The organism is Flavobacterium sp. (genome assembly GCF_027482425.1).
Lineage (GTDB): Bacteria > Bacteroidota > Bacteroidia > Flavobacteriales > Flavobacteriaceae > Flavobacterium.
The window spans coordinates 115,343-173,013 of sequence record NZ_JAIXWA010000054.1 but is presented as its reverse complement, the minus strand read 5'-3'; the positions used below and the strand labels follow the sequence as shown (position 1 = coordinate 173,013).

The 57,671-nt window shown below is 43.1% G+C and carries 48 protein-coding genes, 1 tRNA gene and 1 riboswitch (2 of these 50 running past the window's edge); of the genes, 19 read left to right on the top strand and 30 right to left on the bottom strand.

The genetic code is table 11. From position 1 onward, the window contains the following. The 5 genes in view from Q0037_RS08085 to Q0037_RS08065 are tightly spaced (at most 33 nt apart) and all read right to left on the bottom strand, a layout consistent with a single transcriptional unit that may run on beyond the window. On the bottom strand, positions 1-314 hold the 5' portion of the coding sequence (locus Q0037_RS08085) for a cytochrome c (protein ID WP_297517124.1). 250 nt of this gene lie to the left of the window's left edge; only the first 314 of its 564 coding nucleotides appear in the window; the start codon lies at positions 312-314; the stop codon falls past the left edge of the window. Between the two features lie 4 nt (positions 315-318). Beyond that, on the bottom strand, positions 319-846 hold the full coding sequence (locus Q0037_RS08080; protein ID WP_287784551.1) for a DUF3341 domain-containing protein: 528 nt from the start codon (positions 844-846) through the stop codon (positions 319-321). A gap of 8 nt (positions 847-854) precedes the next feature. Beyond that, on the bottom strand, positions 855-2,267 hold the full coding sequence (gene nrfD, locus Q0037_RS08075; RefSeq protein WP_287784553.1) for an NrfD/PsrC family molybdoenzyme membrane anchor subunit: 1,413 nt from the start codon (positions 2,265-2,267) through the stop codon (positions 855-857). Positions 2,268-2,300: 33 nt separating this feature from the next. Then, complete coding sequence (locus Q0037_RS08070) at positions 2,301-5,354, bottom strand: TAT-variant-translocated molybdopterin oxidoreductase (protein WP_297517123.1); 3,054 nt, start codon at positions 5,352-5,354, stop codon at positions 2,301-2,303. 31 nt (positions 5,355-5,385) lie between these two features. Further along, positions 5,386-6,741, bottom strand: a complete 1,356-nt coding sequence (locus Q0037_RS08065) for a c-type cytochrome (RefSeq protein WP_297517122.1) — start codon at positions 6,739-6,741, stop codon at positions 5,386-5,388. A gap of 214 nt (positions 6,742-6,955) precedes the next feature. Between Q0037_RS08065 and Q0037_RS08060 the strand changes: the two genes are divergently transcribed. Next, positions 6,956-7,348: an SPOR domain-containing protein gene (locus Q0037_RS08060; protein WP_297517121.1), complete on the top strand. Its 393-nt coding sequence runs from the start codon at positions 6,956-6,958 to the stop codon at positions 7,346-7,348. 45 nt (positions 7,349-7,393) lie between these two features. Here Q0037_RS08060 and infB read toward each other — a convergent pair whose 3' ends face one another. From infB to rimP, 3 genes are read right to left on the bottom strand one after another with little or no spacing between them, the layout of a single operon-like run. After that, the gene (gene infB / locus Q0037_RS08055) at positions 7,394-10,117 is read right to left on the bottom strand and encodes a translation initiation factor IF-2 (RefSeq protein WP_297517120.1); all 2,724 of its coding nucleotides are present in this window, start codon (positions 10,115-10,117) and stop codon (positions 7,394-7,396) included. A gap of 45 nt (positions 10,118-10,162) precedes the next feature. After that, positions 10,163-11,404, bottom strand: a complete 1,242-nt coding sequence (gene nusA / locus Q0037_RS08050; protein ID WP_297517119.1) for a transcription termination factor NusA — start codon at positions 11,402-11,404, stop codon at positions 10,163-10,165. A gap of 14 nt (positions 11,405-11,418) precedes the next feature. Continuing rightward, entirely contained in the window at positions 11,419-11,886 is a 468-nt protein-coding gene (rimP, locus tag Q0037_RS08045; RefSeq protein ID WP_297517118.1) for a ribosome assembly cofactor RimP, read from the bottom strand. Between the two features lie 168 nt (positions 11,887-12,054). Here rimP and Q0037_RS08040 point away from each other — a divergent pair, with 168 nt between their 5' ends. After that, positions 12,055-12,879 carry a universal stress protein gene (locus Q0037_RS08040; protein WP_297517117.1) on the top strand — a complete coding sequence of 275 codons (825 nt, stop codon included), beginning with the start codon at positions 12,055-12,057 and terminating at the stop codon, positions 12,877-12,879. Positions 12,880-12,949: 70 nt separating this feature from the next. Here Q0037_RS08040 and Q0037_RS08035 read toward each other — a convergent pair. After that, positions 12,950-13,020, bottom strand: a tRNA-Gln gene (locus tag Q0037_RS08035). Positions 13,021-13,224: 204 nt separating this feature from the next. On the opposite strand from Q0037_RS08035, the gene Q0037_RS08030 reads away from it, so the two are divergent. Next, positions 13,225-16,425: a DUF2723 domain-containing protein gene (locus tag Q0037_RS08030; protein ID WP_297517116.1), complete on the top strand. Its 3,201-nt coding sequence runs from the start codon at positions 13,225-13,227 to the stop codon at positions 16,423-16,425. A 6-nt stretch (positions 16,426-16,431) separates the two neighbouring features. Next, positions 16,432-17,121 (top strand): polysaccharide deacetylase family protein, encoded by a 690-nt coding sequence (locus tag Q0037_RS08025; RefSeq protein WP_297517115.1) that lies wholly within the window; start codon positions 16,432-16,434, stop codon positions 17,119-17,121. On the opposite strand, the gene Q0037_RS08020 is transcribed toward Q0037_RS08025, so the two are convergent. Beyond that, the gene (locus Q0037_RS08020) at positions 17,105-17,401 is read right to left on the bottom strand and encodes a co-chaperone YbbN (protein WP_073363488.1); all 297 of its coding nucleotides are present in this window, start codon (positions 17,399-17,401) and stop codon (positions 17,105-17,107) included. The two genes, Q0037_RS08025 and Q0037_RS08020, sit on opposite strands and share 17 nt — an antisense overlap. Positions 17,402-17,476: 75 nt before the next feature. Next, a complete protein-coding gene (locus Q0037_RS08015) occupies positions 17,477-18,712 on the bottom strand; it encodes a metallophosphoesterase (protein ID WP_297517114.1) in 1,236 nt (411 codons plus the stop codon). A 208-nt stretch (positions 18,713-18,920) separates the two neighbouring features. Here Q0037_RS08015 and polA point away from each other — a divergent pair, with 208 nt between their 5' ends. Beyond that, positions 18,921-21,773: a DNA polymerase I gene (gene polA, locus Q0037_RS08010; protein WP_297517141.1), complete on the top strand. Its 2,853-nt coding sequence runs from the start codon at positions 18,921-18,923 to the stop codon at positions 21,771-21,773. Between the two features lie 76 nt (positions 21,774-21,849). Here the strand turns inward: polA and Q0037_RS08005 are convergent, their stop codons facing one another. Beyond that, complete coding sequence (locus Q0037_RS08005) at positions 21,850-22,368, bottom strand: ankyrin repeat domain-containing protein (protein ID WP_297517113.1); 519 nt, start codon at positions 22,366-22,368, stop codon at positions 21,850-21,852. After that, the gene (locus Q0037_RS08000) at positions 22,368-23,393 is read right to left on the bottom strand and encodes a LacI family DNA-binding transcriptional regulator (RefSeq protein WP_297517112.1); all 1,026 of its coding nucleotides are present in this window, start codon (positions 23,391-23,393) and stop codon (positions 22,368-22,370) included. The genes Q0037_RS08005 and Q0037_RS08000 overlap by 1 nt, the downstream gene beginning before the upstream one ends. Before the next feature lie 260 nt (positions 23,394-23,653). On the opposite strand from Q0037_RS08000, the gene rplM reads away from it, so the two are divergent. The 4 genes from rplM to tsf all read left to right on the top strand — a co-directional run bounded on the left by rplM (position 23,654) and on the right by tsf (position 26,383). Continuing rightward, positions 23,654-24,109 carry a 50S ribosomal protein L13 gene (gene rplM / locus Q0037_RS07995; RefSeq protein WP_073363497.1) on the top strand — a complete coding sequence of 152 codons (456 nt, stop codon included), beginning with the start codon at positions 23,654-23,656 and terminating at the stop codon, positions 24,107-24,109. Beyond that, entirely contained in the window at positions 24,109-24,495 is a 387-nt protein-coding gene (gene rpsI / locus Q0037_RS07990) for a 30S ribosomal protein S9 (protein WP_073363499.1), read from the top strand. The genes rplM and rpsI overlap by 1 nt, the downstream gene beginning before the upstream one ends. 146 nt (positions 24,496-24,641) lie before the next feature. Further along, on the top strand, positions 24,642-25,433 hold the full coding sequence (gene rpsB / locus Q0037_RS07985; RefSeq protein ID WP_297517111.1) for a 30S ribosomal protein S2: 792 nt from the start codon (positions 24,642-24,644) through the stop codon (positions 25,431-25,433). A gap of 125 nt (positions 25,434-25,558) precedes the next feature. Beyond that, entirely contained in the window at positions 25,559-26,383 is an 825-nt protein-coding gene (gene tsf / locus Q0037_RS07980; protein WP_297517110.1) for a translation elongation factor Ts, read from the top strand. A gap of 196 nt (positions 26,384-26,579) precedes the next feature. On the opposite strand, the gene Q0037_RS07975 is transcribed toward tsf, so the two are convergent. Then, a complete protein-coding gene (locus Q0037_RS07975) occupies positions 26,580-28,691 on the bottom strand; it encodes a M3 family metallopeptidase (RefSeq protein WP_297517109.1) in 2,112 nt (703 codons plus the stop codon). Positions 28,692-28,823: 132 nt separating this feature from the next. On the opposite strand from Q0037_RS07975, the gene Q0037_RS07970 reads away from it, so the two are divergent. The 3 genes from Q0037_RS07970 to Q0037_RS07960 are packed head-to-tail and all read left to right on the top strand — an operon-like array spanning position 28,824 to position 30,343. Continuing rightward, positions 28,824-29,078, top strand: a complete 255-nt coding sequence (locus tag Q0037_RS07970; protein ID WP_297517108.1) for a hypothetical protein — start codon at positions 28,824-28,826, stop codon at positions 29,076-29,078. Between the two features lie 43 nt (positions 29,079-29,121). Then, a complete protein-coding gene (locus Q0037_RS07965) occupies positions 29,122-29,775 on the top strand; it encodes a queuosine precursor transporter (RefSeq protein ID WP_297517107.1) in 654 nt (217 codons plus the stop codon). Next, complete coding sequence (locus tag Q0037_RS07960) at positions 29,765-30,343, top strand: DNA-3-methyladenine glycosylase I (protein WP_297517106.1); 579 nt, start codon at positions 29,765-29,767, stop codon at positions 30,341-30,343. The genes Q0037_RS07965 and Q0037_RS07960 overlap by 11 nt, the downstream gene beginning before the upstream one ends. A 201-nt stretch (positions 30,344-30,544) precedes the next feature. On the opposite strand, the gene aat is transcribed toward Q0037_RS07960, so the two are convergent. From aat to Q0037_RS07945, 3 genes are all read right to left on the bottom strand, one after another. Then, positions 30,545-31,207, bottom strand: a complete 663-nt coding sequence (aat, locus tag Q0037_RS07955) for a leucyl/phenylalanyl-tRNA--protein transferase (RefSeq protein ID WP_297517105.1) — start codon at positions 31,205-31,207, stop codon at positions 30,545-30,547. Positions 31,208-31,491: 284 nt separating this feature from the next. Next, positions 31,492-31,887 (bottom strand): DUF3127 domain-containing protein, encoded by a 396-nt coding sequence (locus Q0037_RS07950; protein ID WP_297517104.1) that lies wholly within the window; start codon positions 31,885-31,887, stop codon positions 31,492-31,494. 29 nt (positions 31,888-31,916) lie between these two features. Continuing rightward, on the bottom strand, positions 31,917-32,798 hold the full coding sequence (locus Q0037_RS07945; RefSeq protein WP_297517103.1) for a flavin reductase family protein: 882 nt from the start codon (positions 32,796-32,798) through the stop codon (positions 31,917-31,919). 199 nt (positions 32,799-32,997) lie between these two features. Here Q0037_RS07945 and Q0037_RS07940 point away from each other — a divergent pair, with 199 nt between their 5' ends. Together Q0037_RS07940 and Q0037_RS07935 are read left to right on the top strand one after the other, a co-directional pair. Beyond that, the gene (locus tag Q0037_RS07940; protein ID WP_297517102.1) at positions 32,998-34,146 is read left to right on the top strand and encodes a PAS domain-containing sensor histidine kinase; all 1,149 of its coding nucleotides are present in this window, start codon (positions 32,998-33,000) and stop codon (positions 34,144-34,146) included. Positions 34,147-34,757: 611 nt separating this feature from the next. Further along, positions 34,758-35,441, top strand: coding sequence for an Abi family protein (locus tag Q0037_RS07935; RefSeq protein WP_297517101.1), 684 nt, complete (start codon positions 34,758-34,760; stop codon positions 35,439-35,441). 606 nt (positions 35,442-36,047) lie between these two features. Here Q0037_RS07935 and Q0037_RS07930 read toward each other — a convergent pair. Both Q0037_RS07930 and greA read right to left on the bottom strand, forming a co-directional pair. Continuing rightward, on the bottom strand, positions 36,048-36,437 hold the full coding sequence (locus Q0037_RS07930; RefSeq protein WP_297517100.1) for an HIT family protein: 390 nt from the start codon (positions 36,435-36,437) through the stop codon (positions 36,048-36,050). Between the two features lie 4 nt (positions 36,438-36,441). After that, entirely contained in the window at positions 36,442-36,918 is a 477-nt protein-coding gene (greA, locus tag Q0037_RS07925) for a transcription elongation factor GreA (RefSeq protein ID WP_297517099.1), read from the bottom strand. 195 nt (positions 36,919-37,113) lie between these two features. Here greA and Q0037_RS07920 point away from each other — a divergent pair, with 195 nt between their 5' ends. Next, on the top strand, positions 37,114-37,536 hold the full coding sequence (locus Q0037_RS07920; protein ID WP_297517098.1) for a hypothetical protein: 423 nt from the start codon (positions 37,114-37,116) through the stop codon (positions 37,534-37,536). Between the two features lie 35 nt (positions 37,537-37,571). Here Q0037_RS07920 and Q0037_RS07915 read toward each other — a convergent pair whose 3' ends face one another. From Q0037_RS07915 to Q0037_RS07890, 6 genes are all read right to left on the bottom strand, one after another. Then, positions 37,572-39,692 (bottom strand): TonB-dependent receptor, encoded by a 2,121-nt coding sequence (locus tag Q0037_RS07915; RefSeq protein WP_297517097.1) that lies wholly within the window; start codon positions 39,690-39,692, stop codon positions 37,572-37,574. A gap of 90 nt (positions 39,693-39,782) precedes the next feature. Then, a riboswitch (TPP riboswitch) is annotated at positions 39,783-39,877 on the bottom strand. Between the two features lie 42 nt (positions 39,878-39,919). Next, positions 39,920-40,321 carry an alternative ribosome rescue aminoacyl-tRNA hydrolase ArfB gene (arfB, locus tag Q0037_RS07910; RefSeq protein WP_297517096.1) on the bottom strand — a complete coding sequence of 134 codons (402 nt, stop codon included), beginning with the start codon at positions 40,319-40,321 and terminating at the stop codon, positions 39,920-39,922. Further along, entirely contained in the window at positions 40,318-42,441 is a 2,124-nt protein-coding gene (locus Q0037_RS07905) for a DUF4301 family protein (RefSeq protein WP_297517095.1), read from the bottom strand. Before Q0037_RS07905 ends, arfB begins: the two co-directional genes overlap by 4 nt. Further along, on the bottom strand, positions 42,402-43,022 hold the full coding sequence (gene pnuC, locus Q0037_RS07900) for a nicotinamide riboside transporter PnuC (RefSeq protein WP_297517094.1): 621 nt from the start codon (positions 43,020-43,022) through the stop codon (positions 42,402-42,404). The genes Q0037_RS07905 and pnuC overlap by 40 nt, the downstream gene beginning before the upstream one ends. 77 nt (positions 43,023-43,099) lie before the next feature. Next, on the bottom strand, positions 43,100-43,816 hold the full coding sequence (locus tag Q0037_RS07895) for a geranylgeranylglyceryl/heptaprenylglyceryl phosphate synthase (RefSeq protein ID WP_297517093.1): 717 nt from the start codon (positions 43,814-43,816) through the stop codon (positions 43,100-43,102). Next, positions 43,816-44,445: a 4'-phosphopantetheinyl transferase superfamily protein gene (locus Q0037_RS07890; protein WP_297517092.1), complete on the bottom strand. Its 630-nt coding sequence runs from the start codon at positions 44,443-44,445 to the stop codon at positions 43,816-43,818. The genes Q0037_RS07895 and Q0037_RS07890 overlap by 1 nt, the downstream gene beginning before the upstream one ends. A 266-nt stretch (positions 44,446-44,711) precedes the next feature. Between Q0037_RS07890 and ahcY the strand changes: the two genes are divergently transcribed. Further along, entirely contained in the window at positions 44,712-46,028 is a 1,317-nt protein-coding gene (gene ahcY, locus Q0037_RS07885; protein WP_297517091.1) for an adenosylhomocysteinase, read from the top strand. Between the two features lie 303 nt (positions 46,029-46,331). Here ahcY and Q0037_RS07880 read toward each other — a convergent pair whose 3' ends face one another. Next, complete coding sequence (locus Q0037_RS07880) at positions 46,332-48,236, bottom strand: S9 family peptidase (RefSeq protein WP_297517090.1); 1,905 nt, start codon at positions 48,234-48,236, stop codon at positions 46,332-46,334. A 101-nt stretch (positions 48,237-48,337) separates the two neighbouring features. Further along, positions 48,338-51,508 carry a reprolysin-like metallopeptidase gene (locus Q0037_RS07875; protein ID WP_297517089.1) on the bottom strand — a complete coding sequence of 1,057 codons (3,171 nt, stop codon included), beginning with the start codon at positions 51,506-51,508 and terminating at the stop codon, positions 48,338-48,340. Between the two features lie 202 nt (positions 51,509-51,710). On the opposite strand from Q0037_RS07875, the gene Q0037_RS07870 reads away from it, so the two are divergent. Beyond that, the gene (locus Q0037_RS07870; protein WP_297517088.1) at positions 51,711-52,823 is read left to right on the top strand and encodes an FAD-binding oxidoreductase; all 1,113 of its coding nucleotides are present in this window, start codon (positions 51,711-51,713) and stop codon (positions 52,821-52,823) included. A gap of 7 nt (positions 52,824-52,830) precedes the next feature. Then, positions 52,831-53,517: a monofunctional biosynthetic peptidoglycan transglycosylase gene (mtgA, locus tag Q0037_RS07865; protein WP_297517087.1), complete on the top strand. Its 687-nt coding sequence runs from the start codon at positions 52,831-52,833 to the stop codon at positions 53,515-53,517. A gap of 37 nt (positions 53,518-53,554) precedes the next feature. Here mtgA and Q0037_RS07860 read toward each other — a convergent pair whose 3' ends face one another. Beyond that, positions 53,555-53,935 (bottom strand): DoxX protein, encoded by a 381-nt coding sequence (locus Q0037_RS07860; RefSeq protein ID WP_297517086.1) that lies wholly within the window; start codon positions 53,933-53,935, stop codon positions 53,555-53,557. A gap of 158 nt (positions 53,936-54,093) precedes the next feature. Between Q0037_RS07860 and Q0037_RS07855 the strand changes: the two genes are divergently transcribed. Next, positions 54,094-54,897 carry a TIGR00266 family protein gene (locus tag Q0037_RS07855; protein ID WP_297517085.1) on the top strand — a complete coding sequence of 268 codons (804 nt, stop codon included), beginning with the start codon at positions 54,094-54,096 and terminating at the stop codon, positions 54,895-54,897. A 48-nt stretch (positions 54,898-54,945) separates the two neighbouring features. Here the strand turns inward: Q0037_RS07855 and Q0037_RS07850 are convergent, their stop codons facing one another. Together Q0037_RS07850 and Q0037_RS07845 are read right to left on the bottom strand one after the other, a co-directional pair. Then, entirely contained in the window at positions 54,946-55,518 is a 573-nt protein-coding gene (locus Q0037_RS07850) for a type 1 periplasmic binding fold superfamily protein (RefSeq protein WP_297517084.1), read from the bottom strand. A 26-nt stretch (positions 55,519-55,544) separates the two neighbouring features. Continuing rightward, positions 55,545-57,671, bottom strand: the 3' portion of a protein-coding gene (locus Q0037_RS07845; protein WP_297517083.1) for a TonB-dependent receptor. 252 nt of this gene lie beyond the right edge of the window; 2,127 of the gene's 2,379 nt are visible here — the last part of the coding sequence; the start codon falls outside the window, past its right edge; the stop codon is at positions 55,545-55,547.

Sequence of the window (57,671 nt, the reverse complement as noted above, 5' to 3'; positions counted from 1 at the left end):
TTTTTCATGTCAATTTTATCGGCTGGAAAGGGATTTACAACGGCTTTGGAAGCTTCGTATCCTTCAGTAGAATTGGGTAATTCATACGGAACATGACCTCTTTTGATGGTTCCAACCGGCGGAATCTGTCCTTCTTTTCCGTTTTCACTTTTCGCATTGACTGAATTGAAAGCATTCGACTCAGCATAGGTTTCATAAGCCACCGATTCATACATGTTGGGCATGTATTGGTAATTCGGTGATTTATCGTCTTTACAAGCTGTGAATAAAGCTACAGCTCCAAACATCATGGCTATTTTTAAACTATTCTTCATGGTCTTAATGCTTTTCAATAACTTTAACTTCTACAGCACCTGTATTTTTGAAGAAAGCTACCATTGCTTCCTCATCGCCAGAAACCGACACTTCCATTAAAAAGTGATCGTCTGTAGTGCGTACATCTGGATTTTCAGCTTTTTTGAAAGGCCATAAACGACTTCTCATATAAAAAGTAATTACCATCAAGTGAGCGGCAAAAAATACCGTCATTTCAAACATTACTGGAACAAAAGCCGGCATGTTTTGAAGGTAACTGAAACTTGGTTTTCCACCGATATCTTGGGGCCAATCATTAATCATGATATTCCACATCATCCAAGTGGCTACTGAAATACCAATACATCCATAAATGAAAGCGCAAATCGCTAAACGTGTGGGCGCTAATCCCATCGCTTTATCCAGACCGTGCACCGGAAATGGAGTAAATACTTCTTCAATATGATGATGTGCTTTACGGGTTTGCTTTACAGCATCCATCAATACATCGTCATCGTTATATAGTGCGTGAATAACTTTTGTACTGCTCATGACGTTTATTAATGATTATCTGAATGATGATTATGTCCTTCTTTTTCACGGGCTCTTTTGTAGTTATCTCCAGAGGATTTCAAGATTGTTTTCACCTCCGCTTGAGCAATCACTGGGAATGAACGAGCATACAATAAAAACAATACAAAGAAGAATCCGATAGTTCCGATATAGATACCGATATCAACAAAAGTCGGTGAAAATTTCGTCCATGAAGAAGGTAGGTAGTCGCGGTGTAATGAAGTTACAATAATTACGAAACGCTCAAACCACATCCCAATATTTACGACAATCGAAATGATGAAGGAGAACATGATACTTGTACGTAATTTTTTAAACCACATAAACTGAGGTGAAAATACGTTACACGTCATCATTAACCAATACGACCAAGCATAAGGTCCAGTAGCACGGTTCAAGAAAGCATATTGCTCATACTCTACACCCGAATACCAAGCCACAAACAACTCTGTAATATAGGCCACCCCTACAATTGAACCTGTGATCATGATAATAATGTTCATCAATTCAATGTGTTGTAATGTAATATAAGCCTCCAAATTAGATACCTTACGCATTACAATCAACAGCGTGTTTACCATCGCAAATCCAGAGAATACTGCACCTGCAACGAAGTAAGGTGGGAAAATCGTAGTATGCCATCCTGGAACTACAGAAGTAGCAAAGTCAAAGGATACGATGGTGTGTACAGAAAGTACCAAAGGAGTTGCTAAACCGGCTAATACTAAAGAAACTTCTTCAAAACGTTGCCAATCTTTGGCGCGACCGCTCCAACCGAAACTTAATATAGAATATACACGTTTTGAAAAAGGCGTTACGGCACGGTCACGAAGCATCGCAAAGTCGGGCAATAACCCTGTCCACCAAAATACCAAAGAAACGGAAAGATAGGTTGAAATAGCAAATACGTCCCATAAAAGTGGTGAGTTAAAATTCACCCACAAAGAACCAAATTGGTTAGGAATAGGCAATACCCAATAAGCGAGCCAAGGTCTACCCATGTGAATAATCGGGAACAAACCTGCTTGTACTACCGAGAAAATGGTCATGGCTTCTGCTGAACGGTTAATCGCCATTCTCCATCGTTGACGGAAAAGTAAAAGTACAGCGGAAATTAAGGTTCCAGCGTGACCAATACCTACCCACCAAACGAAGTTGGTAATATCCCAAGCCCAACCCACTGTTTTGTTGAGACCCCAGGTTCCGATACCGGTTGAAATGGTATAGATGATACAGCCTATTCCCCAAAGGAAGGCGGCCAAAGCGATTGAAAAAACGGTCCACCATTGTTTGTTGGCTCTTCCTTCTACAGGAGCAGCAACATCAACAGTTACATCGTGATAAGTTTTATCACCTATAACTAATGGCTTTCTAATGGGTGCTTCGTAATGAGACGACATAATCCTATATAGTGTTTCTTATTAATTTATTGATTAGGTATTTCTAACTTTTACGTGGTAGAATACATTAGGTTTCGTACCCACATGCTCCAATAAATGGTACATACGGTTGCTTTCAGCCAATTGAGCCACTTCACTTTCCTTATTGTTTACATCGCCAAACACCATAGCACCCGTGCTACAGGCCGCCGAACAAGCAGTTTCAAATTCGTTAGCTTCAACAGGTCTTCCTTCACGTTTTGCCGTTAAAATAGTCAACTGTGTTTTCTGAATACACATTGAACATTTTTCCATAACCCCACGCGAACGAACGTTCACATCCGGATTCACTACCATACGACCTAAATCATCATTCATGTGGAAATTAAATTCATCGTTGTGGTTGTATAAGAACCAGTTGAAACGACGCACTTTATACGGACAGTTGTTGGCACAATAACGTGTTCCTACACAACGGTTGTATGCCATTTGGTTTTGACCTTGACGACCGTGTGAAGTAGCCGCTACTGGACAAACCGTTTCGCAAGGCGCATGGTTGCAGTGCTGACACATGATGGGTTGGAAAACTACTTGAGGATTCTCAGCTGGGTTTTCCATTTGACCGAATCCACCTAACGAACCTTTGTCTCCGAATAATCCATCAAAATCTTTTTTCTTCGCCACATCATCAGCAAAAGTTTCTTCTGATGAATAGTAACGGTCAATACGCAACCAATGCATGTCACGGCTTCTTCTGACCTCAGATTTACCCACTACAGGTACGTTATTTTCAGCATGACATGCAATCACACAGGCTCCACAACCTGTACAACTGTTTAAGTCAATCGATAAATTGAAGTGGTGACCTATAGAGCGGTCGAAAGATTCCCATAAGTCTACTTTCGTAGCTTCGATTTCTTTATGATCCAAAGAAACCACTGGAACAGGATTCCAAATCTCTGCATCCTTCGTATTGAAGATCTCTAAGGTTGTTTCTTTAACGATGTCGCCGCGACCCATTAAAGTTTTGTGCGATTGAACACAAGCAAACTCGTGGTCTCTAGATTCAGCAGTAATCTCTACCGACTGAACATCATTAAAGTTTTTGTATAAGGTGTATGCACTAACCCCTACTTGCATTTCTTCTTTTAAAGCAGCTTTACGTCCGTAACCAAATGCTAAACCAAAAGTACCTTTAGCTTGGCCAGGTTGAACAATAACTGGAACATTTTTAAGTGTAGTTCCATTAACGGTTAACGTAACGTAACTTCCATTTAAACCACCGTTGGCAACAATAGTATTACCTACTTTCAATGCATCAGCATCAGCTTGTGAAAGGGTTAAATAGTTGTCCCAAGAAACACGTGTAATTGGATCGGGGAATTCTTGCAACCATGGGTTATTGGCTTGTTGACCGTCACCCATACCTGTTTTTGAATACAACACCAACTCAAATCCGGCTCCTTTTGAAGCGGCTAAAGCTGAGGCCGCAGCAGCATAATCAGCTGTTCCACCTGCCAAATTACCACCCCCATAAACCGTAAAACCATCATGTAGGGCTTGATTCCAAGTTGAACTTCCTAAAAATCCAGTTGCACCTGCTTTGATATAATCGTAATAGGTGCCAGCTACACCATTCCAAGTCATTAAAGCTTCTTGGAATTGTTTGGTATTGAATAAGGGACGAATCGTAGGCTGGGTTAAAGAATAAGAACCTTTAGTCAACACGTGATCATTCCATGATTCTAAATAATGAGGTGCTGCAGCCGCAATGGTTGTTTTTAAAGCCGTTTCATCCTCACGTTGTGTGAAACTTACAGAAAGCTTTACTTTACCTAAAGCATTGGCAAAAGCTTCTCCGTCAGCAAGGGTATAGACAGGATTCACACCGCTCATAATTAATGAGTGTACAGCACCAGCAGCCATATCTTTTAGCAATTGAGCCACTTGAACATTATTCCCTTTGCGAACGTAACGAACACCTGCCTGTACTAACGCTTCACTTTGTAATACTTGGTTAATGGCAAATACTAAAAGTTGCGCATTTTTATCTTGAATTCCAGAAACTAAAAGTCCTTTAGAACCCGCTTGTTTTAACTGTTCAGCGGCTTTAGCAATAACAGCATCATGCGCTGTTTTTGCAGTTCCAATGGAAGAACCTGTAAGTGCATTATATATTTTTACTAAAGCTTGTTTTTGATCAGCGACAGTCATCGGAACACGTTTGTCAGCAGCAGCTCCAGACAAAGTCATGTTGGCTTCAAATTGGAAATGTTTTGACATTTTACCGTTCTGAGGCACACGCCCTTGAGCGTAGCTACTTTCATATCCACCTCCTTGCCAATCGCCAAGGAAGTCAGCCCCAATAGAGACAATCATTGCCGCTTTTGAAAAATCATAATCCGCAAGTGCACGTTCGCCGTATACGGTTTCGAATGCATCCAAAGCCGAAGACTCAGAAATAGCATCATATACTACGTGCTTAGCCGTTGGATTTTTTGCAATAAAATCGGCAATCAATCGTTCTGTAGATGGGCTCGCTAGAGTAGATGTCAACAATACAACTTGTTTCCCAGAGGCTTTTGCTTCAGCCAAAGAGGCTTTTATGCGCGCATTCACATCCGACCAAGAAGCATTCTTTCCTTCAATTTTCGGATTTTGTAAACGCAAACTGTCGTACAAGGACAATACAGAGGCGTGCGCACGAGCGTTAGCCGCAAATTTTGCTCCTGTCAAACGGTTGTTTTCAACTTTAATGGGTCGACCCTCACGTGTTTTGATCAATAAGTTAGCAAAATCAAAACCATCAAACATCGTAGTAGCATAATAATCAGCGACACCAGGAATGATCGTTTCTGGCTGCACTACATAAGGAATTGATTTATGCACAGGTCCTTCACAAGCCGCTAAAGTTGCAGCAGCAGTGGAAAAACCAACATATTTTAAGAAATCACGACGGGAAGTTGATGAAGAAGATAAAGATTCGTCGGATAAAAACGCATCGGTTGGAATTTCTTCCACGAATTCATTATTTCTAAGCGTCTCAACAATAGAACTATTTTCGTTTAGTTCTTCAACACTTTTCCAGTATTTTTTGTTAGATGACATCGTATATAAATATTAGCTTCTTAATAATTGATTAATAGTGACACTTACCACATTCCAAACCACCCATGTCGGCGATGGTTAGCTTTTCTTTGCCATATTTTTTGGAAAGTTCAGCATGGATTTTTTCATAGTAAGCGTTGCCTTCCATTTTCACCTCAGTCTCGCGGTGACAGTTAATACACCAACCCATGGTTAAAGGGGCAAATTGCTTTTGAATCTCGTAAGTTTCTACAGGGCCATGACATTTTTGACACTCTATACCCGCTACGGTTACGTGCTGAGAGTGGTTGAAGTAAGCAAAGTCAGGTAAATTGTGGATACGCACCCATTTTACAGGTTTTGTTTTTCCCGTGTACGATTGCGTAGATTTATCCCAACCTACTGCATCATACAATTTTTGAATTTGGGCATCGTAGAATGCTTTCGAGTATTCTGCAGTAGCAGTGGTATCTGAAACTTCAGAAATATTTTTGTGGCAATTCATACAGATATTTAAAGAAGGAATACCTCCATTTTTACTAACACGCGCTGCCGAGTGACAATATTTACAATCAATTCCATTGCTTCCAGCATGAATACGATGCGAATAATGAATCGGCTGAATTGGCGCATAATCTTGATCTACCCCGATTTGCATCAAATACCCATAGGCAAAATATCCACTTGCTAAAAGTAAAAATATAGAAGTAACTAACACTAAGAACTGGTTTTGAGCAAAAGATTTCCAAACAGAAACAGTATTACGCTTTGTAGTCGGAATTTCAACACCATTGGACTTCGCAATCTTGGTTAGAACATTGTTGACCAACAACAACATTACCACCAACATGAGCATTACCATGGCCAAAGCACCTAAAATGATTTCATTTGAAATGCCTCCTTCAGCACTAGCCCCTTGTCCTGCAGGACCTACAGCACCCGCGGCAGGAGCAGGAGCTTCTGGCTTCGGCTCAGAAGTGTAAGCTATGATGTTATCAATATCAGCATCTGTTAACTGCGGGAAAGCCGTCATTACTTTCTTCCCATTTTCCTCAAAAACTTTCACTGCTTGAGCATCGCCTGAAGCAATCAAGGCCGAACTGTTTTTAACCCACTTATACAACCATGCCTTATCGTACTTATTGGCTACCCCACGAAGTGCAGGGCCTGTCATTGGCTTATCTAAATTGTGACAAGCCGCACAGTTGGTGTTGAACAATTCCTTCCCTTTAGCCGCATCACCGCCTGCTGGAGCTGCTGGTGCTGCTGCTGCCGCATCTGCGGGGGCTGCTGCCGGAGCTGCTGGAGCTGGATCTTGAGCAAAAGTAGAGAGTGAAAACGTTAGCATTAATGCTAACCCGAAGGAATACATTTTTGAAATCGAATTATGGTTACCCACTTTTTTCATATTATTAATGATTATCGACGTTTTGGCATAGTTTTTTGAAGGTATTTCAAGAGGAAACTATACACTTTTTTAAAAACTTGAGCAAAAATACGATTTATGGACTATTATCAAAACCTAAAAAGAATGTAAAATAACAATTTATAACAATTCTAAATAGTAAAATTTTAGCATAAATAAAAGGATACTCTTACATTTGCATCTAAATCAAAAGATTATGAAAATAAGGCTTTCAAAACCTTTGAAAAAGTGGCTTTTTTTGGGATTGTTTTTTTTAAATTTTAACACCCTTTTTAGCCAACAAGTTACCGTTGAACAAGACCCTAAATTTGAACAGTTATTAGCTGAAAAAAGAAAAATTAATGCAGCGATTACCGTTAACAATCGCTATAAAATTCAACTATTTAGTGGGGCCAGTGAAGATGCTAAAAAAATGTTGGCTCTGTTTCGCAAAGACAACAAACAATACGATGCTACAATAGTTTTTAGCACTCCAATGTATAAGGTTTGGGTCGGTAATTTCAAAAGTAGAATTGAAGCCGAAAGAAACCTTATCCTGCTCAAAAAAAAATATCCCAACGCTTTGGTTGTTAAACCCAATAGAGCATAAAAAAAGCGGTTCACTTGAACCGCTTTTTTTATATCAAATTGCTAATTATTTCAATTTTTTACGGACCTCAACTTCGTGGTAAGCTTCGATGATATCGTTGATTTGAATATCGTTGTAATTTTTGATTTGAATACCACAATCGTACCCTTTGGAAACTTCTTTTACGTCATCTTTAAAACGTTTTAATGCGGTAAGTTCGCCTGTAAATATTACCACCCCCTCGCGAATCAAACGAATGCGTGAGTTACGGAATATTTTACCATCGGTGACCATACATCCTGCAATGGTTCCCACTTTGGATATTTTAAAGGTTTCGCGAATCTCTGCATTCCCGGTGATTTCTTCCTTCATCTCCGGTGATAACATCCCTTCCATAGCGTCTTTCAAATCATCGATAGCATCGTAAATAATCGAATAATTACGAATATCAATCTCTTCTTTTTCTGCCAATTGTTTGGCAGCCCCTGCCGGACGAACGTTAAATCCGATGATGATCGCGTCAGAAGCTGAAGCTAACATAACATCAGACTCCGTAATCGCACCTACACCTTTGTGAATGATATTGATTTGAATTTCCTCGGTAGATAATTTAGAGAACGAATCGGATAGTGCTTCTACTGAACCATCCACGTCTCCTTTCAAAATCACGTTTAATTCTTTAAACTGACCTAATGCAATACGTCGTCCGATTTCGGCTAACGTTATATGTTTTTGCGTACGAACCGATTGTTCTCGTAAAAGTTGGGTTCGCTTGGCTGCAATTTGTTTCGCTTCGCGTTCGTCTTCAAATACATTGAATTTATCTCCCGCGGTAGGAGCACCATCCAAGCCTAAAATAGAAACGGGTGTTGAAGGACCTGCCACTTTAATACTGTGACCGCGTTCATCATACATCGCTTTTACTTTTCCATGATTTTTACCGGCCAATACATAATCGCCTACCTGCAAAGTACCCGCTTGCACCAATATTGTGGTTACGTATCCTCGGCCTTTATCCAATTGTGCTTCCACAACGGTACCAATGGCTGGTTTATTAGGATTGGCTTTCAAGTCTAAAATTTCAGCTTCCAATAACACTTTTTCCAACAATTCATTGACCCCTTGACCAAACTTTGCTGAAATTTCATGGGATTGGTATTTTCCACCCCAATCTTCAACCAATAAGTTCATTTGAGCCAATTGCTCTTTAATACGTTCGGGATTGGCCGCTGGCTTGTCCACTTTATTAATGGCAAAAATCATCGGAACACCAGCCGCTTGCGCGTGACTGATGGCTTCTTTGGTTTGCGGCATGATATCGTCATCGGCAGCACATACAATTATGGCGACGTCAGTAACTTGAGCTCCACGTGCACGCATCGCCGTAAAGGCCTCGTGACCAGGCGTATCTAGAAATGTGATTCGCTTCCCGTTTTCTAAAGTTACCGCATAAGCCCCGATATGCTGTGTAATTCCACCAGATTCTCCAGCAATTACATTTGTTTTACGAATGTTATCCAACAACGAAGTCTTTCCGTGGTCAACGTGACCCATCACCGTAACAATAGGGGCACGGGATTTCAAATCTTCTTCGCGGTCTTCAACCACTTTGATCGTTTCTTCAATTTCGGTGGAGATAAATTCCACTTCAAATCCGAATTCATCGGCCACAATAGTCAAGGTTTCTGCATCAAGACGTTGGTTCATGGTCACCATAATTCCCAAAGACATACAGGTTCCAATCACTTTTGTAATTGGCACATCCATCATACTGGCAATCTCCCCTACCGTTACAAACTCGGTTACTTTAAGGATTTTACTTCCTTCTTCCAAAGCTTGTAATTCGTCTTCATTTCGTTGACGGTGGGTATCCCGTTTTTCACGACGGTATTTCGCCGCTTTCGATTTATTTCCTTTTCCTTGAAGACGCTCCAAGGTTTCTTTAATTTGATTTTTAACTTCTTCCTCCGTAGGTTCTACTTTTTGAACAATAGCCGGACGATTGCCTCCTTTTTGGAAACCAGGTTTATTCCCAAACTTAGAATTACCCCCTTTATTAGCGTTACCTCCCGCATTGGGATTTCCTCCACCAGGACGGGCATCGGGTTTGGCTTGAATGCGTTTACGTTTATTTTTACCTTCCCCTTCTTTGGCACCCTCTTCTTTCTTCTTTTTGGGCTTTTCAAACTTGGTCAAGTCTATTTTTTCACCAGCTACAACAGGCCCTGTCAACTTCGTATAAATCGTTCTGTACGTATCGTCTTGACCTTCAACGGGTGTTGGCACTGGCGCTGCTTCTTTTGGTTTACCCGACTTAGGTTGTTCCTTTACTTCGAGGGTAACTTCATTCGTATTTTCAAGCTCTTTAGAAACTGATACGGGCGCCGGTGGTGGAGTTGGTGCGGGTTCAGAATCTGGAGCCGTTTTTTGATCTAAATCAATTTTTCCTACAGGTTTTGGTACTGTGACTACAGCTTTAGCCTTAATTACTTCTTGACGTTGACGTTCTTCTTCTTGGCGTTTTTTTTCTTCCAGTTCGCGCTCACGTTCTAAACGCAACGCTTCTTTTTCTTTGCGAATTTCTTCGCTTACGCCTTTGGAAGCTTCTTTATTTCCACGATCCCCTGCAAATTGATTTTGAAGAATATCAAATTCAACCGCAGAAATTTTGGCATTCGGATTCGAATCAATGGAGATTCCTTTTTCTTTTAGGAAGTCCACGGCTCGGTCCAGAGAAATATTTAATTCCCGTAAAACTTTGTTAATTCGTATATTTCTTTCGTCAGACATATAGTGTAATTAAGTTCTGTATTCTTTTGTAAATGTAGGTATTATTTAGTCTTCAAACTCTTCTTTCAGAATACGCATCACTTCAAGAATGGTTTCTTCTTCTAAATCGGTTCTTCGGGCTAAATCGGCTACATCTTGTTTGAGGATACTTTTGGCTGTATCCAATCCGATTTTGGCAAATTCATCGATAATCCATCCATCGATTTCATCTGAGAACTCAGTTAATTCAACATCATCATCTTCTGTAGCGCTTCCTTCGCGAATGACATCCAATTCATAGCCGGTTAACAAACTAGCCAATTTGATATTCTGTCCGCCACGACCAATCGCTTTGGAAACTTCCTCTAATTTTAAGAAAACTTCTGCCGATTTACGTGCTTCATCTAACTTGATGGAAGATACTTTTGCTGGACTCAACGCTCTTGAAATCAACAAAGAAGGATTGGATGTAAAGTTAATTACGTCAATGTTTTCGTTGCCTAACTCACGAACAATGCCGTGGATACGAGAACCTTTCATTCCAACACAAGCTCCCACGGGGTCAATACGATCATCGTAGGAATCAACCGCTACTTTAGCTTTCTCTCCAGGGATACGTACCACTTTTTTAATCATAATCAAACCGTCAAATACTTCTGGGATTTCTTGTTCAAACAATTTCTCCAAGAACTTTTCTGAAGTACGCGACATTACAATTTGTGGCTTGTTGCCTTTCAGCTCCACACTTTCGATAATTCCTTTTACATTATCACCTTTACGGAAAAAGTCGGAAGGAATTTGTTTTTCTTTTGGTAATACAATTTCATTCCCATCATCATCCACCAAAATCACCACTTTAGGACGCACATGGTGCACCTCAGCCGTGTAAATTTCACCTATAATATCTTTAAATTGCTTGTACAAGTTGGTGTTGTCGTGTTCGTGAATTTTTGAAATCAAGTTTTGACGTAACGCCAAAATAGCACGACGGCCCAAGTCAATCAACTTCACTTCTTCCGAAACGTCTTCACCCACCTCAAAATCGGGCTCAATCTTACGGGCTTCCGAAAGGGAAATTTGAGAATTTGAATCTTCAACTTCACCATCGGCAACGACTACACGATTTCTCCAGATTTCCATATCTCCTTTGTCAGGGTTGATAATGATGTCAAAATTGTCATCAGAACCATATTTCTTCTTCAAGGCGTTACGAAAAACATCCTCAAGGATAGCCATTAGCGTAACACGATCGATTAATTTGTCATCTTTAAACTCAGAAAATGATTCTATTAATGCAAGATTTTCCATTATATAATGATTTATTAGAATTTTATTGTAACCACTGCTTCTTTGATTTGGGCATAGGGAATTTCCATCACTTTTTGAACGGTTTCCTTACCCTTTCCTATTTTTTTCGGTTCACGTGCTTCCCAAATGAGCGTAATTTTCTGTTCATCCGCCGCCTCTAAAACCGCTTCAATCAGAGTGCCCTCAGTTGTCTTTACAATCAACCAACGTCCTACGTTGTTTTGGTATTGACGCACTAATTTTAAGGGCGATCCAACACCTGCCGACGCTACATCCAATGAAAAATCAATTTCTTCTCGATCCAAATGATGTTCAATGGCGCGACTGATATCCATACAGTCCTGTAAAGTTACTCCATTATCCCCGTCCAAAGTTACACTAATTTTGTAACTATCTGAAATCGAAACATCTATTAAAAACAAGTGTGGCTTCTCAACCAAACCTTGTTCCAACAACTGCGCTACTTTTTCTTTGAAGGTCATCTTTTGTTATAAAAAGAGGGAAGCCCTGCTTCCCTCATTATGCATCATTCGTTAAACAACGGTGCAAATATAGGTTTTTTTTATTTTAGAAAAACAGCAAGGGTTGATATTTTTTTTGTACTTTTATACAACCTAATAAATAAACAAAAACCATAATATTTCGTTACAATGAAAAAAATTCTTATCCCAACGGATTTTTCTGAACACGCCGAATACGCCTTAAAAGTTGCTGCTCAAATCGCACGCAAAAACAACGGCGAGATCATTTTATTACACATGTTGGAATTACCACACGAAGGAAGCGATGCTATCAGTACAGGTCACGATATTCCCGAATTAATGTTTTTCAAAAACGCGGCCATTAACAAGCTTGAAGAAATCATGGATTCACCCTATTTGGATGGAATCAATGTTTCTGAAGTAATCCAATTTGAAATGGCTTTCGAAGGCATTTTAAATATTAGCCGTTTAAACAATGTAGACTTGATTATCATGGGGTCTCACGGCGCAAGCGGCTACAAAGAAATGTTCATCGGTTCAAATGCCGAGAAAGTTGTGCGTAATGCCGAAGTTCCTGTGTTAATTATTAAAAAAGATATGGGAGAATTCAATGTAGACAAATTTGTTTTCGCTTCTGATTTCTCAGACGAAACCCGTCAACCCTTTACCAAAGCAGTAGAATTTGCCAACAAATTTGGAGCGACCCTTCACTTAGTGATGATCAATACGCCCAACAACTTTAAATCAACTTCGACAGCGCAAGGCATCATTGATGGATTCGTCCGTAATTTCCAAATCAACAATTACGTCACACACATCTACAACGAAACCAATGTAGAAAAAGGAATTTTGAACTTTGCCAACAGTATTGATGCCGATCTCATCGGAATGAGCACACACGGCCGTAAAGGATTGGCACACTTCTTTAATGGAAGTATCAGTGAGGATTTAGTAAACCACGCGCAACGCCCTGTAGTAACCTTTAAAATCTAAGTACACAAAGCCTGGTTCTCCTTGGCTTTTTGGTATAAAAAAAAACCGACAGTACGTCGGGTTTTTTTTGTTGGTCTACAAGGATTCGAACCTTGAATGACTGAACCAAAATCAGTAGTGTTACCGTTACACCATAGACCAATATTGCGGGTGCAAATTTATGGCTTTTTTTTATTTAAGCAAACGTTTTGCATTTTTTTAAGTTCTTTTTTTTGGCATCATACGAAAACCCATCCCTTTGCGTTTGGGGAATGCATGTAAATCAGTTTTTTAGAATTTTTTGTTAACCCATGGAGCAATACACAAAAAAATAGTTTCTTTGCACCATAATACATAAACCATACTATGACGCCTTTTGACTTTAAAAAGTGGAACAACATTCTGGGTTGGACAGCTTTTGCTATCGCTTTACTTTGCTACAGCCTTACCGTAGAACCAACCATGAGTTTTTGGGATTGCGGGGAATACATTGCTACTGCTGCCAACTTAGAAGTCGGTCACCCTCCGGGAGCACCGCTTTTTCAAATGTTGGGCGCCTTTTTTGCCCTTTTTGCAGTGAATCCCGACAAAGTAGCGCTCATGGTTAATATGCTCTCGGTATTTTCGAGTGCCTTTACCATTTTATTTCTTTTCTGGTCTTCCACCTTGCTCTTGCAAAAAATTGTAAGCCGTTATACAACACTTCACGAAACCAACCTTAAAGTAATTTTAGGAGCCTCACTCGTGGGAGCCCTAACCTTCACCTTTTCCGATAGTTTTTGGTTTAATGCTGTGGAAGCCGAGGTATATGCAATGGCGATGTTTATGATTGCCTTGTTGTTGTGGTTGGGATTACGTTGGGAAGCCGACATGGACAAACCCCATGGAAATCGTTGGTTACTATTAATTAGTTTGATGATTGGACTTTCCTTTGGCGTACACTTCATGGCTTTGTTGACTTTACCTTCCATCGGGTTTTTGTATTTCTTTAAAAAATACCCTAAGGTGACGCTCAAGAGTTTTATCCTAGCCAACGTCATTATTATTGCAATCCTCTTATTCATTTTCAAACTACTCTTACCCTACACCTTAGCTTTTTTTGCTAAAACGGAAATTTTTATGGTGAACTCTTTCGGATTGCCATTTAACTCCGGGACACTTATCGCCTTTTTAGCCATCGTTGGGTTCTTTTATTTCGCATTACAATACACTCAAAAAAAAGAATTACCTGCCGTCAATACGGCTCTGTTGTGCATCCTGTTTGTTTTAGTAGGTTTTTCGACTTGGTTAATGCTTCCTTTGCGCGCCAATGCCAATACACCCATCAACGAGAACAAACCCTCCGATGCTGCCGAAGTACTCGCCTATTACAACCGTGAACAGTACGGATACAACCCCTTGTTTTACGGGCCTCAATACACCGATATGTTTGCTGGAGCCGACGAAGAGGAACCTTATTTGGATAAAAAACCAAACTATGAGCGCGACGAAAAAACAGGCAAGTATGTCATCGTCAACAATTACGAAAAAGCAGAGCAAAACTCCAATAGCAAGCACCGCGCTATCCTCCCGCGTTTGTGGAGCAACGACAATGTAAAAGGGTACATGAACTTTGTAGGGGTGCCGAAGTTTACGATCAAACCTGAGTTTGCCGACAATCAAGAATTAGTAGAAGAAGTAGCTGCTTTTCGTCAAGCATTCAATCAAAAACGATTGGACAACGAAGACTACATCAGCTTCTTAAAATACTACAGCGAATATATTGAAGTAGAAAAACCAACGTTTTGGCAAAACATCAGCTTTATGGTTGAATACCAATTTGGCTATATGTATGGCCGCTATTTGCTGTGGAACTTTGTAGGACGTCAAAACGACAATCAAGGCCGCTATGACAACCTCGATGGCAACTGGATGTCGGGCATTAAGGCGATTGATGAAATGCATTTGGGTTCGCAAGACAATTTACCCGACGATGTTAAAAATAACAAAGGGCGTAATTTCTATTATTTCTTGCCTTTCTTTTTGGGCTTACTTGGACTGATGTACCATGCACAACGGGATCTAAAATCGTTCTATGTTTTACTTACTTTGTTTTTATTTACGGGATTAGCCTTAAAAATCTATTTGAACGAGCGTCCCTTCGAACCCCGTGAGCGCGATTACGCTTTGGTAGGCTCTTTCTTTGTGTTTGCGATTTGGGTTGGATTTGGCGTTTTTGCCCTCTACGAAATGATCGCAGAGAAAATCAATGCCAAAACGGCGGGTTGGTCGGCCATTGCCGTATCCTTGTTGGTGTCTCCCATTTTGATGGCCAAAGAAAACTGGGATGATCATGACCGTTCCAACCGGTATACGGCTATTGCGATGGCGAAAAACTACTTGGACTCGTGCGACAAAAACGCCATCTTGTTTACTATTGGTGACAACGATACTTTCCCGCTTTGGTATGCGCAAGAAATTGAAGGATACCGCACCGATGTTCGCATTGTGAATACGAGTTTGTTGATGACCGATTGGTACATTGATCAAATGAAGCAAAAAACCAATCTTTCGGAAGGGCTACCCATATCCTTCTCGCACAGTCAAATTGTAGCCGATAACCGCGATGTGATTTTATTCCATAAACAAACCGAAAACCGTTGGAACTTAAAAGACTTTATCGAGTTTGCGAAAAGTGAAGACACCCTGACCACCATCGAAATGCAAAGTGGACACCGTCTCCATTTCTTCCCTACTAATAAAGTGCGCATCCCTGTGGACAAAACTTCAATATTAAAACATAATATCGTCAACGTCAAACAAGCCGATTCCATTGTTCCCTACATCGATTTGGACATCAAAGGAGGTGCGTTATACAAAAACCGTTTGATTATGTTGGACATCCTCAACAATAACAATTGGAAACGTCCGATTTATTTCAGCCCCGGAAGTTTTGGGGATGACGATTATTTGTGGATGAAAGATTTCTTGCAATTAGACGGTATGGTGTACAAGTTAGTGCCAATCAAAACACCTGTGATTGAAGAAAATTATCCCGACATGGGGCAATTGGACACTGATAAGATGTACAAATTAATTATGAATTGGAAATGGGGCAATGGCGAAAGGACCAACATTTACCACGATCCCGAAACCCGACGCAACTGCATTTCCTACCGTGGTAACATGGCGCGAACGATGGATGCACTTATCGCCGAAGGTCGTATTCCCGAAGCGAAAAAAATTATCGAACTCGCCCTTGATAAAATGCCTTTGGACTATTACGGCTACTATTTAACGCTAGAACCTTTTGCCAATGGCTATTATAAAGTGGGTGAAAAAGAAAAAGCCCGCGCGTTGATGGCTCAACTTTTTGCAAAATACCAACAAGAATTGTTGTACTACACGACGTTCTCCCCCGCTGACAAATCGTTTATGGGTACCGACATCGTTTCGGCTATTGAACGATACCGCAGCTTGCTTCGCGTTAGTAAGAAAAATGGCGACATTGACTTCTATCAAAAAAATCGCCAAGCCTTTAATCAATATACCGCGCGATTCCCGCAATTTGGGCGCGATAAAGAATAACTGGAAATGCTCCGTAATTGGAGCATTTTTTTTTACGATATTGCAGCCATGATGCGATGGATAAAAACACCGTTTTGGGTAAAAAAATGCACCCCAAATTTGGTTTGGGACATTCCGCAAACCGAACGGGTGGTGTACCTTACGTTTGATGACGGACCAACGCCTGAAATCACGCCATGGGTACTGGAAACGTTGGCTCAATACGATTTTAAAGCCACTTTTTTTCTCATTGGAAATAATGTAGATCAGTATCCCGACATCGCGCAATCCCTTACAAAAAAAGGCCATGGCATCGGAAACCATACCTACCATCATCGCAACAGTTGGAAAACATCACGAGCAGCCTATCTCGAGGACATTAAGGCCTGTACAACGAGTATGGAGACTCATTTGGGACGCACTCCTTTGCTGTTTCGTCCGCCGTACGGCAAATTAAAATTGGGCCAACCGCAACAGTTGCGCTCCCACAATCTAATTCCTGTAATGTGGGATATTCTTACGTATGATTGGGATGTAAATACAACCCCTGAAGATTGCCTAAAAAGTATTACCAAAAATGTACAACCGGGTAGCATTATCGTTTTTCATGATAGCAAAAAAGCCTTTGGCAACCTGAAAACAGTATTACCAAAGGCTCTAGCCTATCTTACAGCGCAAGGATATCGCGGTGAAATCCTTCCTAAATCTGATCTTTAACCAATGCAATCAAGGAGTTGGCATCCAATTCTCCAGACTGCCGCCATACCATTTGACCGTTTTTGTAAATCATTAACGTGGGAACCCCTTTAATACGTAGGGCTTCTGCCAGCTCTTGATTTTTATCCACATCAATTTTAATCACTTTTGCCTTATCGCCTAAGGCCGCAGCAACATCGCGAATCACCGGATGCATTGAAACTGAAGATTCGTTCCATTCGGTGTAAAAGTCGATTAAAACAGGGACTTGTGCGTTGATAAGTTCTCCAAATTTCGACATACAATCAATCGGTATTTAGCATTCTTCACCCAAAGTAAAGAAAAATTAGGATACAAAGGTACTATTTTTAACAAATTATGCGACAGGACGACCTTTTTTTAGTGTAAGCACTGTGATTTCAGGCATAATTCCTACGCGCCCAGGGTACGCATGAAACCCGAAACCGCGATTTACATACAAATAGCGCCCCGTATGTTCATACAATCCCGCCCATTGTTTATATACATACTGTACGGGAGACCATTTGATAAAGCCCGGAATTTCAATACCAAATTGCAAGCCGTGTGTATGCCCCGACAAGGTTAAATGGTATAACTCGGGATGCGATTTAACTTCCACTTCCCAATGACTTGGATCGTGACTCATTAAAATTTTAAACGCATTGGGGTCCAATCCCGCTGCAGCCTTGGCTAAATCCCCTGCTTTTTTGAACTTCACCCCCCAATTTTCAACCCCAACCAAAGCGAGTGCCGAAGCGCCTTTTTGAATTTTTACATGCTCATTGCGGAGGAGTTTAAAATCAATTTGACGGTGCAAATCAATGATATCATTAAAATTTTGCTCCTTTTCAGCTGCGGTATTCCACTCGATATATTCACCATAGTCATGATTCCCCAATACCGAATATTTCCCGTAGGAGTGGGATTTAATCTTCGAAAACAAATCGATCCAAGGGTGCATCTCAGTGGCATGCGTATTTACAATATCACCCGTAAACAAAAGCATATCCGACTCTTGCGCATTAATCATCTCGATAGCATGGGCAATTTTCTCAGGATCGTCAAAACTTCCGCTATGGATGTCAGAAATTTGCGTAAAGGTAAATCCGTCGAAATCGTCGGGCAAATCGTCAAAATACAAGGTTTCTTTGCGCACTTTAAAATTGTATTTGCCTTTGGTCATGCCATACATCAAGGATAAAAAAGGGACCGCTGCCAACCCGATAGCCAATTGACTTACAAACTTGCGGCGGGCAGGAATATACGATTTTTCGGCATCGTATTGCACAAAGAAATTTTTAGCCCCCAATACAAGGCGAAACATATCTTCGGCTAAAAGCACCAAAACCATGATCAATTTGGGAACCAATACCAACAACAATAGCCCAATGGTCAACATGGTCATGGGCGTTTGTCCCACTTTTCGATCAAATTTGGTGAATTGATAAAACACAAAAAACAAGGTCCCCAACGACACCGCCAGGTAAGTCCATTGCACCCATTTGGTTTTGGTTACCGTTCGAACCGCTTGAAAGGCATACACTTCAACAAGCGTTAGCAGTACCAAAAGAATAAACAATCGAAATGTCATATACGATTTTAAAGCGCAAAGGTATTGTAGGTCAGTACAAGTCCGCGTTAAATTTAAGGAAATTTTAACCCCTGTTGCCTCCACTTTGTTGAACATTTGTATCAACAATAAGTAAATGGGAAATTTCAACCTTCCGCCTTAGATTTCAACTTGAATCCTTACATTTGGAGACCCGCTCTAATCCAACAAGAATGGGTCTAAATGTGTTATTATGGAACAAAAACGTTTATTCCTCCTCGATGCCTACGCCCTTATTTTTCGGGGCTATTATGCCTTTATTAAAAATCCACGCATCAACTCCAAAGGTATGGATACCTCAGCCATTATGGGTTTTATGAACTCCTTAATGGATGTGATCAAACGGGAAAAACCCGATCATTTGGCAGTGGCTTTCGACAAAGGGGGCAGTGATTACCGTTTGGAAATGTTTACCGAATACAAGGCCAACCGCGATGAAACGCCTGAAGCTATTAAAATTGCAGTGCCCTTCATTCAGGCTTTACTCGAGGCCATGCACATTCCGATCATCGAAAAAGCAGGTTTTGAAGCCGACGACTTAATCGGTACGTTAGCAAAAAAAGCCGAGAAGAAAGGCTACAAAGTATATATGGTAACTCCCGATAAAGACTTTGGGCAATTGGTTTCGGAAAATATATTTATGTACCGACCTGCCCGAATGGGGAACGATATTGAAATCTGGGGGGTGGAAGAAGTCAAACAAAAATTTGAAATCAACGACCCGCTGCAAGTGATTGACTTCCTCGGTATGATGGGCGATGCAGTCGACAACATTCCCGGACTTCCCGGAGTGGGTGAAAAAACAGCGAAAAAACTATTGGCTGAATTTGGTTCTATGGAAAATCTGTTGGCCAATACCGATCAATTAAAAGGCGCTTTAAAAGACAAAATCGAAGCCCACAAAGAACAAGGGCTGCTCTCCAAAAAATTGGCGACCATCTTATTGGATTGTCCTGTCGAATTTGACGAAAAAGCCTTTGAATTGAGTCGCCCCGATGTTGAAAAAACCGATGCCTTGTTTCAGGAATTGGAGTTTCGCCAAATGAAAGCGCAGTTTGATAAGCTTTTTGGACAAGGAAATGAATACGACGCTATTGACACAAGCAATGCTGCTCCGGAAACGGTTGCTGCCAAAAAACCGACGCCAAAGAGAACCCCCGAAAATCAAATGGACTTGTTTGGGTTTGCAGATAATGATGAAGAAACATCCCAAACATCCACAACGTATGCCACCTTGCAAACGACACCGCATCTGTATCAAATCGTGCAAGGCGACTTCCCAATGCAATTGTTGTTGCAGAATTTATTGAAACAAACCGCAGTCTGTTTTGATACCGAGACTACCGGAATTGATGCAAAGAATGCCGAATTGGTTGGAATTTCATTTTCCTGGGAAAAAGGAAAAGCCTACTACGTTCCCGTTCCCGAAAACCCTGAGGAAGCCCAAAAAATCGCTACCCAACTCCGTCCCTTTTTTGAAAATGAAGCCATTGAAAAAATTGGTCAAAACCTAAAATACGATTTAAAAGTATTGGCCAATTATGGAATTGCTGTACGTGGACCGCTTTTTGACACGATGATTGCGCATTACCTCATCAATCCCGACATGCGCCACAATATGGATATTTTGAGCGAAACGTATTTACAGTATGCCCCGCAGTCTATTGAAACCTTGATTGGGAAAAAAGGCAAAAACCAACAGTCCATGCGCGACGTTCCGCTTGAGGCCATCAAAGAATACGCCGGCGAGGATGCCGATGTGACTTGGCAACTCAAAACGCATTTTCAACCCATACTCGAACGTGTGGGAACCAAAAAACTCTTTGACGAAATTGAAATTCCCTTAGTGCACGTTTTAGCCGATATGGAACGGGAAGGCATTCGCTTGGATGTCCCCTACCTGCAATCGATGTCGGCCGATATGGCACTTGAAATTCAAGCCTTGGAACAAAAAATATATGCCTCCGCAGGCACTAAATTCAATTTGGCATCCCCAAAACAATTGGGCGATATTTTGTTTGATAAAATGAAAATTGGCGGACAAAAACAAAAGAAAACCAAAACCGGACAATACGCTACTGGAGAAGAAGTCTTGAGTTATCTAGCCAACGAACACCAAATTGTTCGCGATATTTTAGAATGGCGCCAATTGGTCAAATTGCAAAGTACGTATGTCGAAGCTTTGCCGCTACAAGTCGATGCCAAAACCCAACGTGTGCATACCGATTATATGCAAACGGTAGCCAGTACCGGACGATTGAGTTCAAACAATCCCAACCTGCAAAACATTCCGATACGTACCGAACGGGGCCGTCAAATTCGCAAAGCCTTTGTGGCAAAAAACGACGATTATGTTTTGCTTTCTGCCGACTATTCCCAAATCGAATTACGGATTATAGCTGCATTGAGTGGCGAAGAAAACATGATTAAAGCCTTTCAAAACAAAGAGGACATTCACCGCAGTACCGCCGCCAAAGTATTTCAAATCGCCCTTGAGGAGGTTACCAAAGAACAACGCAGCAATGCCAAAACTGTCAATTTCGGCATTATCTATGGCGTGTCTGCCTTCGGACTATCCAATCAAACGAGTCTCTCGCGGAGCGAAAGTGCTGCCTTGATTGAGGCCTATTACCAAACCTACCCAAAGTTGAAATCGTATATGCAAAACCAAGTCGATTTTGCACGGGAAAACGGCTATGTAGAGACAATTTCGGGTCGTCGACGCTATCTAAAGGACATCAATTCGGCCAATGCCGTAGTACGAGGTGCTGCTGAACGCAATGCCGTAAACGCCCCCATTCAAGGGTCGGCGGCCGATATCATTAAAATTGCGATGATCAATATTCACCGAAAACTAACCACCGAAAATTGGCAGTCCAAAATGTTGTTGCAAGTGCATGACGAATTGGTGTTTGATGTACATCGCACTGAACTAGAAGCCATTCAAAAAATGATCAAACACGAAATGGAACATGCCTTCCCTATGGCCGTTCCGCTTGATGTTGAAATGGGCTTTGGCGCAAATTGGCTGGAAGCGCATTAGTAGGGGGCATTGAACAGTATGTAGTATGCAGTGAACCGTATCAAAAAAAATGGTCATAAAATGGCTTCCAACCCCCTTACCCCTTCAACAAAGCAATAATCGCTTCATCGCCCGATTGCACGGCATATTCAAAAGGGGTCATGCCCTTGCCATCTTTGGCCTCGCGGTGCGCTCCATACGTCAAAAGTTGTTGGATAATCGCGATGTTTTTGAACTGAACGGCAAAATGTAAGGCCGTATTGCCTTGCACATCGGTCAAATTGGGATCGGCTTTATAGTCCAAAAGCCAACCGACAACCGTGGCATTACCCCGCACCACCGCCGCCATTAATGCCGTTCCCTGATCGGATGTATAATTAACAGCTACTCCCGCTTCCAACAGCACCTTTACTATAGGAGTATTGCCTTTGTAACAAGCAAGGATTAAAGGCGTGAATCCCGCGGGACTAACGCAATCAAAGGCACGCGGTTGGGTTGCTAATACAGCGCGCACTTCCGCCTCCGAACCCTTGCGGGCCAAGTCAAACACATCGGGAGTGGGTTGCGCCAACCCCAAAAGCGGTATCCACAAACCCAAAAAAAACCACCGCCACATTAGGCCAATCGTTTAACGGATTCGCGTTGCCGCAATTCGGTAGCAATAACCGTGGTTCGGGGATTGTAGGGTTCCCCTTTATGTTCTAAGCGCTCAATCAACAGGCGCGTTGCCACTTCCCCAATCTCGGGTCCGTGCTGACTCACTGTAGATAAGCTCGGCGTTAATCGACGGGACCATACGCCATCGGCAAAACCAATAACCGCCAATTCTTCGGGAATGCGGAGTCCTTTTTTTACGGCCATTTTCATGGCTGTTACCGAAGCATGTTCATCGACCGCAAAAACAGCATCTACTTGATGTTTATCAAAAAAACCTGCGGCCTTTTGATCAAAACCTTCTTCCGAATTGGATAAAATGACATACTGGGGATCGATCGTAAGCCCCGCATCCGCCATCGCTTTTCGAAACCCTTCCGCCCGCAACTTAGCTACACTCAAATTATCAATAGCCGAAAACAAAGCAATCGATTTATTCCCCGTTTTTATCAAATGATTGGTCGCATGAACCGCCGAATCAAAATCATCGACAATCACTTTATCACAATGCACTTCATCCGCAATACGATCAAACATTACGATAGGTGTCCCCTCATTGAGGATTTGCTTAAAATGATCAAACTGCTGCAATTTCTGCGCTTCTTCACAAATCGATAAAATAAATCCGTCAATGGCGCCATTACTGAGCATTTCCACCGCAGCTACCTCTTTTTCGAGCGACTCGTTCGAGATATAGGTCATCACCTTGTACCCCTTTTCATCGGCTACTTTCTCGATGCCCGTAAACACTTTGGCGAAAAAAGAATTCAAAATATTCGGAATAATCACCCCAATGGTTTTGGTCGAACGGTTTTTCAAATTCAACCCAATCGCATTCGGCTTGTAGTTTTTCAACTTGGCATATTCCTGCACCCGTTGTTTGGTGGGTTCGCTGATTTCGGGACTGTCATTCAAGGCTTTGGACACGGTAGATACCGATACGCCCAGTTCTTTGGCAATTTGTTTTAACGTAGCTTTTGATTTCATAGCAATGGACTTTGACGAGCGTAAATTTAACAAATTTAAAAAGACGAAAAATGAAATGCTGCTTTTCCCGACAAATAAATTGCCTCCCGTTTCTCGTAAACGCACATCCCACCAAGATAGCCCGCTCATCCCCAAAATTTTAGGAATCAATAAAATAAATAAAAAGGAGGTTTGGATATAAAAGAATAAATTGTACTTTTGCACTCCCTTATCCCGAAGCCTCGGGGAGGGAAAGGAATGTTTAATTTAAAATAAGTACTGTGAACACATTAAGCTACAAGACAGTTTCAGCCAACAAGGCTACTGCAGACAAGCAGTGGATTGTTGTGGACGCTGAAGGTCATAACTTAGGTCGTTTAGCTTCAAAAGTAGCGATGCTTTTGAGAGGTAAATACAAACCAAGTTATACCCCGCACGTTGATTGTGGTGATAACGTTATTGTTATCAACGCTGAAAAAATCAACCTGACTGGTAACAAGATGGAGGATAAAACCTATATCCGCCATACCGGTTATCCAGGTGGTCAAAGAAGCTTATCTGCCAAAGAAATGTATCGTAAGAATCCTGCGATCATGGTAGAGAAAGCTATCAAAGGAATGTTGCCTAAAAACAAATTAGGGGCGCAATTATTCCGCAATTTGAATGTATACGTTGGCGCTGAGCACAAACATGCGGCTCAAACACCAAAAACCGTTAACTTAAACGATTTGAAGTAATGGGAACAATTCACAAAATTGGTCGTAGAAAGACCGCTGTGGCACGTGTTTACGTTTCAGAAGGAACAGGTAAAATCACAGTAAACAAAAGAGAGTTCGAAAACTACTTCCCCACAGCTACGTTGCAATACAAAGTATTACAACCTTTAGCCATGACAGACAACGCTTCCAACTTCGACGTTAAAATTAACGTATACGGTGGCGGTTCAACGGGTCAAGCTGAAGCCGTTCGTATGGCAATTGCCCGTGCAATGTGCGAAGTGGAAGCTGAGAACAGAGCGATCCTAAAACCAGAAGGATTACTTACCCGTGATCCACGTATGGTAGAACGTAAGAAATTCGGTCAGAAAAAAGCACGTAAGAGATTCCAATTCTCGAAACGTTAATCCGTTTTTCCTACCCTTAAGTTTGAAATTAATCTGTTGCCGTTATTCCTTTTCGTCAAAGGAAGTTAGTTTAGCATCTAAATTATCCCAAAAAGCCCTCAAAAGCCCGATAATTGCTAATCAACGGAACGTAAACTAGTAAAAAGATGGCAAATAAAATAGACGTTAAAGAATTATTAGAGGCCGGTGTTCACTTCGGACACATGACCCGCAAGTGGGACCCCAACATGGCGCCATACATCTACATGGAGCGCAATGGGATCCACATTATTAACTTGTACAAAACCGCAGCCAAAATTGAAGAAGCCAACGAAGCTTTGAAAAAAATCGCTGCCTCTGGTAGAAAAATCTTATTCGTAGCTACCAAAAAACAAGCCAAAGACATCGTAGCTGAAAAAGCAGCCGCAGTCAACATGCCCTACATCACCGAAAGATGGCCTGGAGGTATGTTAACCAACTTCGTAACGATTCGTAAAGCCGTGAAAAAAATGGCCACTATCGATCGTATGAAGAAAGACGGCACCTTCAACACCTTGTCGAAAAAAGAAAAATTACAAATCGATCGTCTTCGTGCTAAATTGGAGAAGAACTTAGGTTCTATCGCCGATATGTCAAGACTGCCTGCAGCCTTGTTCGTAGTAGATATCAAAGCCGAGCACATCGCGGTGAAAGAAGCACACAAATTAAACATTCCAGTATTTGCAATGGTGGATACCAACTCTGACCCTCGTCAGGCAGATTACGTAATCCCCGCCAATGATGATGCTTCTAAATCCATCGAAAAAATTCTTTCACTCGTTACGGCTGCCGTTCAAGACGGATTGTCCAACCGTACCAACGAAAAAGAAGCCGATGATGCTCCTGAAGTAGAAGAAACAGTTGAAGCAGTAGCCGCTCCTGAGGTTGCTGACACTACTGAAGCTGCTGCTGAAGAATAAATAAAACACTAAATTCCAATGGAAGGATGCCAAATTCCTACGGTTTTTAGTAACCCGGAGTTTGGAATCCCGAAATTGGAATTTGATTTTTAACCGAATTTTTTAATCAAAAAATAAAAAAAGAAATGTCAACTATTACTGCGTCTGACGTAAACAAACTAAGAACCATGACCGGTGCCGGTATGATGGACTGTAAAAAAGCCTTGGTAGAAGCCGAAGGTGATTTTGACAAAGCAATTGAAATCCTACGTAAAAAAGGGCAAAAAGTAGCCGCTAACCGTTCGGACCGTGAATCTACCGAAGGAGCTGTTATCGCTGCCGTAAATGCAGACAGTACTTCAGGAGCAATCATCTCCTTGAACTGTGAAACCGACTTCGTAGGGAAAAATGAAGGATTTGTGAAATTGGCTCAAGAATTGGCAGCCTTAGCGTTGAACTTCGAAACGAAAGAAGACTTGCTAGCAGCCGATTTCCACGGCATCACCGTAGCCGAAAAATTAATCGAACAAACCGGAGTTATCGGCGAGAAAATCGAAATCGGTTCTTTCGAGCGTTTACACGGAGCCTTCGTAAATTCATACATCCACGCTGGAAACAAAATCGCTACCCTTGTAGCCTTGTCTGCTAACGTAGCGGGTGCTGATGAAGCCGCGCGTAACGTAGCCATGCAAGCCGCAGCAATGAATCCTATCGCGTTGAATGAAGACGGCGTTGATGCCGATACCATTGCCAAAGAAATCGAAATCGCAAAAGACCAATTGCGTGCAGAAGGAAAACCCGAAGCGATGCTTGATAACATTGCCAAAGGGAAATTAAACCGTTTCTTCAAAGACAATACCTTGGTCAACCAAGATTATATCAAAGACAGCTCCATGAGTGTCAGCGCTTACGTAAAATCAGTTGACGCTGGTCTTACCGTAACCGGATTCAAAAGAGCCGCTTTAGGTTAATTACTAATTCACCCAAAATACAAAACCCGATGCTTACCGTATCGGGTTTTTTTATTTGAGGAGCATCGCGCCCCTGCCTGGTACCACACCCCTCCCGTTTTCGCCTTTATCCCCGAAGGGTCGGGGGATACCGGGGCTACCGGGGCTAAAAAGAAACCCCGCCGTACTGCATAACTAGCCAACGGGGCACAACACCTTACTTCACCGGAAAATTCCGCGCCCGCATCAAGGCCGCTGTACTCGCTTTTTTTCCTCTAAATTTCGGATAGGCTTCCTCGGGGTCCAACGTGTTCCCCACTTTAAAGACATAGTCCAACAAACGCTGCGCCACCTCCCGATCATACAAGCCTTTGCCATCCACCGTAAACGCCTCCGTAGCATCGGCACTGATCACATCGGCCCACAAATACCCATAATACCCCGCCGCATAATCATCACCCGAGAAAATATGACCAAACTGCGGAATACGATGGCGCATCACAATCTCCTGCGGCATCCGTAACGCTTTCAACGCCTCCGCCTCAAAGGTCTTCGGATCAATCTCCGGATTCTCCAACAAATGCAACTGCATGTCCACCAACGCACTCGACAAGGTCTCTACCGTCGAAAAACCTTCGTTAAACGTCGCCGCCGCCGCCAAACGCGCTACCAACGCCATCGGCATCGGCGCCCCCGTTTGGTAATGCAACGCAAAACGATTTAACACCTCAGGCGTCGATAACCAACGCTCCAAGATCTGGGACGGGAACTCGACATAATCCCGCGGCGTATTCGTTCCCGACAACAACGGATAATTCACCTCCGAACACAACCCGTGCAACGCATGCCCAAACTCGTGAAACAAGGTATTGGCATCATCCCACGAAATCAACACAGGCTCTCCAGGCTTGCCTTTGATAAAATTACAGTTATTAGACACCAACGTCAACACCTCACCGTCAAAACGACTCTGATCGCGATAGGCCGTCATCCAAGCCCCCGAACGCTTCCCTTTGCGTGCATACGGGTCAAAATACCACAAGCCCACAACCTTACCGGTTGATTTTTTGCGCACCTCCCACACCCGCACATCGGGATGAAACACCGATACATCGGTTACCGGCGTAAACGTCAAATCAAAAATCGTTTCTGCCACCCAAAACATGCCCTCCCGCAACGGTTCCAACTGCATATAGGGTTTGATTTCATTGGCGTCAACCGCATATTTTTCCTTGCGCACTTTCTCGGCATAATAGCGGTAATCCCAGGGTTCCAACGCAAAGGTGCCGCCTTCCGCCGCAATCAACTGCTGCATCGCCTTGACATCTTCTTGCACTTTCAACAAAGCAGGCTCCCATACCGAAAGCATCAAATCCAAGGTCCGCTGGGGCTGCTTCGCCATCGTATTCGACAAACTCCAATGCGCAAACGTAGGAAACCCCAACAACTTCGCCTTCTCGGCCCGCAACTTCAAAATTTGAACTACCGTAGCATTATTATTATGAGCATTGGCATTATCGCCGCGGTTCACAAACAAATGAAAAGCTTTTTCCCGCAACGCCCGCTGCGACGAAAAGGTAAGAAACGGCTCAATCGACGACCGCGTGTTGGCAATACACCCCAACGCCTTCAACTGCCGCTCTTTGGCCTCCTGACGCGCCGCATCGGCCAATTCTTGGGGCAACCCCGCAAAGTCAGCTTCGGTTTCCAACAGCAAGTACTGGTTGTTCTCATCGGCCAACTGGTTTTGACTGAATTGCGTAAAGTATCCGGCCAAGGCTTTGTTGATTTCCGCAATACGCTGCTTACTTTGCGCATTGGCCAACGCACCTTCTTTTACAAATTGGGCATAATAGGTTTGCACCAATCGCTTTTGTTCAGCCGTTAATTTTTCCATTTCCTTCCCATTGTGAACGGCAGCAATTCGGGTAAATAACGCCGCATTTTGATAAATGGCACTGCTCATCTCCGAGAACTTAGGCGCCATTTCCAATTCGATAGCCTCAAATTCAGGCGTGTTCAAATTGGCACTGTACAATTCAAACACAGCACGCACCCGCTGATAGGTTTTCCCCGTGCGCTCCAAAGCGGCAATCGTATTGGCAAACGTCGCGGGCGCTTTTTGTTGCGCTATCGCATCGACCTCACGCAACCGTTCGGCTATCGCAGCGGTTACCGCCGGTTTAAAATCGGTCAAGGCATAGGTGCCAAACGCGGGAACCCCACCGTAGTTCCCCTTCCAAGGATGCAAAAGCATATTGGTGGTTGATTGTGCTTCACTCGTAAACATGGGCAAGGTGATCAAAAGTAATCCTACTATTTTTTTCATGAATCTCATTTTAGCCAAATATAAAAAAACCGATGCGATTCCTTTAAAGAAGCGGCACTAATTTATCAGGCAAAGCTCCCTATTGTGGCTCCGATTTTTACCTATATTTGTTCAGAACCAAAAAAATACCTCGTGAAATTACTTATTCGCCTTTTGTGGGTAATCGGCGCCATTGCTTTCGCCCAAACCCCTGAAGATAAATCACATTTATGGGGAATTTCAAGCGCCAAAAACGCTGATAGAACAATTCCCCGCGACGCTTTCTGTGGCAATAAAGATGTTTCAACCCAACTCAGCCTTTCTTTTAGTAGGTTTTGGGAAAAACCAACACAAAATTCATTCGCAAGGGCTACTCCAGCGCCAGTACGACTATACCAAATTCCGTAAAAACAAACTCTTACTCCCTGAACTTCTTAACACCATAGAATAAATGTTTCAATCCCGTAAAGACTTCGTATATATCGTCCTCGCCGGTATTTTTATCACCAATGCTTTGGTGGCCGAACTCATTGGAGGCAAACTCATTGAGGTTGGACAAGCCGTGATGAGTTTGGGCATTCTCCCGTGGCCCATTGTATTTGTGACCACCGACCTCATCAATGAGTATTTTGGGGAAAAAGGCGTACGTAAACTCTCCTTGCTCACCGCTTCCTTAATCGGGTATACGTTTGTGTTGTTGTATATCGGACTCCAGATTCCGGCCGTAAAAGGCGAAGGCCTCATCACCGACGCTCAATTTACCGCGGTCTTTGGACAAAGCATGCTGATTATTGTGGGCAGTATCACCGCCTTTTTGGTCTCACAGCTGATCGACGTAACGATTTTTCATTTTGTCAAAAACCGAACCGGCAACCGTATGATTTGGTTGCGCAGCACAGGATCAACGGTCATTTCGCAGTTGTTTGACAGCTTTATCGTATTGGGCATTGCGTTTTGGCTCCCCGGCAAAATGGACACCGACACCTTTGTGCTCTCGGCTTTGACGGGTTATTCGGTCAAATTGGGGATTGCCATTTTGCTGACACCGCTGATTTATGTAGGCCATTCGCTTATCAACGCCTATTTGAAAAAAGATGGACAGTAAACTCCGATGCGGTTGGTGCGAGAAAGACGACTTGTACCGCGCCTATCACGATAATGAATGGGGGCGCCCGGTGCGGGATGACCGAACCATGTTTGAATTCCTCCTTTTGGAAACCTTTCAATCGGGCTTGAGTTGGTACACGGTGTTGGCCAAGCGCGAGCACTTTCAGGTCGCCTTTGACCACTTTGACTATGAAAAAATTAGCCAGTACGACGAGGCCAAAATCCAAGAATTGATGCAAAATGCGGGTCTAATTCGCAACCAATTAAAAATACGCGCCGCAGTCACTAACGCCCAGGCCTACCAAAGGGTACAGAACGAATTTGGCACTTTCTGCAACTACCTTTGGGGCTTCACCAACCACCAACCCATCGATAACGCCCCTGCCACGCTACGCGACATTCCCGCCGCCACGCCCCTCGCCGACACGATCAGCAAGGACCTCAAAAAACGCGGCTTCACCTTTGTGGGCCCCACTGTAGTCTACGCCCACCTCCAAGCTACCGGCATCGTCAACGACCACCTACAGGACTGCTGGACGCGGAAGGAAGGGGGAGGAAAGCTTTGATTGGAAAATGGGAGGAAAGAAGAAAGAAGCAAGAAAAAAGACCCTCTTTGGAGTTATTTTAAATGTTGCATTATAAATTATAAATGGGGGTTTTAACTAACGACTTTCAATGTGCCAATGAGTCAATTTGATGATTTGAAAATTTGAAGATTGTTGTTCAAACACAACCCAGACTAATGTCCAACGACTAATCACTAGTCACTAGTCACTTTCCAGTTCTGACAAATCAACCTTATGTAAAATCTGCATAAACGCGTCCCGGGAGATTTCAAACGCGCCTAGTTTTTCCAAATGGTCGTTGTGCACTTGGCAATCGAGCAGCACATAGTTTTGCGCTTTCAGGTCCTCGATGAGTTGCAAAAACGCCATTTTACTCGCATTGGGTACGAGTGAAAACATACTTTCGCCACAAAATACATGGCCGAGGTCGACGCCATACAACCCGCCTACCAAACGGTCGCCTTGCCACACTTCATACGATACAACTTCCCCAAGTTCGTGCCATTGCGTATACGCACGAATAATGTCGCGGGAAATCCAGGTGCCCGTTTGTCCCCGCCGTGGCGTACGCTGACAATGGGTAATCACGGCTTTGAAGTTGGTATTACGCGTTACGGTAAACACCCCGCGGTTGCGTAAATTGCGCAAACTTTTCGACGGCTTATACGTGGCTGGATGCACGACCATCCGCTGGGGCGGCGCCCACCACAATAGGGGTTCGTCGGCATCATACCAAGGAAAAATCCCCGAACGGTACGCCAATTGCAATCGCGGCAGCGACAAATCCCCTCCCACCGCCAACAACCCCTCAACCGAAGCTTCGGTTACCGGCGGGAAATAAAGGGTTTTGGTGAGGAAATGCACGATGGATTATTTTAAATGTTGAATTAATTGTCGGAACTAATCACCCAGAAGTTTCAGGACCAATCACTATTCCCCCTTTGGGGGCTAGGGGGCTAATCACCCCCGAAGTTTCGGGGCTAGTCACTAATGACTAACGACTAATGTCTAATGTCTAACGACTAATATAACAAATTCCAAACCCTAGCGCCTACACAATAGAATTTGGAATTGGATTGATTTTAAGCCTGATAGTTACCGGTTCCAACTTTAAACCTACCTACGGCAGGCAGGCCTGAAACAACAAATTAGAACGGCAAATCGTCGTGTTCTTCTTCGTTGAAACTCGTCGCGGGTTCAAAAGCGGGTGCGGCGGGCATCGCAGGAGCGGCTTGCGCCATGGGTTGACCGCCTTGTGCAGGCGCTTCTGCGGCAACACGTTCGATACGCCATCCTTGAATCGAATTAAAATATTTGGTTTCGCCTTGGGGACTCACCCACTCGCGACCGCGTAAGTTGATGGAAACCTTGACGGGTTCTCCTACTTGATAACTGTCTAATAAATCACACTTGTCTTGCGTAAACTCCACCATAATGTGTTGAGGATACTGCTCTTCGGTCGTGACGACCAATTCTCTTTTTCGGAAAGTGGGGCTCACCTGCTGAACGGCATTAATCACTTTTACTCTTCCTGAAACTTCCATAATCGTTGTTGAATTAATAATACATAAATTTAGTGTACTCGTGGCGCCAAGAGGGTTTTCCATGCGGCGTCAACCGCTCCGGCATCGAGAAAAGCTTTGGCTTTGAGGTGCACTTGCTCCTCATCGGCGGAGCTTAATGCGGCTTTTACCGGCAAATTCTCTTTCACAAATATAGCAATTTCCGCTTCGGTAGGCAAGGCTTCGACATTTCCTAATTTGCCCAAATCATTCCCATCAAAGACGGCGCTTTCACGCACAAAGGAAGGAATGGCATCGACCCCTATCCCCAGCGTCGCCAAGGGTTTTTCAACTTCAAACAAGCCTGCATTGGCCCGCGAATACCAATTGCCTCCCAAGCGAGCCACCAAGTCAATCTTTTCGGGATCGATGGTGCCTTTGGCATCCAAGACCGCTTCGTTGATATGAATTTTGACGACTTCGCAAATGATTAAATTCCCCGCACCGCCTTCGGTACCTAGGGCAATAATTTCATTGACTTTACATTCCAATTGCACCGGACTCTCCTGCACGCGATAGGGTTTGACCACCTGCGAGGGCACAGCGGTAAAGCCGGCTTTCACAAACTCGTTGACGCCGTCGGGGTATTCGGTACTCGAAAGCGACATTTGTTGCACCATAGCGTAATTGACCACATTGATCACCACTTCGCGGGTGTCTTGGCAGTTGATCAAGGTGTGTTTAATGGTGTTATCGCGAACGCGTCGGGCGGGAGAAAATACCAGTATGGGGGGATTGGCACTGAACAAATTAAAAAAGCTAAAGGGCGACAAATTGGGATTCCCTTGGGCATCGACGGTACTGGCAAAGGCGATGGGTCGGGGACCGATAGCCCCTTGCAAATAGCCTTGAATTTGTACCGGAGTAAGCGTTTTTGGGTCTAAAGTAAGCATGGGTAAACGTTTGAAGCAAAGATAACCAAATTTCGCACACGGTGCTGAGAAGCAGGGGCCGCGCGAGGGATCGAAACAAGGTACCGCGTACCGTGAAGCGCCCGACCCCGACCGTGCGGTTTCTGGCGTTGGGCAAGGAATTGCATTCGGGGACGCGCCACAATGAAAAAAATAGTTATTTTTAGAAAAAAATCCTTGCATGCAGTTTTCTGATCGTCGCGCGGTGACCCGATGGATAATTATTGCCACGTCGTTTGTGATTGTGTCCCTGATTTTGTGGAATACCTATGCCTTTTTTCAGATATTTAAGGAGGAGGAACGGGTGAAGATGCAGCAGTGGGCGCTGGCGCAAAAAACGTTGGCCAATGCCGATATTGATGCTGATATCACGTTGCCGTTTGAAATCATTCAGAACGCGCACATCCCCATCATCGTCACGCAAGAGGGGAAAATTGTGAACCACATCAACATTGACCCGGCGCTAGAAAAGAACCCACTGCAAATGCAGGCGATGTTGGAAAATTTGAAGTCGCAAAACGACCCTATCAAAATGGAATACGTTCCAGGGAAGTTTCAGTACCTCTATTACGGCGACTCGGATTTGCTGAACAAGTTGAAATACTATCCGGCGGCTTTGTTATTGATTATTTTCTTGTTTGCCGCGGTGGTGTACAACTTTTACCGCAGTACCAAGATGGCTACGCAAAACAAATTGTGGGCGGGGATGGCGAAGGAGACGGCGCATCAAATTGGCACGCCCTTGTCGTCGTTGATTGGTTGGCTCGAGTACTTGAAAGCGGAGGGCACGGTGACCGAATCGACGCTTATGGAAATTGAAAAGGACATTGTGCGATTGCAAGTGATTACGGATCGGTTTTCGAAAGTGGGATCAGAACCGGTACTGGAAACCTTGGACTTGGTGGCGGAAACTCGTGCGTCGTTTGATTATTTACAAGCGCGATTTTCGAATCAAGTTCAATTCACTTTTACCGCTCCCGAGGGGCCGCTATGGGTTGCTATTAATCCCGCGCTCCACAGTTGGACCATCGAGAACCTCATGAAAAATGCGATCGACGCGATGCGGGGCAGAGGCACTTTGGAGGTGGCCATTGAAAACGACGGTACGCACTACAAAATCAACGTTACCGATAACGGCAAAGGGATTCCGAAAAATCAGTTTCGCAAGGTTTTTGAACCCGGCTTTACCACCAAAAAACGGGGCTGGGGCTTGGGACTTTCATTGACCAAACGCATCGTGGAAGATTACCACAAAGGAAAAATTCGGGTGCTACATTCCGAAATCGGCAAAGGCACGACAATGCAGGTGGTGTATGGGGTGGCCCCCTAACCCCCAAAGGGGGAATGGTTGGTAGATGTTGGACGTTAGACTTTAGAGTGATTAATGATTAGTGATTAGTGGTCGTTAGACGTTGGTCCTCGAACTTGGGAGGGATTTATTTATTGGAATTTCAGTGTAAACGTGGAAAGGGTTTAAAAGTGTATTGTGAGCCGTTTATGAATGAAGCATTACTTTTCTCTTGCTTCTCTATTCTAATTTTTACCGCAAAGTCACAAAGTAGTCGCAAAGTTCGCAACGATTTAAGTAGGTAAAGACGCGGCCCTTGGCCGACTTAATTTTTCTTAATCATTATCGGCTATGTGTATAACCTTAATTTCTTAATGTTTAAAAATTTTGGAGCACAAAGGCACAAAGTTGCACAAAAGTGTTTAGTGGAAAAGTGGAATGGGTTTAAAAGTGTATTGTGAGCCGTTTATGAATCACGTTCTTCTTTTTTCTTTGCCACAAAGGCACTAAGCCGCGAAGGGTTAGCCCATGAAAAACAAAAACCCCGATGGATGCAGAGCAGCGCCAAACGGGGAATAACAATTCAAAGATAATTTATATATTTGAAAATCAATAGCTATACGCCATAATTTAACATTACAAGCCGAATTACAATGCATTATGATCAATTTGAAACTTTAATATCTGCGCCTCGTTTAGCCCGTTATTGGCAATCATGCAAGGCTTCAACATCCCAAACGCAACAACTTTATAAGGCAAATATTCGATTATCCCAATCTTTTTTGGGGGTGCTTAGTATTTTTGAAGTGGTACTAAGATATAAAATTGACCAATGTTATAAAATCACTTTTTTTGATCAAAATGGAGCCGACGAATGGTTAGTTAACGCCATTCATAACGGTGGTTTCTTGACTCAAAAAGGATGTGAAAAGTCATTGGTAAAAATTCAAGCAGCCTATAACAAGTTGGGCAAGCAATATACTCATGACAAGTTAGTAGCTGAATTAAGCTTTGGTGTCTGGGTATTTCTTTTTGCAGGCAAGCAATACCAAGCAGGTGGTAATATCTTATTGAGCATTTTTCCTAAGCGTCCCCATAAATTAAATCAAAAGGTGATTTATCAAAAATTAAATCAAATTAATTCGTTGCGAAACCGAGTCGCACATCATGAACCCATTTGTTTTGGTCCAACTACTACGATTAGTGCAAATTATGCCCGCCTCCATTTTCAGCATATTGTTGATTTATTAACTTGGATGGATGTGGATGCTAATACTTTATTTGAAGACATTTTTTTGTGTACGAATGAAATGGATGCTCTAGAAAGATTTGAATAGATATAACAAGAATTTTTTTATAGTGTACTTTACCCCGAGGTCGTAGATATAGTTTTCAGTCGCATTGGGAAGGGGTGACTGGTAAGTAGACGTTAGAATTTAGTCGTTAGACGTTGGCTCTCGAACTTCGGGAGGGATTTATTTATTGGAATTTCAGTGTAAAAGTGGAAAGGGTTTAATAGTGTAGCAGTAATTACGTTTGAAAGATCATTTTTAAATTTTCAAATTACCTCATTTTCAAATAGAAGTTTAAAAGTGTAGTACGTACCTTTTATAAATGAAGCATTTCTTTTCTCTTGCTTCTCTCTTCTAATTTTTACCGCAAAGTCACAAAGTAGTCGTAAAGTTCGCAACGATTTAAGTAGGCAAAGACGCGGCCCTTGGCCGACTTAATACCCTTAATTTTATGCGGTTTGGTAAGTGTTCTTTATTTCTTAATGTTTAAAAATTTTGGAGCACAAGGTTTCACAAAGTTAGTTTAGTGTAAAAGTGGAAAGGTTTAAGAGTGCAGCATTGACTTCGATTGAACGGACATTTTCAAATCTTCAAATTGACACATTGTCTTATTGTCTCATTAAAAAAACCACCGTTTCCGATGGTTTTCCTTTATACTTTTTCTGCGATATTTTGTGCCAATGCCGAAAATTCTTCGGAGGTGAGACTCGTTTTGCGTTGAAAGCGCATATCGTCCATGTCTTGCAGCGGTATGAGATGCACGTGCACGTGGGGAACTTCGAGTCCAACCACCGCCACACCGATGCGTTTGCATTCCACGGTTTGTTCCAAGGCTTTGGCTACCTTACGGGAAAACTGCATGAGTCCGAGGTAGTGTTCTTCTTCCATATCAAACAGCTTGTTGATTTCCTGTTTGGGGATACACAAGGTATGTCCTTTGGCATTGGGATTGACATCCAAAAACGCCAAGTAGCGGTCGTCTTCGGCTACTTTATAGCAGGGAATTTCGCCATTTACAATTTTGGTGAAGATACTACTCATATAGTTAGTCGCGCGAGATTTCTAAGATTTCAAACTTCAAGGTACCGTTAGGAACAGTGATTTCCGCTACCTCGCCTACTGATTTTCCAAGTAATCCTTTCCCAATCGGAGAAGTTACTGAAATCTTACCCGTTTTTAAGTCGGCTTCACTTTCGGCCACCAAGGTGTATTTCATCTCCATGCCGTTGGCTTGATTTTTTATTTTTACCTTCGAAAGCACCAATACTTTGGACACGTCCAATTGTGATTCATCGATCAAACGGGCGTTGGCATACAATTCCTCCATTTTGGCAATACGCATTTCCAATAACCCTTGGGCTTCTTTCGCCGCATCGTATTCGGCATTCTCCGATAAGTCGCCTTTATCGCGGGCTTCGGCAATGGCTTGTGAAGCTTTCGGGCGCTCTACGGATTTCAAATATTCCAATTCGTCTTTTAATTTCTTTAATCCTTCTGCGGTGTAATACGATACATTACTCATAATCAATTTTTTTACTTTAGTATATCAAAAGCCGTTGTTTCAACGTTTCATAAAATAGAAAAAATCCCATCGCGACGGGATTTCTTCCTCCAAAGATATATTTTTTTGATGAATTAATTCCTATTTTTGTTGTGTTGTAGAACGCAAATATACGCAAATTGTAGGCGTAAAATCAAGTTAAAACGAATATTTACCATGAAAAAAGGGATGTACTTACTGTGTTTACTGGGGTTACTTACCGGTTGCTCTCGAGAGCAATTCAACAATGAAAATCCGTTTTTACCCAACTATGCGTTTTCCATGAGTTTGGACACCAATTTGGCTAATTACAATCCTTTGCTTTTTGCCGGAAATAGCATTCGTGTGTTTCCCGTCAACGGGCCAGCCAATGGGGTGATTGTTTTTTACACCGGTGGGCAATACAATGCGTTTGATGGCTCTTGTCCCAACCAAAACATCTCCAGCTGTTCCCGTCTAACGTTATCGGGTTCCAATGCACAATGCGAATGCGAAGGGGAGAATTACAATCTTTTCACAGGACAAGCACCCAACAAACCTTACAGCTTAAAACTGTATCAGGTGCAAGTCGCCGGAAATATCATCACTGTTTTCAATTAATAAAAAAAGCCGGCTTTCACCGGCTTTTTGCTTATTTAAAACTGCATCGTGAGTCCTACCAAGAAATTGCGTCCCGCCTGCGGATAATAATACGGAAACACATCCCACATATATCCGTTGGAGACATAGGTTTTGTCCAAAATATTATTGACCAATCCGTTGACCGTTATCGTTCGGAAAACCGATTTGGGATTCCATGAATACGAGACATTAAAATCGTTGACAAAATAATCGGGCAAACGCGCTTCAGGACGCTCCAAGTTGTTCATGAACTGCTCCCCCACAAACTTACTCAACCAGGTAAGATGTAAATTCTTCACCGGTTCAAACAGCAATAAGTTTCCTGCTATAAGATTGGGGGAATAAGCGATGGCCGTGTTTCCTATTGCTACACCATTATTCGTTAAATCAATATTTTGGTTTTGACTTATCGTAAAATTGGGTTTCCAAATCCACTGCTTCGATAAAGCAATAGTGGCATCGACCTCCAAGCCCAAACGGTAACTGCGCTCGCTATTGGAACGCACCGGACTCCCCACATCGTCAAGAGCTCCTGTTAAAATCAACTGGTCGCGGTAGAGCATATAATACACGTTGGCATTGAATTGCACTTTGGACGCTTCGTAGCGCCACCCCAATTCAAAATCGTTGAGTTTTTCGGGACGTACATTACCTTCCTCATAGTCGGTGCGATTGGGTTCGCGGTTGGCTCTTGCATACGAGAAATAAAGAATATTTTTGGTGTTCACCGCATAATTCACCCCTACTTTGGGATTAAAAAAGTTGAAGGTATCATCGACCAAGGTCGGTTGTACCCCATTGGCTTTGTAATTTACGCGACGGTATTGCACATCCCCGTAAACACTCCATTGGGAGGTTACATCATAAGTCGCTTTGGCAAATACATTGCCATCGGTTTTGATGCCGTAGTCGTTGTAGTACTCATCGCCCAACTCCGACGTTGAGGCAAAGCGCGCCCAAATCACCCGCCCGAAATGCAAACCCTCGTATTTATTCCATCCCCCGCCAAGAATCAAGTCAAACTTCTCTTTTTTGTAATTGGCTGAAAAGGTTGTTCCATAAAAATCGTTGTCTAACCATTTTTGACGGATAAGGTCTGTGCTTGTTTGTCCCGCCACCGGTGCGAGTCCGTACTCGGCAAAATCGGCATCTTCTTTGTAATTTTCAAAATACCCTTTTCCTTTGGTGTAATGCAAGGCAACGTTGGTACTCCAGCGGTCATTCCAGCGCTCACTCCAATGCAATTGCGCATGATCTTGTTGGTAATTATCGGTTTCATTATCGTAAAAACGGGTATTTCCAAATTCGTCAGTAAAAATTCCGGCCGAGTTAAACGTACGGTCTATCGCCATGGTAGGACCATCGATCCCGTTCCAAGACTGATAGGTACGTTCGCGTCCACCAAATACCAATCCTTTAATTAAGGTGGTTTTGCCGACATAGGTTCCTTGCAAGAAATACGACTTCAGGTCGGCACTCGCGCGGTCCACATAGCCGTCGGAGGCAATTTGCGAAAGCCGTCCTGCAATTTCAAAACGGTCATTCATCAATCCGGTGCTAAATTTTACCGTGTGCTTGCGGGCATTAAAACTTCCAAACGAGTTAGCAATTTCTCCCGTGCCTTTTTTGGAATACGAATCAGTAAGCAAGTTCAAACTCGCTCCGAAGGCCCCTGCACCGTTGGTTGAGGTCCCCACTCCGCGTTGTAATTGCATACTTTGAACGGACGAGGCAAAATCGGGCATGTTTACCCAGAAGGTACCGTGACTTTCCGAGTCATTGTAGGGAATCCCGTTGATGGTTACATTGACACGGGTGGCATCGGTCCCCCGAACGCGAATGCCCGTGTACCCAAAACCGTTTCCTGCGTCGGAGGTGGTTACTACCGAAGGCATATAATTCATCAAAATAGGAATGTCCTGTCCCAAGTTGCGACTGGCAATGTCTTTTTGGGTAAGGTTACTGAAGGTGACCGGTGTTTTTTTGTTTACACGTACGGCCTTGACCAACACTTCATCCAGTTGATTCACTTGGGTAGAGTCGTTGGACTTTTGCTGGGCACTAAGCCACAGCGGACCGAGAAGTAGCGTCAAGAAGACTGCTGCTTTCAAGGATTTAACATAGGAATTTTCCATTCGTAAAAAAAGGTTTACGAATAACTGGGGTACATTATTCTTTGGTTAAAAAATGATTGTACTGGCCCGACATCGACGAAGGCGCGCTTCTTCTACCGCTGTCTTTTTTTCCTTGGCAGCATTACCTGCCCAGGTTCAATGGGTATGATCTCAGCTCGTTATTTTGAGCACCCCGATGAGACGGCACAAAGGTAAATTAATTTCTCGGGGAATTGCAAACCCTTCTTTTAAAAATTCGGCTTACGACGATTTTGTTTGATTTCGGATTTGGATTTCTTGGCCGCTAGGCGTTCCATTTTGACACTAAATGGAATGTTTGTTGCCTTTCGGGGCTTGGGTACTTCAAGGGCTTGGGCCACCAAACGAAGGAGTTTTTTCTCGGCATTGGTGCGGTTTTTCAACTGACTTCGGTCGGCTTCAGAGCTAATTTGTAGCACCCCTTCGTTGGAGATACGGGCAGCTAGTTTTTCCATTATCTGAATTTTCTCCTGTGCCCCCACAGCTTGGGAAGCCTGAACATCCCAGGTCAACACCGCTTTGGAGGCCACTTTGTTTACGTTTTGACCACCAGCACCGCTGCTGCGTACGGCTTTAAATTGAAGTTCTGCGAGAAGTATTTCTGAATTCATGAACGGGGTTGGTGGGCCGGTTTCAATAAATCATTGACCGTTTTTACGGGATTAAACGTTTCCAAGGGGACTTCCACAAAAAGGGTAATCCATTTAGCCATAGCGCCATTCCACAATCCTGGCAATTCAAAAGCTTTCAGCGAACGACCGTCTTTGTTTTTTTCGACGATAAATCCGGTATGCGGATCCACAAATCGGGTTAGGTCAAAATTGCGCCCTTGAAAATCGCGAATGCCACACACCAAATCCACGGGGTTGAAATGGGTGGCTTGCTCCATAATGAAGCGCTGGTTTTTTTCAATTTGTGACGACTCAATAATTTGCAAAAACACACGGCCTTTCTGATCGCGCACCCAGAATGGACCTCCCCCAGGTTCGCCTTCATTTTTGACCATCCCGCACACCCGAATGGGGCGGTTAAGGGCTTCCATCAAATAGTCAATCTTGCTTTCGCGGGTATATTTTGGGAAGTCTTCGGTTATTTCCATCAACAGTTTCTGACTCACAAACTGGGCGATTTCGTGGAGCATTTCGAGGGTAACCTGGTCTTGATGTAAGTATTTTAAATAGCGGAAAACGGTTTCTTGCACTTGCAATAAAACACCCCCAAGGGCTTTCTTGTACAAAGCGATTTGGGCGGTGTAATTGTGCGATACGTTGTCAATATTTTTGACAAAAACAATATCGGCGTTCAAGCAATTCATGTTTTGAATTAGTGCGCCGTGCCCGCCAGGACGAAATACGATGGCATCATGCTTATCGCGAAAAGGCTTACCATCAGGGGTGAGTGCAATAACGTCGGTTGCTTTGTTTTGATAGGAGTAGTTCACTTGAATAGATACCCCATACATCGCTTCAATTTTCGGCTTAACCGTTTCTACAATAGATTCAAATTGCGACTGGTACTCCTCCGACACGGTAAAATGCACTTTTGATTTTCCATCGGCATGGGCATAGAGTACGCACTCCAACAAATGTTCCTCAATGGGCGTTATACTGACTGAGCCCTGTTGATGAAAAGGCAAGACCCCTTTGGGTTTATTGGCAAAATCAAATTGCGATGCCGTCATTAAGGTTTTTATAAAATAATAATGCCGCTCATCGGTAGGTAGCGTATCATAATTCGGATACAAAGAACGGGTAGTATCGGTGACCTCCTTGAAAAAAGGGAATTTTTCAAGCGCGATTAAAAACAGGGCTAAGTCTTTATTTTTCGCGTGGTTGATGTAGGAGTTAATGGTATCCTTCCCGGGTTTGAAATCGTGCAAAAACTCGTTTAAAAATTTAAACATGCGACTCGCTGCGCCCGAAGCAGGAACGAATTTTTTAAGGCAAAAGGTTTCCTTTTTTTGTTCAAAATAAGTGGCGTAATTACGTGCTTCCTCTTCTGTCAAGGGTTGAATGCCATCATCGATCGTGGCAGCGCGTTCCAATTGAATCTTGGGCAAGCCATTTTTGAGGATGGAAAATTGGTAGCGCAATACCTCCCAATCCATTTTTCGGGTATGCATTTGCAAAAAGTCATGCGACGTAAAGCCCCATTGCAAGGCTTTTTCCAAATCGATAATCAATTGTTTGACTTGAGCCACTCGTGTTTCTAGAGCACCACTTAACTTGACATAAGGTTTTTGGTAGCGAATAAGTTGCGCTTCAAAAAACTGCAATGTTTCGGCACGATTATGGGGGCGATCGCGAAGGTCATCGGGTTCCCAAGGAACATCGATATCGGTGAGGAAAATAAGGTCGTATTTGTGCTTTTTAGCCGCCTTCTCCAATATAGGATCCACGGCGCCATAATACAATTCTCCAAACGCTTTGGTGACCAATACGGTGGTATCACAAAACAAAAAGCGACGGGCTTCTTGAAGTTTTTGGTTCTCCAACTGGATTTGTCCTATGGCAATGGGCAATAAATCATCAGGTTGACATAGTTCCCCTTTTCCATCCCATTTTTCTTGCAGGTAATCCCGCGCAAACTCAGGCGCCCAAACCGTATCAAAATCGGCGGCCAACTGCTGCGCAAGGGTTGTTTTTCCCGTTGATTCGGGACCGTAAAAGGCAATCCGTAAAACCGATTTTCCTAGGTTGAGGATGGGGTATTGTTTAAGATTTTCTTCCATTCGATGTAGGCTAAAACGGCCAAAACCGTGAATAGTAAATATTGTAGGGAGAGCATCCCAAGTCCGCGGTAGGCAAAAAGCGGAACAACGATGCAATCGCCGATAATCCAAAGGGTCCAGTTTTCAATCTTTTTCAACGCCATATACCACATGGCGGTAAAAAACAACCCTGAAGTAAAAATATCAATATAATTGGGAATTTCAAGGGAATAGTCAAAAAATTGGTAGACGCCATAGGTAACCAAAAGTGTGAAAACAAACAATCCGATACCGATGATTTTCTCGTTGAAGTTGGTGCGTGAAATGGGGAGCGAACCCGTTGCTGCCCCTTTGGACCAGCGGTACCAACCGTAAACACTCATGAGCGAATAATACACATTAATCGTCATGTCGCCAAAATACTGTGCTTGGTACAACAAATACACGGTAATGACGGTAGAAATGAGTCCGGTAGGATACACCCAAATGTTTTCCTTCTTGGCGAAATACACGCTTAAAATCCCCGTGACAAAAGCCAAAAACTCCAAAGTAATTTGGAGTGTCGAAGCGTTTTCATAGGATTTAAAAAAGAAGTCTAACATGGCATAGGGTTGCCCCGCAAAGGTATTGATTCTCGCTCATTTTCGAGAGGAAGATTTTGTAAAATGAAGGTCGGGATTTATGCCCCTAAAAAGAAATCGGGATTTTCCTCAAAAGCAGTTCCAATCACAACCATCGTGGCCCCTGCTTGATGGGCGGCTTGAATTTGAGCGAAGCTACGAATACCGCCACCCACAATCAATGGAATCGCTAACGATTGAGCTACCGTGGCAATCATTTCGAGGGGTACCGCATGTTGCGCCCCACTCCCCGCTTCGAGATAAATCAGTTTTTTACCCAACAATTGTCCTGCGAGTGCCGTCATTGCTACGTGTTGGGGATTATTACGCGCCAAAGGCTGTGTGCCACTCACACGTTGTACCGCAGTTTCCGTTCCGCTTTCAATGAGCAGATACCCTGTGGGAAGAATTTCTAAATCCGAATGTTGCAGCAGTGGCGCGGCCTTTACTTGATGTTCTATTAAGAATTCGGGATTGCGGCCTGAGAGTAAGGACAAGAACAAAATGCCGTCGGCGGCTTCGGTGATTTGGGCATAATCGCCGGGAAATAAAAGCACGGGCACGTTTGATGCTCGTTTCAACTCTTGCACCAAGGCTTCCAAATGCGGTCCTTCAAAGGTACTGCCTCCCACGAGTAGATGGGTGACCGGAGTCCCTTGGAGTCGTTGGCACAAATTGGCCACTTGCTCCGGTTGGGTTTTCTCGGGATCAATGAGTACCGCCAACAAGGGTTGTTGGTTTTGGTAGGCCGTAAATATGGAATCGTATACCTTCATTAGGTTTCAAAAGCGCATACAAAGATATAGTCTTCGCGCTGAATAAAATGTACCGGAAATAATTCCGTTTGGTGCTTAAAGTCCAAACGCGCCACCGTAGTCCCCTCGGCAGGTGCAAAGGGTTGTTCACTGATATGATTGGGGTAACTAATGCCTTTTTCATTTTTAATTTTGAACACCGCTTCTTTGATACTCCAAATGATGGTGGCTTTTTGGAGTTGTTCGGCGAGCGATAAACCCATTAAATGCGTATCTACATCCATAAATCGGGGGGCTATTTTGAGCACTTTAGGCCGCATGGCTTCAACGTCAAGACCGAGGTTTTCGTCACTGATGGCGACTGCCGCAAAGCCATAGGAATGGGAAATCGAAACGTGATGGCCATCAGACAAATGGGGTTTCCCACTGGTGTCGTAGGTGAGATCGGTATCGGCATATCCGAGATGCTGCAGCAAATGGCGTACGGCGAGAAACCCTTTTTGGTGGACTTCCGATTTGAGCTTGTGCAAGCGAATGAGGGAATAATCCTGTAAGGGAACTCCGGCAATCAAATGGTCTAAAGGCTCCTCAATTTTCCAGAGGTGCAATTGAGTTTGTGGACGGATGTGTATGGTTTCGTAAAATGGCATTTGTGCAATATATACTAGCCCCGATATCCCCGAAGTCTCGGGAGAAATCCTTTTTGGGGTGGTGGTAATGACGTGAATTTGATACGCTTGACAGCATCACCCCAAAAAGATTGCAACGGATAGCGGGAAATAGCTTCTTATTATTTTTCTGATTCTTAGCGGATTAAATCGGATTAACGATTCATAAAATTACATTAAAGTTTTTTATTTAGAAACTTAGTTTGTAATTTCGCACCCTCAAATATAAACACAAATATACACAATACATGAGTACGAAAACTGTGCCTTACGTGGCGTACAAAGTTAAAGACATTTCCCTTGCAGCCTGGGGACGTAAAGAAATTGAATTGGCAGAAGCTGAAATGCCAGGATTGATGGCATTGCGTGAAGAATATGGCGCTTCGCAACCGTTGAAAGGGGCGCGCATCGCGGGATGTTTGCACATGACCATTCAAACGGCGGTTTTGATTGAAACCTTAAAAGCGTTAGGAGCAGAAGTGACTTGGTCGTCTTGTAACATTTTCTCGACACAAGATCACGCAGCTTCAGCTATTGCTGCTGCGGGCATCCCCGTATATGCTTGGAAAGGGATGAACGAAGAAGAATTCGACTGGTGTATTGAACAAACCTTATTCTTTGGTGAAGATCGTCAACCGTTAAACATGATTTTGGATGATGGTGGAGATTTAACCAATATGGTATTTGACCGTTACCCCGAATTGATTGGTGGTATCAAAGGATTGTCGGAAGAGACAACAACAGGTGTTCACCGTTTGTATGAGCGTATGAAAAATGGTACCTTACACATGCCCGCGATCAACGTAAACGACTCGGTTACAAAATCGAAATTTGACAACAAATACGGTTGTAAAGAATCGGCTGTAGATGCGGTTCGTCGTGCAACTGACGTGATGTTGGCCGGGAAACGCGTCGTAGTTTGTGGCTACGGTGACGTAGGAAAAGGTACAGCAGCTTCGTTCCGTGGAGCTGGTTCTATCGTTACGGTAACTGAAATCGACCCTATTTGTGCATTACAAGCAGCCATGGACGGATTTGAAGTGAAAAAATTAGATACGGTTATCGCTACCGCTGATATCGTAATCACGACTACAGGAAACAAAGACATCGTAATAGGTCGTCACTTCGAGAACATGAAAGACAAAACGATCGTTTGTAATATCGGTCACTTTGATAACGAAATCGACATGGCGTGGTTGAATGCAAACCACGGCGAAACCAAAATCGAAATCAAGCCTCAAGTGGATAAATACAACGTAAACGGTAACGATATCATTATCTTGGCCGAAGGTCGTTTAGTGAACTTAGGTTGTGCTACCGGTCACCCCAGTTTTGTAATGAGTAACTCGTTTACCAACCAAACGTTGGCACAAATCGAATTGTGGAACAACAGTGCCAACTACAAAAATGAAGTGTACATGTTGCCGAAACATTTGGATGAAAAAGTAGCGGCCTTACACTTAGCGAAATTAGGTGTTGAATTGGAAACCTTAAACCACGAACAAGCCGAATACATTGGTGTTCAAGTGGAAGGACCTTACAAGCCAGAATATTATAGATACTAGTGGTTAGACTTAGACGTTAGACATTTGACATTAGTCTTTAGTCTCTAGCATTTAAAATTTAGAATATAAAATTCAAAATAATCAAAAGTCGTTTCTTCATGGAGGCGACTTTTTTTATGGCGTTCCCCCGATGAAAAAATAAGCGGTACAATGGAACAAAGTGCCATCGGGGTCAGGCTTTTCGCTGTATCTCCCGAAGGGTCGGGAGGATGCCGCTTCAATCCTTAACGCGAGGGGAGCAAAGAAGAAAGAGAAAAGAAAAAAGAGAAAAGAAAAAGCCAGTGCAAAACACTGGCTTTTCCACTATAAGGTTTCTTTCAACCATTTGTAAAATTCACGTTGCCAAACTATCGCATTTTGGGGTTTCAACACCCAGTGGTTTTCATCTGGGAAATACAAGAAGCGACTCTTGATTCCTTTCAACTGAGCCGCTTGGAAGGCTTCTTGTCCTTGTCCAATGGGCACACGGTAGTCTTTTCCGCCTTGAATAATTAAAATTGGCGTATTCCAATCGTTCACAAAGTTAATCGGGTTAAACTGACTGTAGGTTTTTTGCGCCACAGCATTGTCTTTCTCCCAATAGGGTCCGCCATGATCCCAATTATTGAAAAACACTTCTTCGGTGGTGCCGTACATACTTTCTAAGTTAAACACCCCACAATGGGAAATAAATGTTTTGAAACGGTTGTTGTGGATACCGGCCAAATAAAATACTGAATACCCGCCATAACTTGCGCCTACCGCACCCAAACGGGTTTTGTCGACATAGGCTTCTTTCGAAACATCATCAATCGCGGACAAATAATCTTGCATAACTTGACCGCCCCAATCTTTAGAGATTTGTTCGTTCCATGCCACACCATGGCCGTGCATTCCACGACGGTTGGGTGCCACAACAATATAGCCTTGTGAAGCCATTAAGGAGAAATTCCATCGGAACGAATAGGACTGCGTCAACGGCGACTGGGGTCCGCCCTGGCAATACAATAAGGTGGGGTATTTCTTTGTCGCATCAAAGTTGGGAGGCAAAATCACCCACACCAACATTTTCTTGTTATCGGTAGTTGTTACATAACGGCGCTCGTATTTGGGCAAATTCAAACTTGCATACGCCGCATCATTCACATGCGTAATTTGATTCCACGCTTTTGATTTTAAATCATAGCTATATACCTCAGCGGCATGGTTCATATCGGTGCGGGTTACAATTACTTTGCTCCCTGAAAATCCAACGATATCAGCCACATCAAAATCCCCATTCGTGACTTGTTTAACGGTTATGGCTATTTTGGTCAACCCAGGATTATTGACTTCGAACAATTGTTTTGTCCCGTCAGTTGCGGCTACAAAATAAATCTTTTTACCATCGGGCGCCCATAGGAAACTATCGACACTTCCATCCCAAGCAGCGGTTAGATTTACTTTCACTTGGTCATTGAGTCGAATGATGATGTCATTTTTGTCGGCTTCATACCCATCGCGTTGCATTTGCAAATACGCCAAAACCCCTTGTGCTGAAAAGGCGGGATTGGTATCATAGCCTAAGTTGCCTTCGGTTAAATTGCGTGTCGATTTGGTTTCGATGTTGTATTCATACAAATCGGTGTTGGTCGAAATGGCATAAGCGGTTCCCGCTTTCTTTTTACACACATAAATGATGGTATTGTTGGGCGACCAAATATAGTCTTCTTCCCCACCGTGCGGCTTTTGTGGAGCATCAAAAGGTTCGCCCGCCATGATGTCAAACGGTGTGGCTTTGGGGTCGTTGGCATCGGCAAAATACACGTGGTTGTGAGTGCCGTCGTTCCACGTATCCCAGTGGCGGTAATCGAGTCCGTTGTACACTTGCGCCAAAGACTTCTCCAATTCGGGATAAAAATCTTTCCCCAGAACTTTTTCGACTTTAGTTTCTTTTGTTGACAGAACATACTTCCCGTTGGGAGATAGATTACGATTGGCCACAAGGGATTCAGCATTTTGAACCTCCGTAGCGGCTCCCCCCGAAACGGGAACCGTATAATACTTGGACGATGACTTATTCTCGTCCACCGAGGGTGTAGATACTTTATACACGATGGACTGACCATCTTTGGAAATTCCTAAAACGGAAACGCGACCTAACCTCCAAAGCATTTCGGGCGTTAAGGTTTGCGCAGTTGCTGCAACACTCATAAGACTTAGGATTAGTATACCTATTTTTTTATTCATAATTCAAAAGGTTTAGTTGGAAGGAATATAAGATTCCGCCTTAAAAGTAATAAAAAAACCACTCCAAAGAGTGGTCTTTATTGGGAATTGAAAAACGGATATTATTGTTTGATAAATCGTTTTGTAGCGGCTCCTTCAGGAGTAGAAACTTCCAAAAGATAGGTGCCTGGCGCAAGGTTTTGCACTTCAATACCTTCGCCTTGGGTGGTGCCGCGTTGTACTTCTTGACCCATTACATTCACAATGCGGTAAGAAGCCTCTTGCGTTAAGTCGGCAATATACAATACATCACGCACAGGGTTTGGATATACCTTCATTGCCAACTCCGAGGTACTTTCTTCACCACGAGCCGTAGCGGTGATATTCACTGTATAATCTTCTACTTGACCTAAAGCGAAAATCTCACAAGCCGTTGGTACCGCATTGTATTTCATGGAAACACGCATACGCGTTGTACCCAAAGCAGCTGTTGTTGGAATGGTAAATGACCCTGAAATAGGTGTTGTAGTGGTCGCATTACGAGAAAATACTCTTTCCCCAGTATCCAAGAAATCACCATCTCGGTTTAAGTCAATAAATACAGCATACCCTTCCCGATATCGTGTAGAAGTCCAAGTGGGAGTAATCGTGATGGTATTGGCTACGCCACGCACTAAATTTGTCGATAATGCAGTAAAATTTTCATAGCCCGCTGTACCTGTAGAAGTGTTATTAATGGTTCTCAATTGAACACGTCCAATTCGTTCATTGGCAGTACTGTTTCCTTGGGAAGCACAATACGTAACTGAAGCTGTTAAAGTAGTCACGGTAACCGTATTACTATTTGCCGAAACGTTACCGGCTGCATCTTTAGCGCGAACGTTAAAGGTATAGGTTGTAGCAGCTGTCAATCCAGTTACGGCAAACGTAGTGCTTGCGGTTGATCCGATTAAAGTAGTGCCGCGGAATACATCGTACCCTGTCACAGCTACGTTATCGGTAGCGCCTGTCCAAGACAAATTGGTACTGGTTGCTGTTGTCCCTGATGCTGACAACGTAGGCGCCGTAGGCGCAGTAGTATCAGGCGCAGTGGTTGTTACAGACACAGGATTGCTGGCGACAGAAACATTACCAGCAGCATCTTTGGCACGAACCGTGAAAGAGTACGTAGTCGCTGGTGTCAACCCTGTTACTGCAAACGTAGTAGCGGCAGTAGAACCCAACAAAGTAGTGCCTTGGAACACATCATATCCAGTTACCGCTACGTTATCGGTAGCGCCTGTCCATGATAAGTTGGTTGAAGTTCCCGTTGTTCCTGAAGCACTTAAAGTCGGTGCCGTTGGTGCTTGCGTATCGGCAACACCCGAAACAATAGTGAAGTTGGCATTGGAAACATCAAAGAAAATATGGTTGGTTCCTTTTACCATAATACGACAGGTCGTACTCGGTGTATTTGGAATAGTAACGGCTTGCGTTCCATCGTTGGGCGTAGCCGCTAATAAAGTTGACCATGAAGAGCCTCCATCTGTAGAGAGCATGATATCGACATTGGCACAATTCACCCCATTGGCCGTAGTTCCTGCCACATTCCAAGTAATGGTTTGAGTCGAACCGCCACTATACGAAACAGCCGTGTTGGGAGCTGTTACGGTAAATGGACCAGCGGTACCATTCACGGTGACAATCATATCGTCACTATTGTTATTTCCACCACCGACACGGTTATCGCGAACGGTCAAACGGAAGTTCATCGTACGCGCCACTGAAGGCAACGCTTCTACTGTAATTTCAGTTCCTGAAGTAGTTGTGGCTCCTGCTAGGATCGATTGCATTCTTGGGAAGTAACGCACAGGAGAAGTAGACGAATTATACGAACGGAACGTAGGACCGCTGGTACGGGTAGCACTAGCCGCCGAACTCGCCCCTGTAGCCGTTGAAGCGGCGTTGTCAAACTGTTCCCAATTGTACGTGATTACATCGCCATTGGTATCTGAACCAGCACCCGTTAACATGAAAGGAGTGCTACGTGGAATCGTATAATCCAAACCGGCATTAGCAGTAGGTACCGCATTTCCGGTAGGCGTATTTACTGAACACGTTTTGGCTTTAATATTGTTGGTCACTTGCTGAATACTAAACGCATGAAAATAGACATCGGAATTGGGTTGCACGTCTTGACTGGTAATTCCGGCATACCCCATGATAGTTGACCCCGAACCCGGTTCCATGTTGGCACCTGTACCTTCATTATTCATTGAAAAAGTATGGTTAGCTCCAAATTGGTGACCCATTTCGTGCGCTACATAATCGATATCAAAAATATCGCCTGTCGGAATGGTACCTGATGTAAAAGCACTTCCTTTTCCAGTACTACAAATACAACCAATACATCCGGCATTTCCATTATTGGAAGCTCTCACGAACAAATGGCCTACATCATAATTCGCATCGCCAATCACCGAAGTTAAAGTGGATTGCAATTGACTGTTGTAGCTCGTGGTATAGGGATCTGTAGCAGCATCGGTATAAATGACCAAGTCGGTATTGGCAATCAACACCATACGCGCATTGAAGTCATTTTCAAAAACCCCATTGACACGTGTCATGGTATTATTTACAGCAGCTAGCGCTAAGGCTTTTGTTCCACCAAAATAAGCAGTATACTCACCCGTACATGACAAAGCTAAGCGGTAGGTACGCAATACACCATCATCGGCATTAGGGCGCGCTTCCATACTGTTGGTCAAGACTTGAGCCATGGGTTCATCATCAACCAAACAACGGAAGGTATCCGCAGCAATGTAAGATCCTTTTTGAAAAATAGTATAGGTACTTAAATCTTCCGTTAGGGGTTCGATAAACTCAGCTTTGCGATCGGCACCCAATACCATCGATTTAAACCCTAGCGGAGAAACACTAAAATAGGCCGTTAACGTTGGATTATTAACACCGTACCCGATATACGACTTAATTTCAGGATATTGTACGGCTAAAGCGGGATCCATATTGGAATTTTCAAACACTTGAAAACGTTCCATTACCCCTTTACTGTTGGGAATTTCGACAATTACAGCACTCGAACGACCCGTAAAGTTACGTTGGGGTGCGGCTTGTAAGGCTGCTTTAAAATCATTGACGCGCAATTGCATCACATTTTGCTCTGGAAGTTGCATACGACTCTCAAGCAGGGTTGCATTTCCACGCGAGGCCGGACTCCAAAACGAACCCTTTTGCTGTGCCGAAACGAAACCGACAAAGGCCAAAAGAGCAACAGTTAGTAATCTGTACTTCATATTCATTCGCTTTTTTTAGGTTATGAAGTCGAAAGTATTAAGTTTTTGTTAAGCAATTGCGAATCATTAACAAAAGATATTAACAAATCGATAAAATGCAGCACTTTAAACATGTATTTTATAACAATTTTACAATCTCATTGTTGTTTACCCATTATCAAAAAAGGAATAAAAAATCTGCGTATTTTCGTGAAAAAAAGAAATGACCTATAGTTTTTGGGAAATAAAAAATTGGTTTGCGAATATTGATTACACCATCGTTGGGAGTGGAATTGTAGGATTGCATTGCGCTTTACAGTTACGGGAACGGTTTCCACAAGCTAAAATACTTGTGCTAGAACGCGGTATTTTGCCCCAAGGTGCCAGCACTAAAAACGCAGGATTTGCCTGTTTTGGAAGTATTTCAGAAGTTATTGACGACTTGAAAACGCATTCCGAAGAGGAAGTGATACAATTGATCCAAAAACGTTGGGAGGGACTGCAACTTTTACGCAAAAACATCGGCGATGACCTATTGGATTTTAAGCCTCATGGCGGATATGAATTGTTTTTAAAAAAAGACGAAAGCTTATATCAAGAATGTTTGCAAAAAATTCCCTTCGTCAATGACCTTTTAAAACCGCTTTTTAAATCGGATGTTTTTGCCCGCGAAATGGATCGATTTGATTTTAAAGGCATCCACGAATATGTTGTTTTCAATCCCTTTGAAGCCCAAATCGACACGGGAAATATGATGCAAGTTTTACTGCAAAAAGCCGCTGCCGCGGGCATTCTAATCCTCAACCAAATGGAGGTCAAGAACCATTATGAAAGCAACAATCAGGTGCACGTTGAATTAGAACATATAAGCTTTACCTCCCAAAAATTACTCTTTACGACCAATGGCTTTGCCGGAGGGATTACACAAAATGCGGTTCGTCCTGCTCGTGCCCAAGTGTTGATTACCGAACCCATTCCAGACTTAGATATTCGAGGTACTTTTCATTTGGACCGCGGGTATTATTATTTCCGTAATTTTGAAAACCGAATTCTATTAGGCGGCGGGCGAAATTTGGATTTTGAAGGAGAAACCACCACTTCAATGGAAATTACTCCTACAATTCAATCCCAATTAGACCAACTGTTAAATGAAGTCATCCTTCCGGGTAAAGAGGTAAACGTTGCACACCGCTGGAGTGGTATTATGGGCATTGGGACTAGTAAAAAACCCATAGTAGAGCGTTTATCAGAACATACCTATTGTGGCGTTCGCATGGGCGGTATGGGTGTCGCCATCGGGAGTTTGGTTGGAAAAGAATTAGCGGATTTGATTTAATCTCACTATGAAACGATTCTTGAAAATTGTTCGGAAAATTATCCTTTGGTTTTTTGGTTTATCCATTGGTAGTGTCATTTTATTTAAATGGGTGCCCATCCCGTTTACGCCTTTAATGATTACGCGCGCTATTGAAAACAAATGGGAAGGTAAAGAAATGATTTGCAACCACGATTGGGTGCCGTTGGATAGTATTTCGGTCAATCTTCAACGGGCGGTTATTGCTAGTGAAGATGGAACTTTTGAAGAACATTGGGGTTTTGATTTTACCGCGATGCAAAAAGCGTTCAAAAACAACCAAAAAGGACGTCGCATCAAAGGGGGAAGTACGATTTCACAACAAACCGCCAAAAATGTATTCCTATGGCAAGGGAGAAGTTATGTGCGAAAAATTTTCGAAGCCTATTTTACCGTTTTGATTGAAGTAATTTGGGGTAAAGAACGCATCATGGAGGTATACCTCAACAGTATTGAAATGGGCGATGGCGTGTATGGCGCCGAAGCTGCTGCACACTATTGGTATGGCCATTCGGTACGCTCCTTAACCAAACGGGAAGCGGCCGGTATCGCTGCCATTCTCCCAAATCCTCGAAAATATAAACCCGTCAATAGCTCGAGCTACATTGAACGACGAAAAGATAAAATACTGCGCATTATGCGGCATGTGAAACGTCCCAGCTATTTAGAACCTTAAAAAAAGCGTTGTTTTTATAGAACAACGCTTTTCTTTTTTATAAAAATAATGATCGGTATTGCGACCAATGTTTGTAAATTAAAATACTATTCAAAACGGCGATTACCAATGCCACTAGCATCCCTGAAGCATCCAAGAATAAATGGAAGAGCAAAATATTGATTGAAATTGGCGCTAACATAATTAAAGCAAAAGCAATCCATTTTCGAGTCAATAACAATGCCCCGATGAATACTTCCAAAATCCCTAACACTTTTAAAACATATCCCGTAGCTGCCAAAGAAGTCATAAATGATGCTGCATTATCAGGCAACTGGGGTAACGGAATAATCGGCGATGGAAGAACCTTGTTGAGTCCAAAAACCACCAAGACGAGGCCCAGCAATATTCGGACAATTTTAGTAAACATTGAATTCATAATATACAGGTTTATTGGTTATCATTATGGTAAAAATATAACATTATTTATTTATTTTTTGCATTCATATTGTTAATTTATAAAAATAATCTTTTAAAGTTCCTCCGTTGTAACGTTTAATTTAGGGTTCACACTAATTGATATAAAAAATAATTGACATGAATGCACATGAAATTGACTACACCATTTATGGTGAAGAAATGCAATACATAGCCATTGAATTGGATCCTCAAGAAGTAGTGGTTGCCGAAGCGGGAAGTTTTATGATGATGGACCACGGCATCCAAATGGAAACCATCTTTGGCGATGGCTCGGCGCAACAATCCAGTGGAATCTTTGGAAAATTACTATCGGCAGGAAAACGGGTGTTAACCGGCGAAAGTTTGTTTATGACCGCTTACCTCAACCCGCATCCTGAAAAACGAAAGGTTTGTTTCGCTTCCCCCTATCCAGGCAAAATTATTCCGATTGACTTAAAGCAATACAACGGTAAATTTATTTGTCAAAAAGACGCTTTTTTGTGTGCAGCAAAAGGAGTCGCTGTGGGCATTGAATTTTCACGTAAACTAGGTCGTGGTCTTTTTGGGGGTGAAGGATTCATCATGCAAAAACTAGAGGGAGATGGAATGGCATTTGTCCACGCTGGGGGAACTTTGGCGCGTCGGGATTTGAGTCCTGGCGAAATCCTAAAAGTCGACACGGGTTGTATCGTAGGATTTTCACAAGAAGTTGATTATGACATTGAATTTATCGGCGGCATCAAAAACTCATTATTTGGTGGTGAAGGACTCTTTTTTGCCACACTTCGCGGTCCGGGTACGGTATACATTCAATCGCTTCCCTTTAGTCGTTTGGCCGATCGAATTATAGCTTCAGCTCCTAAAGCCGGAGGTAGCTCTCGTGAAGAAGGCAGTCTCTTGGGAGGACTTGGCAACTTATTGGACGGAGATAATCGTTTTTAAACAAAAAAGCCTAACAAAATCGTTAGGCTTTTTTTTGAATCTTTCCAATTAGTTAATGGTAATTGGATATTGTACTTGTGCATCGGTACTTCCTCCTGCATTGGTAATATCACCAGCCGCAACTCCAACCGCAGCTTTGTTAGGCATGTGGCGTAAAGTCACCGTTAAATTGCCTGTTCCTACATTTCCTGACAAATAATTGAAAGAAAGGCCTATCGGTTTACCAGAAGAATCAGAATCGGTGTAGGTAAATGTTCCTAACCCACTTGTCGGTTGAAAAAATACCTGGTGTTCTAATCCTTCTGCTAAGATTTCTGCCGTTTTATCTTCTGCAGGGGTTTGAGCCTCGTTCAAGAAACTTACCGTTCCTGTATAGGCAGTGTTTGGTGCTAAATTCCCCGAAGCGGTTACCACAGGAGCATTGGGTCCATCTCCATCCAAATCTTTTGAAGTCAAGGTAATCACTTGTCCACCTCCTGTTAAGCGAACTGTTACGGTGGTAATCACCTCTTCTTCATTAACGGGCGTATTGTTATCATCGCTACAGGATACCATTCCAAGAGTTAAAGCAGCTACAGCAAGGACACGAATTGATTTTTGTACTTTTTCTAAAGTGTTCATTTTTTTCATTTTTTTAAAGTTAGAAGTTAAAAATTGTAACGTAATTGAACTTGAATATTTCTTCCCATTTCATCCGCAAAAAAACGTTGCCGATTTAAATAATTACGATACCTAGTATTTCCGATATTTTGCACCCCGAGTCCTATAACCCACGCTGATTTATTTTTCGCAACCAAAGTAATTGCCGCATTCCAATCCCATAGCACATACCCAGGTGGTGGTGTACTTACATCAACGGTTACCGGCACCAACTGATTATTGACAACAATGGACGCGTCAATATTCGTATTGGGATAACGGTGTTGCTGTGTCATCCACAAGCAACGCAATTGTGTCGTCAACCCATGCCACTGCGGATATTCAAACTGAATATGTTGGGTGATATTAAATGGAGGAATATCAATAATTGGCGTATCCGTAGTTTGATCTTGCGCATACACCATCGCTCCCATCACGCCATAACTCCAATGGGCATTCCAACGTACTTGGGCATTCCAATCCAATCCCAACAGTAAAGCGTTGGTGCGTTGGTACTCCCAAACGGGAAAAGCGCCGCGAATCGTGGTTTCAAAACCTACGGGACGCAAATACATAAAATCCTGAATGCGATTCATGTAAGGGGTGGCTGTTAGGGTAAATGGTGTACTTCTATAATTGATTTCCAAGGCGGTTTTAAATGCTTTTTCCTGCGTTAAATTCAAATCGCCCAATTCAATCATCCCGGTAGCATGATGCAATCCATCACTAAACAATTCCGAGGGATTCGGATTGCGTACGGCCCGGCCCAAACTCAGTAGAACGTCCCAACGCGCATTGGCATTCCAGCGTATCCCTGCCGATGCACTCAGATTATGGAAAAGAAACTCCGGACGGGTATTCCACTGCGAGCCTGTGTCGCCAACAATAAAATGGTCAAATTGAGGGCTGTAATTGCGTTCGTTCCAGCGGGATTTGAGGAAAAACTTTTGGGCCATCATTTGCGAAAAATCATACCGAATACCCGCTTCAGCAGTCCATTTTGGGGCAAAAGCATATTGATACACCCCATACCCCCCAAAATCCACTTTTTCATAGGTGGGAATCAAAGGCCGAATACCCGTATCAGGACTCGCTGCATTGTGCTGGTATTGCCCCATGACGCCCACTTTTAAAACCGACTTTTCCGTTTGTTTTTTGTAATCCGACAAAAGAGTATGCGTGGTCAACGTCAAATCCAACGAAGGCGTGTTTCGGGCTTGTCCCCGACGGATATCGTATTCAAAGCGTTGATTGTACTGCATTTCATATTGGGTATTCCAACTTTCTGAATCGGATAACGTATAATTCAAAAACAGTTTTCCTCGCCAATGACGTACTTCCTGTTTGGGATTGGAAATTCCGTACCCAAAATCACCCACAAAATAAGGCTGTCCGCTAGTAATGGCATAGTACAAATCGGTGACGTTCCCAATATGAGAAGCGGTTAAAATGGCCATTTGCGATTGATAAAAACTCGCAGCAGCACCCCAAACCACTTTTTTTCCAATATGTTTCACATCACCAGTAAACGAATACTCACGGCTCCCCGAATTGGACAGCACATAATCGGGCGCTTCTCGATCGCCAAAATACTTCATCCCGGTTTGTACATTCCATGCCCAATCGCAAAAATTTCCACGGTGAACGGCCGCATTAACCGCACCACCGCGTCCATTGGATTGCAAACTGACTACAGCGCTACCCGAAAGCGTATCTTTGGCAAATGCAAGGGGTTCTATAAGGATTAGTCCCCCAATGGCATCACCGCCATATTGCAACGCACCAGCCCCTTTAATCACACTGATTTTCCCCGCCGTGTTACTATCAAAATTGGGGGCATGATCGACTCCCCATTGTTGGTCTTCGCTGCGAATCCCATTGACTACAATGGGAACACGACTACTGTGCAATCCTTGTAGTACGGGTTTGGCAATGGTACTTCCTGTTCGTAAAATACTAACCCCGGGAATTTCGGCCAAAACTTCTGCCAGACTTCGCGCTGCATTTCGTTGCAACTCGACCGTTTTTACTTTGGCTTCCACCACAAGACCTTTGTTGGAAACTGGATTCCCCTTAACAGCTACTTCTTGCAATACAACAGGGTCTTTTTGCAAGCGGAGTACCAAATCTTGTGC

What these genes read in the sequence shown, in the direction of transcription:
- Q0037_RS08080 (WP_287784551.1), bottom strand. Translation starts at nt 846, where the DNA reads ATGAGCAGTACAAAAGTTATTCACGCACTATATAACGATGACGATGTA.
- nrfD (WP_287784553.1), bottom strand. Translation starts at nt 2,267, where the DNA reads ATGTCGTCTCATTACGAAGCACCCATTAGAAAGCCATTAGTTATAGGT.
- Q0037_RS08070 (WP_297517123.1), bottom strand. Translation starts at nt 5,354, where the DNA reads ATGTCATCTAACAAAAAATACTGGAAAAGTGTTGAAGAACTAAACGAA.
- Q0037_RS08065 (WP_297517122.1), bottom strand. Translation starts at nt 6,741, where the DNA reads ATGAAAAAAGTGGGTAACCATAATTCGATTTCAAAAATGTATTCCTTC.
- Q0037_RS08060 (WP_297517121.1), top strand. Translation starts at nt 6,956, where the DNA reads ATGAAAATAAGGCTTTCAAAACCTTTGAAAAAGTGGCTTTTTTTGGGA.
- infB (WP_297517120.1), bottom strand. Translation starts at nt 10,117, where the DNA reads ATGTCTGACGAAAGAAATATACGAATTAACAAAGTTTTACGGGAATTA.
- nusA (WP_297517119.1), bottom strand. Translation starts at nt 11,404, where the DNA reads ATGGAAAATCTTGCATTAATAGAATCATTTTCTGAGTTTAAAGATGAC.
- rimP (WP_297517118.1), bottom strand. Translation starts at nt 11,886, where the DNA reads ATGACCTTCAAAGAAAAAGTAGCGCAGTTGTTGGAACAAGGTTTGGTT.
- Q0037_RS08040 (WP_297517117.1), top strand. Translation starts at nt 12,055, where the DNA reads ATGAAAAAAATTCTTATCCCAACGGATTTTTCTGAACACGCCGAATAC.
- Q0037_RS08030 (WP_297517116.1), top strand. Translation starts at nt 13,225, where the DNA reads ATGACGCCTTTTGACTTTAAAAAGTGGAACAACATTCTGGGTTGGACA.
- Q0037_RS08025 (WP_297517115.1), top strand. Translation starts at nt 16,432, where the DNA reads ATGCTCCGTAATTGGAGCATTTTTTTTTACGATATTGCAGCCATGATG.
- Q0037_RS08020 (WP_073363488.1), bottom strand. Translation starts at nt 17,401, where the DNA reads ATGTCGAAATTTGGAGAACTTATCAACGCACAAGTCCCTGTTTTAATC.
- Q0037_RS08015 (WP_297517114.1), bottom strand. Translation starts at nt 18,712, where the DNA reads ATGACATTTCGATTGTTTATTCTTTTGGTACTGCTAACGCTTGTTGAA.
- Q0037_RS08005 (WP_297517113.1), bottom strand. Translation starts at nt 22,368, where the DNA reads ATGTGGCGGTGGTTTTTTTTGGGTTTGTGGATACCGCTTTTGGGGTTG.
- Q0037_RS08000 (WP_297517112.1), bottom strand. Translation starts at nt 23,393, where the DNA reads ATGAAATCAAAAGCTACGTTAAAACAAATTGCCAAAGAACTGGGCGTA.
- rpsI (WP_073363499.1), top strand. Translation starts at nt 24,109, where the DNA reads ATGGGAACAATTCACAAAATTGGTCGTAGAAAGACCGCTGTGGCACGT.
- rpsB (WP_297517111.1), top strand. Translation starts at nt 24,642, where the DNA reads ATGGCAAATAAAATAGACGTTAAAGAATTATTAGAGGCCGGTGTTCAC.
- tsf (WP_297517110.1), top strand. Translation starts at nt 25,559, where the DNA reads ATGTCAACTATTACTGCGTCTGACGTAAACAAACTAAGAACCATGACC.
- Q0037_RS07975 (WP_297517109.1), bottom strand. Translation starts at nt 28,691, where the DNA reads ATGAAAAAAATAGTAGGATTACTTTTGATCACCTTGCCCATGTTTACG.
- Q0037_RS07965 (WP_297517107.1), top strand. Translation starts at nt 29,122, where the DNA reads ATGTTTCAATCCCGTAAAGACTTCGTATATATCGTCCTCGCCGGTATT.
- Q0037_RS07960 (WP_297517106.1), top strand. Translation starts at nt 29,765, where the DNA reads ATGGACAGTAAACTCCGATGCGGTTGGTGCGAGAAAGACGACTTGTAC.
- Q0037_RS07950 (WP_297517104.1), bottom strand. Translation starts at nt 31,887, where the DNA reads ATGGAAGTTTCAGGAAGAGTAAAAGTGATTAATGCCGTTCAGCAGGTG.
- Q0037_RS07945 (WP_297517103.1), bottom strand. Translation starts at nt 32,798, where the DNA reads ATGCTTACTTTAGACCCAAAAACGCTTACTCCGGTACAAATTCAAGGC.
- Q0037_RS07940 (WP_297517102.1), top strand. Translation starts at nt 32,998, where the DNA reads ATGCAGTTTTCTGATCGTCGCGCGGTGACCCGATGGATAATTATTGCC.
- Q0037_RS07935 (WP_297517101.1), top strand. Translation starts at nt 34,758, where the DNA reads ATGCATTATGATCAATTTGAAACTTTAATATCTGCGCCTCGTTTAGCC.
- Q0037_RS07930 (WP_297517100.1), bottom strand. Translation starts at nt 36,437, where the DNA reads ATGAGTAGTATCTTCACCAAAATTGTAAATGGCGAAATTCCCTGCTAT.
- greA (WP_297517099.1), bottom strand. Translation starts at nt 36,918, where the DNA reads ATGAGTAATGTATCGTATTACACCGCAGAAGGATTAAAGAAATTAAAA.
- Q0037_RS07920 (WP_297517098.1), top strand. Translation starts at nt 37,114, where the DNA reads ATGAAAAAAGGGATGTACTTACTGTGTTTACTGGGGTTACTTACCGGT.
- Q0037_RS07915 (WP_297517097.1), bottom strand. Translation starts at nt 39,692, where the DNA reads ATGGAAAATTCCTATGTTAAATCCTTGAAAGCAGCAGTCTTCTTGACG.
- arfB (WP_297517096.1), bottom strand. Translation starts at nt 40,321, where the DNA reads ATGAATTCAGAAATACTTCTCGCAGAACTTCAATTTAAAGCCGTACGC.
- Q0037_RS07905 (WP_297517095.1), bottom strand. Translation starts at nt 42,441, where the DNA reads ATGGAAGAAAATCTTAAACAATACCCCATCCTCAACCTAGGAAAATCG.
- pnuC (WP_297517094.1), bottom strand. Translation starts at nt 43,022, where the DNA reads ATGTTAGACTTCTTTTTTAAATCCTATGAAAACGCTTCGACACTCCAA.
- Q0037_RS07895 (WP_297517093.1), bottom strand. Translation starts at nt 43,816, where the DNA reads ATGAAGGTATACGATTCCATATTTACGGCCTACCAAAACCAACAACCC.
- Q0037_RS07890 (WP_297517092.1), bottom strand. Translation starts at nt 44,445, where the DNA reads ATGCCATTTTACGAAACCATACACATCCGTCCACAAACTCAATTGCAC.
- ahcY (WP_297517091.1), top strand. Translation starts at nt 44,712, where the DNA reads ATGAGTACGAAAACTGTGCCTTACGTGGCGTACAAAGTTAAAGACATT.
- Q0037_RS07880 (WP_297517090.1), bottom strand. Translation starts at nt 48,236, where the DNA reads ATGAATAAAAAAATAGGTATACTAATCCTAAGTCTTATGAGTGTTGCA.
- Q0037_RS07875 (WP_297517089.1), bottom strand. Translation starts at nt 51,508, where the DNA reads ATGAAGTACAGATTACTAACTGTTGCTCTTTTGGCCTTTGTCGGTTTC.
- Q0037_RS07870 (WP_297517088.1), top strand. Translation starts at nt 51,711, where the DNA reads ATGACCTATAGTTTTTGGGAAATAAAAAATTGGTTTGCGAATATTGAT.
- mtgA (WP_297517087.1), top strand. Translation starts at nt 52,831, where the DNA reads ATGAAACGATTCTTGAAAATTGTTCGGAAAATTATCCTTTGGTTTTTT.
- Q0037_RS07860 (WP_297517086.1), bottom strand. Translation starts at nt 53,935, where the DNA reads ATGAATTCAATGTTTACTAAAATTGTCCGAATATTGCTGGGCCTCGTC.
- Q0037_RS07855 (WP_297517085.1), top strand. Translation starts at nt 54,094, where the DNA reads ATGAATGCACATGAAATTGACTACACCATTTATGGTGAAGAAATGCAA.
- Q0037_RS07850 (WP_297517084.1), bottom strand. Translation starts at nt 55,518, where the DNA reads ATGAACACTTTAGAAAAAGTACAAAAATCAATTCGTGTCCTTGCTGTA.